The sequence below is a fragment of the Streptomyces malachitofuscus genome, from assembly GCF_055571035.1.
In genome coordinates, this window is record NZ_JBVIGA010000008.1 from 44133 (window position 1) to 101803 (window position 57671).

The window sequence follows — 57671 nt, forward strand, 5'->3', positions numbered from 1 at the left end:
CAGGAAGCACGCCCATAGGAGACGAACGGAGACCCGCACCAACCCCCCCCCCCCCCCCCCCCCCCCCCCCCCCCCCCCCCCCCCCCCCCCCCGCCCGCGGGCCCCGTGGCGGCCGTGGGGCCACCGCCTATCCGCGGTATGTGGCGGGCAAGGTGGCGGGGGCGGCCGTGTCCCTCCTGGCCGTCCTCGTCACCAGTTTCTTCCTGTTCCGGCTGATCCCCGGCGACCCGGTGAAGTTCATGACCGGGGGACGTCAGGTGTCGGCGGAGCAACTGGCCGTCTACCGGGAGCAGTTCGGGCTGGATCTGCCCCTGTGGCAGCAGTTCACCGACTACTGCGGCAAGGCACTCACCGGTGATCTGGGGACGTCGTACCAGTTCAACGCGCCCGTGGTCGACAAGATCACGGAGGCGTTGCCGAACACGCTGCTGCTCACCGGCACGGCCTTCGTGCTGTACACGGTGCTCGGCATCGTCCTCGGCACCCGGTCGGCGTGGCGCAACGGGCGGTTCGGGGACCGGTTCCACACCGGGCTGGCGCTGACGCTGTACTCCTTGCCGTCCTTCTGGCTGGGGCTGCTGCTCATCGTCACCCTGTCGGTCGGCATCGGCCCGCTGCCGGGGCTGTTCCCGACCGGTGGCATGGAGTCGGGCGGTGGTGAGGAGGGCTTCGCGTACGCCGTGGACGTGGCGCACCACCTCGTGCTGCCGGTGGTGACGCTGGTGGCCGTGGAGTACGGGCAGACGCTGCTGGTGACGCGTTCGGCGCTGCTGGACGAGATGGGCAGCGACTATCTGACCACGGCGCGGGCCAAGGGGCTGCGCGACGACCTCGTACGACGGCGGCATGCCGTGCCCAACGCGCTGCTGCCGACCGTGACGCTGATCTTCATCAACCTCGGGCGGACGGTGGCGGGAGTGATCCTGGTGGAGACGGTCTTCTCCTGGCCGGGGCTCGGCGGGCTGTTCTACCAGGCGCTGAGCGTGCCCGATCTGCCGCTGGTGCAAGGGCTGTTCTTCGTGTTCGCGGCCGCGGTGATCGTGATGAACACGCTCGCCGATCTGATCTATCCGCTGTTCGATCCCCGGGTGGGCCGATGACGACCGAGAAGATGCCGGCCGCGCGTCCTCGCGGCCTGGCGTGGCAGCGGCGCCGGGCCTCGGCCGCGCGTTTCTGGCGGCAGTACCGCGCGCACCGGGCCGGGGTCCTGGGTCTGGCGACGCTGGTGCTGTTCGTGCTGCTCGCCGTGGCCGCTCCGCTGCTGGTCGGCTCCGACGTGGACGACGTGACCGGCGCGCCGGGCAGTCCCCTGGAGCGGCCGAGCGCCGAACTTCCCTTCGGCGCGGACCGGTTCGGGCGCGATCTGCTCGGCCTGGTGATCTGGGGTGCCCGGGTGTCGCTGCTGGTGGGGCTGCTCGCGGCCGTGCTGTCGGTGACGATCGGGATGGTGATCGGGGTGACGGCGGGGCACTTCCGGGGGTGGTACGCGACGGTGATGATGCGGATCACCGACTGGTTCCTGGTGATGCCGACGCTGGTGCTGGCGATCGCGCTGGCCACGGTGATGTCCCGCTCGCTGCTGACCATCGTCGTGGCGATCGGCGTGACGACCTGGCCGACGACGGCCCGGCTGGTGCGGGCGCAGACGCTTGCGGTGGAGACCCGCCCGTACATCGAGCGGGCGCGGGCGCTCGGCGGCGGGCACTGGCACATCATGTCCCGGCATGTGCTGCCCAATGTGATGCCGCTGGTGCTGGCACAGACGACGCTGATCATCTCCTCGGCGATCCTGGCGGAGGCGACGCTGGCCTTCCTGGGGCTCGGTGATCCGACGGTGGTGTCGTGGGGCGGGCTGTTGCAGGACGCCCGGGAGGCGGGTGCGGTCAGTGCCGGGCACTGGTGGTACCTGGTGCCGCCGGGCATCGCCATCGCCCTGGTGGCGCTGGCGTTCACACTGTGCGGGCGGGCCGTGGAGTCCGTCCTCAACCCCAGGCTGGGGGTGGCGCGTTGAGTCTGCTGGACGTCAGGGGGCTGACGGTCACGTACGCGGGCGGGGCCGAGGCCGTGCGCGGGGTGGACCTGCGGCTGGACGCGGGCCGGAAACTGGGCATCGCGGGCGAGTCCGGCTGCGGCAAGTCCACGCTGGCGCTGGCCCTGCTGCGGCTGTTGCCTGCGGGGACCCGGGTGGGCGGCGAGGTCCTGCTGGACGGCGAGGACGTGCTGTCCATGAAGTGGGGCCGGGTACGGGCGGTCCGCTGGGCCGGGGCCTCCATCGTGTTCCAGGGGGCGATGCACTCGCTCAACCCCGTGCGGCGCGTCGGCGACCAGATCGCCGAGCCGGTCCTGCTGCACGGCAAGGCCACCCCGGCGGGGGCGAGGAGGAGGACCGGGGAGCTGCTGGAGCACGTCGGTCTTCCGGCCGCGCGGGCGGCGGCCTACCCGCACGAGCTGTCCGGCGGGCAGCGGCAGCGCGTCATGATCGCCATGGCGCTGGCCTGCGATCCGCGGCTGATCATCGCCGATGAGCCGACGACCGCCCTCGATGTGATGATCCAGGCCCAGATCCTGCGGCTGATCGAACAGCTGGTGGCGGACCAGGACGTCGGCCTGATCATGATCAGCCACGATCTGGCGGTGCTCGCCGGCACGTGTGACCGGCTCGCGGTGATGTACGCGGGTCGGGTGGTCGAGGAGGGACCGGCGGGCCAGGTCTACGAGGCCGCCCGTCACCCGTACGCCCAAGCGCTGTCGGCGGCGTTCCCCCGCATCGGTGACCCGGCGTCCCGCTTCGCGCCGCGCGGTCTGCCGGGCGATCCGCCGGACCCGTCGGCGCTGCCGACGGGCTGCACGTTCCACCCCCGGTGCCCGGTCGCGCTGGATTCCTGTGCGACGGAGGACCAACCGCTCCGCGACGCGGGCCCGGACCGCCGGGCGGCGTGCGTACGGCTGGCCGCGGAGCCGACAGTGACAGGCACCCCGGGCCCCGCCCAAGGACCCCGTCAGAGCCCGGCGTCGGACCCCGCGAGCCCCGAACAGGCCCCACCTGCCCACGACCCGGACCACCGGCAGGACACCGCCGGCACCGCCGAGCAACGCCCACAGCCGGGCACGGCGTCGGACACCCCCGTCCCCCGGCAGAGCACGATGGCCACCACCCAAGGAAACCGGCAGGGCGGAGCAGCGTCCGACGCGGCAGCGCAAGCCGAAGCGCTGCCGGACGGGGCAGCGCAAGCCGGAGCGCTGCCGGACACAGCGGGCAGGCAGGCCGGGGCAGCGTCCGACGCCGCAGAAGCGCGGGCCGGGGAGGGGCTGGAGTCATTGCCGGACGCGGGAGCGGGCGGTTCGGATGTGTTGGGGGAAGCGAGGGGCGGCGGCTCATGAGTACTTCCGCGCTACTGACGGTGCAGGGCGTGCACGTCACCTTCCCGGGGCGGCAGGGTGCGTCCGACGCGCACGCCGTGGACGGTGTCGACCTGGACATCGGGGCGGGTGAGATCGTCGCCCTGGTCGGTGAGTCGGGCTGCGGCAAGACGACGTTGGCCCGCGCCCTGCTGGGTCTGGTCGAGCCGACCGCGGGCCGGGTGCAGTTCGAGGGGCGGCCCCTGGCGTACTCGGGTCGCTCGCTGAAGGCGTACCGCAGACGCGTGCAGCTGGTGCTGCAGGACCCGAGCGGCTCGCTGAACCCGCGGCACACGGTGTACGACGCGGTGGCCGAGGGGCTGCGGATCCACGGCTACGGCGGTGACGAGGGGGCCGCTGTCGCGGGCGCGCTGGCCCGCGCCGGACTGCGGCCGCCGGAGCGCTTCTTCCTGCGCTATCCGCACGAGCTGTCCGGTGGTCAGCGACAGCGCGTGGTGATCGCGGGCGCGCTGGTGCTGGAGCCGGAGCTCCTCGTCGCCGACGAACCGGTCGCCTCGCTGGACGCGTCCGTGCGCGGGGAGATCCTGGCCCTGCTGCTGCGGTTGCGCGCCGAACTGGGCCTGTCCGCGCTGGTGGTGACGCACGACCTCGGGCTGGCGTGGAACGTCGCCGACCGGGTCGCGGTGATGTATCTCGGCCGGATCGTGGAGACCGGGGCGGTGGAGCAGGTCCTGACGGCACCCCGGCACCCGTACACGCGGTCCCTGCTGTCGGTCCTGCCCGAGGCGCCGGGCGAACCGGTGATCCTCAGCGGCGAGACCCCGGACCCGTCCCGCATCCCCTCCGGCTGCCGTTTCCACGCCCGCTGCCCGGTCCTGGCGAGCGGCGAGGCGGACCGGGCGGGGGTGGCTCAGGCGTGCCGGAGCCGGGATCCGGGGATCCTCGGGGGCGGCGCGGCCCAGGTGGCGTGCCACTGGGCGCATGCCGTGGCGGCGGGGCGGGCCGGGACCGGCTGATCAGGCCTTCTCGGCCGCCGCCACCAGCTCCTTGCAGCGCTCGACGTCCGCGGCCATCTGCTCCAGCAGCGCGTCGAGCGTGTCGAACTTCGCCTGGCCGCGCACGAAGGCCAGGAAGTCGACGGCGACATGGAGGCCGTACAGCTCGAGGCCGACGCGGTCGATGGCGTACGCCTCGACCGTGCGCTCGGTGCCGTCGAACTGCGGGTTGGTGCCGACGGAGATCGCGGCCGGCATGGCCTCGCCCTGGGCGTGCAGCCAGCCGGCGTAGACGCCGTCGGCGGGGATCGCGGTGTGCGGGAGGGTCTCGACGTTGGCCGTGGGGAAGCCCAGGTCGCGGCCGCGCTGGGCGCCCCGGACGACGACGCCCTCCACCCGGTGCGGCCGGCCGAGGATCTCGGCGGCGCCCTCCACCTCGCCCTCGGCGACGAGACGGCGGGTGAGCGTCGAGGAGAACGGCTCGCCGCCGCCCGCCTCACCGGTCACGTACAGGTCGACGACCTCGACGTCGAAGTCGTAGATCTCGCCCTGTTCGGCGAGGAACTCCACGGTGCCCGCGGCCTTGTGGCCGAAGCGGAAGTTGGGGCCCTCGACGACCGCCTTGGCGTGCAGCTTGTCGACCAGGACCTTCACCACGAAGTCGGCGGCGGACAGCTTCGAGAACTCGGTGGTGAAGGGCAGGATCAGGACCGCGTCCACGCCCAGGTCGGCCATGAGTTCGGCGCGCCGGTGGTGCGGGGCGAGCAGCGGGGGGTGGCTGCCGGGGCGGACGACCTCGCTGGGGTGCGGGTCGAAGGTGACGACCACCGCCGGGACGCCCAGGGCGCGGGCGCGGTCCACGGCATGCCTGATGATCAGCTGGTGCCCGCGGTGCACTCCGTCGTAGGAGCCGATGGTGACGACGCTGCGCCCCCAGTCCTGGGGGATGTCCTCCAAGCCACGCCAGCGCTGCACTGTGCCTGCTCCTTGTCGAAACCTTGCCGGACGGACCCGGGTCCGCGGACTTCTCTGCGCAGCTCTAAGGGTGCCATGCCCCATGCCGGGTGCCCGCATCGGCCTGTTCGCTGTGTGACGGGGTGCACGCGTTGGCCGGGTTCAGACGGGCACGCCGAGGCCCGCGAGGTTCTCGATCGTCCGGCGGGTGTCGGTGCCCACGAGCGCGGCCCATTCGCGCGGGGCGTCGGCCAGCCAGCCGGCCACGGCGGCGGCGAAGCCCGGGACGTGGCGGCTCAGGTCGGTCAGACAGCGGTCGAAGCGGGCGGCTCCCGCCGGGGTGCGGACCAGGTGCAGCCCGGTGCGGTGGACGAGCACCCGCAGCTCGGGGCCGCGGTTGCGGGCGGCGGAGCGCAGGACCGCGTCCAGGACGGCGGGGTCGGACTCGCGGGCGAGAAGGCAGTCCAGCAGTTCGCGGCGCAGCGGTCGGGAGACGGACGTCCCGGGGGCGGCGAGGACGCCGGCGAGGACCACCCGGAGCGGCTGCGGGCCGTCCTCCAGGAGTCCGGTGAGCAGGGCCCGGAGCACGGCGCGGTCGGCGGGGCCGCCCCGGTCCAGCCTCCGGTCGGCGTACGCGGCCATGTGCCCGGTCAGCTCGGGCCGCCGCTCCACGGTGTCCCGGACGACCGCCGCGATCCGGCGGGCCAGGGCGGGGGTGGTGGCGTCGGCGAGGGCGTGGAGGGTGCCGGCCGGGTCCGACGTCCGCGCCAGCCGCGCCCGGAAGGCGTCGAGCACGGGCTCGGGGTGGGTTTCGAGGGCGTCGGCCAGCACGCTCGGCGGGAGGCGGGGGTCGCCGTCGGCGAAGTGCGCCAGGGCCCGCGCGAGGTGCCGGTCCCTGCTGTCGCGGTCGCGGACGAGGAGGGCGAGCGCCCAGCCGTGCAGCTCGCGGTCGGCGCTGCGGACGAGCACGGTGAGGGCGGCGTACCTCAGCAGGGTGCGGTCGGTGCGTTCGCGCGCGTGGGGCGCCGCCAGCAGGCCGTAGGTGACGGCCGCGGCCCGGCGTGCGGGGCGGTCGTCCTTCGACCAGCGGTCGACGGCCCGGCACATCGCCGCGGGCTCCTCCTCCGCCAGCACGGTGAGCAGCTGGTCGGCCCGGCGGTGCGCGCTGTCGGCGAGGGCGTCCGTCAGGGCGTCGGGGGCCTCGTGCCGGTGGGTGTGCAGCAGGGCCTGCGCGGCCGTCGCGACGGTGGCGTGCGGGGTGGCGGGCAGCGGCCGGTCGTCCTCGAACCAGCGGACCAGGTACGGCAGTACGGCCACGGGGTCGGCGGCGAGGAGCCGGGCGGCGGCGTCGAGGAAGCGGGGTCCGCTCTCGCACGGGGGGCCGTCGGCGTGCACCAGCCGGCGCAGCAGGGCGCACCGGGCCTCCAGCGGCAGCGGCAGTGCGGTCCAGAAGGCGGGACCCAGCTCCGGCGGCACGGCCCGCCGCTGCTCCCGCCACGCCACGATGCGGTCGGTCAGCAGGCGCAGCACGTCCGTGTACGGGGTCGCGTCGGGCAGGCGGGCGAGGGTTCCGGCGAGCAGGCGGGCGGCCCACCACGAGCCGGGATCGGCGTCGAGGGCGTGCGTCAGGTCCGTGAGACGGGAGGCGAGACGGCCGGTGCCGTGCTGGCGGGCGAGGAGCAGCAGGGCCTGGACGACGGGGCCGATGCGGTGGTGCGGTACGGCGTCGGGGCCGGGCGGGCGGGTGCGGTCGTGGACCAGCGCGCGCAGGGCACCGTCCAGGTCGAGGTGGGCGCCCTGCAGCCAGTCGGCGAGTGCGTCGTGGGCGAACCGGTAGCCGGTGCCGGCCGGGACGAGAAGGCCCTCGGCGAGTACGGCCCCGGCCCAGCCGGTGACCCCGCCGGGCCGGTCCGGGCCGTGCCCCGCCGGGAACACGGCCTCGAACGCCTCCCGGTCCAGTCCGCCGTGCCCGGCGCCGAGGCCGCGGCGGGCGGCCTCGTGCACCTGTCCGGCCGCCTTGGCCGCCAGGCGGCGTACGGCGGTGCCCCGGAGCCCGTTGGCGGCGGCGAGGCGGGTGGCGACGCGCAGGCACATCAGGTCCAGGTGGGCCGCGAACACGTCGTCCCGGCCGACGGGTACGTCGGGGTCCGGGGCGGCACCGGCCAGGCCGGTCCGTACGTCGGCGAGCAGCCGCAGGGTGAGGGGGTGGCGGGCGTCGGCGTCCGCGAGCGCGCCTTCGGGGATGCCGAGGCGGGCCCGGGTTTCCCGTGCCTCCTCGGGGGTGAGGTCGCCGAGGACCACGCACGGAGGAAGACCCTCGGGGCGGGGGCCGCCGGCGTGCAGCGCCTCCTGGGGGAACGCCGCCTCCTCCCAGAACTCCTCGCGGCACGCCACCACCAGCCGTGCTCCCGTCGCCCGCAGCCATCGCGTGGTCCCCTCGGTCCAGTCGGCGAGGCGACGGAAGAGCTCCGGCGGCATCTGCTCGGGGTCGTCGAGGAGCACCAGCAGGGGGTGGCCCGCGGTGTGGGCGAGCCGGGCGAGACGGTCCGGGGCCAGGTCTCCGAGAGCGTCCGGGGTGGCCGGGAGCGGGGCGCGGGAGGCGGCGACGACCGCGGCGGCCCGGTCCAGTGCACGGCGGACGGCGTCCGCGACCGTGCGGTCGTCCTCCCGCAGGTCGGCGCCGCGCAGCCACAGCGTGGGCCGTCCGGCCCGGTGCCGACGGGCGGCGAGCTCCGCCAGCTCGGTGCTGCGCCCGCTGCCGGGTGGCCCGACGAGGCCCAGTACGGCGGCCCCGCCCCGCTCGAACGCGGCGAACTCCGCGAGCACGGCGGGCCGTTCGACGGCGTGCCCGGACCTCACCGCCCCGTCCCGCCCTGCCGGGATCGCCACGTCCCCTACGGCCGTGGCCGCGAGACTCTCCGAGAGGCCCGTGCAATGCTCCGCGTCGGCGGTGAGCCCGGGGAGGCCGGACGCATGCGCCGACGAACGGGGGGTGGGAGCCACCGTGACAGCGGAGTCGCCCCCGGCGCGCCCCGGCGACGGACCCGCGGACCCGGCCGAGGAACCCGCCCGCCCCGGCGACGGGTCACTGAGCCCGGGCGACAAGCCCGAACGACGCAGCGTGGCACCGCCGAACCCGGCCGACAAGCCCGAGCGACCCGGCGAAAGGTCAGCGAGCCCGGCCGACGAACCCGCCCACTCCTGCGACGGATCCGTAAACCCGGCCGACAAGCCCGAACGACGCAGCGTGGCACCGCCGAACCCGGCCGAGGAACCCGCCCCCTCCGGCGACGGATCCGCAAACCCCGCCGACGAGCCCGAGCGACCCGCCGCGGCACCGCTGAACCCGGTCCCCGCGCGCCCCTGCGACACATCCGCGGACCCGGCCGAAGAACCCGCCCGCCCCGGCGACGCGTCAGTGAGCCCGGCCGACGAGTCGCAGTGACCCGGCGCCGGCCCCGTGGACGGGGCCGTGGCTCCCGTGTGCGTGGCCGCCGGCCCCGTCGAAGGTTCCGTGGGCCGGCCCGAGGGGGCCGCCGGCCCGGTCGGGGCCATGGCGTCGGCCGCCGCGGGACGGGGGCAGGCCACCGGGGCGGCCGTGTGCCCCGCGGTGGCGGAAGTGGGCCCCGGTGAAGGGGCCGGGCCTGCCCCGGTCGCCGCGCGGCCCGGCGGAACCGTCGTCGATGCCACCGAGGTCGCCGTGAGCCGCACCAGGCCGGCGAGATTGAGGTCGGAGCCGTAGGCGGGCACCGTTGCCGTGTTCTCGGCGAGCAGCTCGGTGAGGGCGGGGCCGGCGCAGGTGAGCGGAACGGCGAAGCCCAGGTCGCTGTCGGCCGAGCGGAGAGCGGTGCCGAGGACGCCGAGCACGGTGCCGGTGCGGGCGTCGAGCACGGGGCCGCCCGCCGCTCCGCCGCCCAGGCGCAGCGCGTCCCGGCCGGCGGTGCCGACCGCCAGTTCCAGGGCGCGGTCGATGTGGTGCGCCCGGTCGGTGGCCGTGTAGGTCACGGAAGTCGTCCCCAGCACCCGCGCCTCGCGCCATCCCCCGGCGGGGATCCGCACATAGGTGCCTCGCTCGACGCACTTCCGCGCGGAGACCGGCAGGGGCGCCACGCCGAGCCCTTCGCTGCGCACGAGGGCCAGGTCGAGCTCGGGCAGCAGGGTCACGGCGTCGGCGGCCACCACACAGTGGCGGTTCCCGGCCGCGTACAGCACGAGCCGGGGCAGCCCGTCGACGGCCTCGTGACTGGTGATCACCGTGCCGTGGTGGTCGGCGACGAACCCCGCTCCGCGCGGGCGGCCCGCGAGGTCGTGAAGGCGGACCAGGCCGTCGTCCACGGGGTCCGGGGACGGGATCGGCCCGCTGCGGGGCTCCGCGGCCCAGGAGGGACGGGAGCGCCCTGACGGCTCCGCGCGCCCCGGGCCCTCCTCGCCGCCGGAGGGGGCCGAGCCATACCCGGGGACGTCGCGCCCGTGGCGTGCCCCGTTGTGTGACGGCATCCTCGAGCCTCCCGCCGTACCTCCGTGCCCTCACCTGCGACAGTAGGGCCGGAATGATCAGCGGGACAGAGCGGCCGGTGAACGCGCCCCCTTCCACTCCCCCGGTTCACTCCGAGCGCCCGCACCTACGGGTGAACAGGCAGGCGTGGATGGATACACCCTAGGGGTGGGGGAACCGAGGGGGACCGTGGAGCGGCGGCATGTCCATCCCCGTGACGCCGCTCCACGGGCGGACCCGTCCCTCGGTCCGTCAGCCGAAGACGGCGAGGCTCTTCGCCTTGCCCCGGTGCTCCTCGACGAGCGCCAGCAAGTGCCCCCCGGGACCGAACACGGCCACGGCTCCGGCGCCCGCGTACTCCTCGGGCATCTCCAGCCGCACGCCGTTGGTGAGCAGCCTGGCCCGGCGCTCGTCGACGTCCCAGCGGGGGAACGCGGCGTCGGCCGCCTCGGCGATCGGCATCACGGTCAGCTCCTGCTGGAGCTGGTCCAGCGTCCTCGCGGAGTCCAGCTTGTACGGGCCGACGCGGGTGCGGCGCAGTGCGGTGAGGTGCCCGCCGACGCCCAGGCCGGCGCCCAGGTCGCGGGCGAGGGCGCGGATGTAGGTGCCGGAGGAGCAGACGACCGAGACCACCAGGTCGAGCACGGGGGTGCCGTCGTCGGCGACCGCCTCGCGGACGTCGTACACGGAGAAGGACGAGACGGTGACCGGCCGGGCGGGGATGTCGAACTCCTCGCCCTCCCGGGCGCGCTTGTAGGAGCGCACCCCGTTGATCTTGATGGCGCTGACCCGGGACGGCACCTGCATGATGTCGCCGGTCAGCTCGGCGATACCGGCGTCGACGGCCTCGCGGGTGATCCCGGAGGCGTCGGCGGAGGAGGTGATCTCCCCCTCGGCGTCGTCGGTGAGCGTGTTCTGCCCCAGCCGGACGGTGCCGAGGTACTCCTTCTCGGTCAGCGCGAGGTGACCGAGGAGCTTGGTCGCCTTCTCGACGCCGAGGACGAGGACGCCCGTCGCCATCGGGTCGAGGGTGCCGGCGTGGCCGACGCGCCGGGTGCGCGCGATGCCACGCATCTTGGCGACCACGTCGTGCGAAGTGAAGCCCGACGGCTTGTCGACGATGACAAGGCCGTCGGGCGTGGTGGTCTTGCGGTTCATTCGGCGGCGTCGTCCGTCTCGTCGTCTTCCGGCTTGCGGTACGGATCGGCGTCACCGGCGTACGCGGCGCCCGCGGACGCCTCGCGCACCTTCGCGTCGGACTGGCGCGCCTTGTCGAGGAGGTCCTCGATGGTGCGCGCGGTGTCCGGCAGCGCGTCCATGACGAAGGTCAGGGTCGGCGTGAACTTGACCCCCGCCGCCCGGCCGACCTCGGAGCGCAGGATGCCCTTGGCGCTCTCCAGGCCCGCCGCGGCGGCCTTCCGCTCCTCGTCGTCCCCGTACACGGTGTAGAAGACGGTCGCCTCCCTGAGGTCACCCGTGACCCGGGTGTCCGTGATGGTGACGTGCGAGCCGAGCCGCGGGTCCTTGATCCCGCGCTGCAGCTTCTGGGCCACCACCTCTCGGATGAGGTCCGCCAGCCTTTTCGCCCGCGCGTTGTCGGCCACTGGTCCGTCTCCCGTTCTTCTTTGCTGTCTGCGTTCTACTGCGGCTGTGGTCGTCAGTCGTCTTCACCGTGGAAGCGCCGCCTGACGGACAGCAGTTCCACCTCGGGGCGCCCGGCGACCAGCCGCTCGCACCGGTCCAGTACGTCACTGAGGTGCCCCGCGTCGCCGGACACCATGGCCAGGCCGATGACGGCCCTGCGATGGAGGTCCATGTGGTCCACCTCGGCCGCGCTCACCGCGTACTTGCGCTGGAGATCGGCGACGATCGGGCGGACGACGGAGCGCTTCTCCTTCAGCGACCGTACGTCGCCGAGGAGCAGGTCGAAGGACAGCGTCCCCACATACATGTGTGCAACCGGTTCACCCGCCGGTCCGGGATCGATGGCCCCGCCATCCGTAACGGGCAGGGACATCAGAACCGTACAACGAAGGGGGCGGGGCGATCGACGGATATTGCGCCCGCCGGGGCCGCTTGGGGGCTCCCGGCAGCAGGTCGTCCGCCCCGCACACACGAGCCGGCCGGCGGGACCGCGGTCCCGCCGGCCGGTACGCACCGTGGGGTGTTACACCCGCGGCTTCTCGCGCATCTCGTACGTCGCGATGACGTCGTCGACCTTGATGTCGTTGAAGTTTCCGAGGTTGATACCGCCCTCGAAGCCTTCGCGGATCTCGGTGACGTCGTCCTTGAAGCGACGCAGACCCTCGATGTTGAGGTTCTCCGCGACCACCTTGCCGTCGCGGATGAGGCGGGCCTTGGTGTTCCGCCTGACCTCGCCGGAGCGGATGAGAACACCCGCGATGTTGCCCAGCTTGGACGACTTGAAGACCTCGCGGATCTCCGCCGTGCCGAGCTCGACCTCTTCGTACTCCGGCTTGAGCATGCCCTTGAGGGCCGCCTCGATCTCCTCGATCGCCTGGTAGATGACCGAGTAGTAGCGGACGTCCACGCCCTCGCGCTCGGCCATCTGCTGCGCACGCCCGGCGGCGCGCACGTTGAAGCCGATCACGATGGCGTCCGAGCCCATCGCCAGGTCGATGTCGGACTCCGTGACCGCACCGACGCCGCGGTGCAGGACGCGGATGTCGACCTCTTCGCCGACGTCCAGCTGGAGCAGGGAGGACTCGAGGGCCTCCACCGATCCGGACGCGTCACCCTTGATGATCAGGTTCAGCTGCTGGACCTCGCCGGCCTTGAGCACCTTGTCCAGGTCCTCCAGCGACACGCGGCGCGTGCGCTTGGCGAACGCGGCGTTGCGCTCACGGGCGGCGCGCTTCTCGGCGATCTGACGGGCCGTACGGTCCTCGTCCACGACGATGAAGTTGTCGCCCGCACCCGGGACGTTGGTCAGGCCCAGGACCTGGACCGGCGTCGACGGGCCGGCCTCGGCGACGTTGTTGCCGTTGTCGTCGAGCATGGCGCGCACGCGGCCGTAGGCGTCGCCCACCACCATCGTGTCGCCGACCCGCAGGGTGCCTCGCTGGACGAGGACGGTCGCCACGGCACCGCGGCCGCGGTCGAGCCGGGACTCGATCGAGATGCCCTGCGCGTCCTGCGTGGGGTTGGCACGCAGGTCGAGCGAGGCGTCCGCGGTGAGGATGACGGCCTCGAGGAGGCTGTCGATGTGCAGACCCTGCTTGGCGGAGATGTCGACGAACATGGTGTCGCCGCCGTACTCCTCGGCCACCAGGCCGTACTCGGTCAGCTGACCGCGCACCTTGGTCGGGTCCGCGCCCTCGACGTCGATCTTGTTGACCGCGACGACGATCGGGACCTCGGCCGCCTTGGCGTGGTTGAGCGCCTCGACCGTCTGCGGCATGACGCCGTCGTTGGCCGCGACGACCAGGATCGCGATGTCGGTCGAGCGCGCACCACGGGCACGCATGGCGGTGAACGCCTCGTGACCCGGGGTGTCGATGAAGGTGATCTTGCGCTCTTCTTCGTTGACCTCGGTCGCGACCTGGTAGGCACCGATGTGCTGGGTGATGCCGCCGGCCTCGCCCGCGATGACGTTCGTCTTGCGGATGGCGTCGAGGAGGCGGGTCTTTCCGTGGTCGACGTGACCCATGACGGTGACGACCGGCGGGCGGACCACCAGGTCCTCCTCGTCGCCCTCGTCCTCGCCGAACTCCAGGTCGAAGGACTCGAGCAGCTCGCGGTCCTCCTCCTCCGGGCTGACGATCTGAACGGTGTAGTTCATCTCGTCCGCGAGGAGCTGGAGCGTCTCGTCGGAGACGGACTGGGTCGCGGTGACCATCTCGCCGAGGTTCATCATGACCGCGACGAGCGACGCCGGGTTGGCGTTGATCTTCTCCGCGAAGTCGGTGAGCGACGCACCGCGCGACAGGCGAATGGTCTCGCCGTTGCCGCGAGGCAGCATCACGCCGCCGACCGACGGGGCCTGCATGGCCTCGTACTCCTGGCGCCTCTGCCGCTTCGACTTGCGGCCACGACGCGCGGGACCGCCGGGACGGCCGAAGGCGCCCTGCGTGCCACCGCGGCCACCGGGACCGCCGGGACGGCCACCGAAGCCGGGACGGCCACCGCCGCCGCCGAAGCCGCCGCCACCACCGGGACGACCGGCGAAACCGCCACCGCCACCGGGACGACCGGCACCGCCACCGCCGCCGGGACGACCGGCGAAACCGCCGCCGCCGCCGGGACGACCGCCGCCGGGACGACCCGCACCGCCCGGACCGCGGCCACCGGGGCCGGGACGCGGGCCGGCAGCGGGACGCTGCGGCATCATGCCGGGGTTCGGACGCGGGCCGCCGGGGCCGCCGCCGGGACGGGGACCGCCCTGCGGACGCGGCATCGAGCCCGGGGTCGGGCGCTGCCCGCCCGGAGCCTGCGGACGCGGGCCGCCGCCCTGGCCGGGGGCCTGGGGACGCGGACCGGCACCGGGGGCACCGGGACCGCCGGGACGCTGGCCCTGCGGGCGCGGGGCCTGCGGACGGGCCATGCCGGTGGAGCCACCGGAGGTGAAGGGATTGTTACCGGGACGGGGACCGGCCGGGCGGGCACCCGGACGCGGAGCGCCGCCACCGGGGCGCTGACCCTGGCCGGACGGACGGCCCTGGCCGCCCTGGCCCTGGCCCGGACCGGAGGGACGACCGCCGGGCTTGGGGGCGCCGGGACGCGCGCCGCCGGGCTTCGGACCGGACGGAGCCGGGGCCGCCGCCGCGGGCGGGGCCTGGAACTCCGGCGCGGCCGGAGCCGGACGCGGCGCGGGGCGCGGGCCGGGCGTCGGACGCGGGCCGGGGGTCACCGGCGAGGGCGTCGACGGGGCCGCGGGCTGCTGGGCCGCGGGCGGCTTGGGTGCGGCCGGCGGCTTAGGGGCAGCCGGACGGGCCGACGGCGCCGGGGACGGCGCGGCGGGCCTGGGGGCCGCCTTCCGGGGCGCACCGGGCTTCCCGGCGGGCTTGCCGTTGCCCCCGCCCTGCTGGAAGGCGTCTGTCAGCTTGCGTACTACGGGCGCTTCGATGGTCGAAGACGCCGAACGGACGAATTCACCGAGTTCCTGGAGCTTGGCCATGACGACCTTGCTCTCCACGCCGAACTCCTTGGCGAGTTCGTAGACCCGGACCTTAGCCACTTCGCTCCTCTGAGGTCCGGGTTGCGTCCGGACCGTCGCTAGTTCATGGGCGTACTCATCGCGTACTCATCGAGTGCTCATCGCAATCTCGACCTGCTTTCGACTCGCGAGGTACCAGACCGCACGGGGGTTTCCGTACGGCATGTTCTTACCGTGTCGCCTCTCCGGCGGGCTTGTCAGCCGCCGGTCGGCAACCTTGCGCCTGCTCGACGTAGTGGCGCAACGCCTTTACGTCGAGCGGTCCCGGGACGCGCAGCGACCTCGGAAACGCCCTGCGGCGCACCGCCTGGTCGAGACAGACCGGGACGGGGTGCACATAAGCACCCCGGCCGGGCAGCGTACCGCGAGGATCAGGGACGCACGCGTCCTCGATCACCACGACCCGCAGCAGCTCGCTCTTGACCGCTCGCTCCCGGCACCCCACGCAAGTGCGCTCAGGGCATACGCCAGCACGTGTCCGGCCAGACACTCCTCAGTCTACCTCCCCGGACCGACCTCACCCCTTCGGGGCAAGAATCGAACACCGCCGCGGGCAAAGCTGTCGTGATCTCAGCGAACCGCGGCTTGGATCTATTCCCCGGCCCGTTCCCCGGGCTGTTCCGTGTCCGGCCGGATGTCGATCCGCCAGCCGGTCAGACGCGCGGCGAGACGGGCGTTCTGCCCCTCCTTGCCGATCGCCAGGGACAGCTGGTAGTCCGGCACGGTGACGCGGGCGGACCGGGCCGCCAGGTCGACGACGTCCACCTTGGAGACCCGGGCGGGCGACAGCGCGTTCGCCACCATCTCGGCCGGGTCGTCGGACCAGTCGACGATGTCGATCTTCTCACCGTTCAGCTCGCCCATGACGTTGCGCACCCGGCCGCCCATCGGGCCGATGCAGGCGCCCTTGGCGTTCAGACCGGAGCGGGTGGACCGGACGGCGATCTTCGTACGGTGACCGGCCTCACGGGCGATCGCGGCGATCTCCACGGAGCCGTCGGCGATCTCCGGCACCTCCAGGGCGAACAGCTTCTTCACCAGGTTGGGGTGCGTGCGCGAGAGGGTCACGGAGGGGCCTCGGACGCCCTTGGCCACCCGGACGACGTACGAGCGCAGCCGCATGCCGTGCGGATAGGTCTCGCCGGGGACCTGCTCCTGCACCGGCAGGATGGCCTCCAGCTTGCCGATGTCGACCAGCACGTTCTTGGGGTCGCGGCCCTGCTGGACCACGCCGGTGACGATGTCGCCCTCGCGGCCGGCGTACTCGCCGAGCGTCGCGTCGTCCTCGGCGTCGCGCAGGCGCTGCAGGATGACCTGCTTGGCCGTGGTGGCGGCGATACGGCCGAAGCCGGACGGGGTGTCGTCGAACTCTCGGGCCTCCTGGCCCTCCTCGAGGTCCTCGGGGTCCTCCTTCGCCCACACGGTCACGTGTCCGGTCTCCCGGTTGAGCTCCACGCGCGCGTGCCGGCGGCTTCCCTCGGTGCGGTGGTAGGCGATGAGGAGGGCCGACTCGATCGCCTCGACCAGCAGGTCGAAGGAGATCTCCTTCTCCCGTACCAAGCCCCGCAGGGCGCTCATGTCGATGTCCACGGCTACGCCTCCTCTTCCTTCTTGTCGTCCTTCTTGTCGGACGCGTCGTCCTTGCGGTTGAACTCGACCTGGACGCGCGCCCTGGTGATGTCGTCGAAGGCGAGTCTGCGCGCGGTGGCCTTGCGGCCCTTCACTCCGGGCACTTCGAGATCGAGACCCTCGTCGTCGGCCTTGATGATCCTGGCGACCAGTTCGCCGCCCTCGGCGAGCTGGAAGCGCACCAGGCGGCCGGTGGCGCGCACGTAATGGCGGTGCTCGGTGAGGAGGCGCTCCGCGCCCGGCGTGCCGACCTCGAGGGTGTACTCGGCGCTGCCCATCGCGTCGCTCTCGTCGAGCTTCGCCGAGAGCACGCGGCTCACATCGGCGATCCGGTCGAGGTCCGCTCCGGTGTCGGAGTCGACGACGACGCGCAGCACACGCCTGCGGCCGACCGAGTCCACGGCGATCTCTTCGAGATCCAGGCCCTGGGAGCTGACGAGCGGTTCCAGAAGTTCTCGAAGCCTCTCGCTCTGGGTGGTGCTCATCCGGGTGACTCCTCGGCCGCGTGTGCTGTTGTGGGACGGTGCGCGTGTCTGCACAAAGGGTATCCGGTCGCGGAGGGTGTTGCCGTCCACCCCGGTCACGGAGGGTGCCGCTGACCGCCGCGGGGGCGGCTCCCGGGTACCGTGATCACGGGCCAGCGGCCCGCTTCGCTTCCGTCGCCCCGTCCGTACGAGCCCCCGAGGACGTCTGCCGTGCCGTTCCCCCCGTCTCCGCGCGCCCGTTCGGGGCCGCCCAGAAGGAGCCTGCTCGCCGTCGCCCCGGCGGCCCTGCTGGCGGCGGGCTGTTCCGCCGGCTCCGACACGTCCGGCACCACCGGCGCCGGCCGTCCCTCCGCCGCCGACCGGGCACGCGCGCGTGCGGCCCGGGACAGCGCGGCGCTGGCCGCGCGGTACGACGCGGTCGTCGCCGCGCATCCGAAGCTGGCCAAGCGGCTGCGTCCGCTGCGCGCGGAAGTCCTGCGGCACGCGGAGGCGTTCGGGGGTACGGCGAAGGGCTCGCCGTCGCCGTCCTCGTCACCTTCGCCTTCACCTTCGCCTTCACCTTCGCCGTCCGGTTCCGGGGCGGCGGCCGCGCCTCCTTCCCCACCCGCCGTGCCCGTGAAGGAGAAGGACGCCCTGGCCGAACTCGCCGCCGCCGAGCGGGAGCTCGCCGACCGGCGGTCGGAGGCGCTGCTGGACGCGCCGGGTGAGCTGGCCCGGCTGCTGGCGTCGGTGGCGGCCGCGGGAGCGGCCCATGTGTATCTGCTGACGGAGGCGGGACGGTGAACCAGGCGCGCGAGACCGAGGACAAGGAGCTGCGGGCTCTGCAGGCGGCGCTGGCCGCGGAGCACGCGGCGGTGTACGGCTACGGCGTGGTCGGCGGGCGGATCGGCAAGGAGCGGCGCACCGAGGCACGCACGGCGTACGACGCGCACCGGGCGCGCAGGGACGCACTGGTGCGCGCGGTGAAGGACGCGGGGGGCTCACCGGTCGCGGCCGCGGCGGGTTACGCGCTGCCGTTCCCGGTGCCGGACGCGGCCGCGGCGGTCCGGCTGGCGGCCGAGCTGGAGGAGCGGGTGGCCGGGGTGTACGCCGATCTGGTGCGCGCGAGCGCCGGTGAGCGGCGACGGGGAGCCGCCGAGGCGATGCGGGAGGCGGCGGTGCGCTCGGTGCGCTGGAGCGGGGAGAGCGTAGCCTTCCCTGGGCTCGCCGAGCGGGGCGGTACGGCCTCACGGCCCCCGGCGCCGACCGCGTGACGTGACACGGGCACGACGTGGCGGGGCGGCAGGCATCGCGTACAGCAGGAAGGGAACGACTCGCGCATGGTTTTCGAACCGCCGCAGCGTCTGGTGAGGGCGCTCGGTGAGACGGCGCCCGAGGGTGACGACTGGTTGGAGAAGCTGCCGGAAACGGCGCACGAGGCCGTCGCACAGCGCGAGTTGACGGTGGAGCGGGTGCAGGTGCCCGGCGGGCGCAGCAGCCTGGTCGTGCTCGTGCGGACGGCCGACGGCACACCCGCCGTCCTGAAGCTGGCGCCGCGCCGGGCGCGTCCGGAGAGCGAACGCGTCGCGCTGGCGCACTGGGGTGGACGGGGGGTGGTCCGGCTGCTGGAGCCGGCCTCGGGCGCGGCCGAGGGGGTGCTGCTGCTGGAGCGGCTCCACCCGGACGTGTCGGTGCGGTCGTTGCCGGAGGCGAAGGCGCTGCTGGAGGCGGCGGGGACACTGCGCCGGCTGTGGGTGGACCCGCCGCGGGAGCACGGCTTCGAGACGGTGGCCGAGCGCACGGAGCGGCAGGCCCGGGCGATGCGGGCGAGCGCGGCGGCCGATCCGGAGGTGGCTCCCCTGGTGGAGGCGGCGCTGGCGGTGCGCGAGGAGCTGGTGGCGGCCCCGCCGGAGCACCGGCTGCTGCACGGGACGTTCCGGCAGAGCAAGGTGCTGGCCGGGGAGCGCACACCGTGGCTGGCGGTGGGACCGGACCCGGTGGTCGGCGAGCACGCGTTCGACCTGGCCCGGCTGGTCCGCGACCGGGTGGAGGACCTCATCGCCCAGGCGTCCGGCGCCGCGACGACTCGCCGCCGGGTGAAGCGCCTGGCGGAGTCCCTGGAGGTCGACCGCGAACGCCTGAGCGGGTGGACCCTGTTCCGCGCGGTGGAATCGGGAGTACGCGCCCGCCGCGTGGGCCGCGAGCAGGACGCGGAGCTCCTGCTGGAGTTCGCGGGCTGGCTGTGACGCTCCGCCTCCGCGGCAAGGTGGGGGCAGCCGAGTTGTGGGGGTACCGCGCGCCCCCTTCTGCTGCAGCCGTACCGCGGGGCACCCCGCAACCCCTGCGGCTGTAACCGCGGACAGTCGTGCCACGGCACCTGCAAGCAACCTCACACCGACTGCGGGCAGTCGTGCCGCAGGGCGGCACGGGTACCTCCCAGGCCCTTGAGGCACTGGGGGAGGCACGACTGCCCGCAGCTACGGTGGTCAGGCCGTGAGGCGGGTGACGGCCTCGTCGATGGTGAGTTCCTCGCGTTCGCCGGTGCGGCGGTCCTTGAGCTCGACGATGCCCTCGCCGGCGCGGCGGCCCGCGACCAGGATCCGGGGGACGCCCATCAGCTCCGAGTCGGTGAACTTCACGCCCGGGGAGACACCCGCGCGGTCGTCGACCAGCACGCGGACGCCGGCGGCGGACAGCTTCTCGGAGACGTCGAGGGCGACCTCGGTCTGCAGGGCCTTGCCCGCGGCGACCACGTGGACGTCGGCCGGAGCGACCTCCGCGGGCCAGCACAGGCCCTTGTCGTCGGCGGTCTGCTCGGCGAGGGCGGCCACCGCGCGGGAGACGCCCACGCCGTAGGAGCCCATGGTCACGCGGACGGGCTTGCCGTTCTGGCCGAGGACGTCGAGCTTGAGGGCGTCGGCGTACTTGCGGCCCAGCTGGAAGATGTGGCCGATCTCGATGGCGCGGTCCAGGCGCAGGCCGGTGCCGCACTTGGGGCAGGGGTCGCCCTCCTGCACCACCACGACGTCCACGTACGCGTCGACCTCGAAGTCGCGGCCGGCGACCACGTTCTTCGCGTGCGTGTCGGCCTTGTTGGCGCCCGTGATCCAGGCGGTGCCGGGTGCCACGCGCGGGTCGGCGATGTACGTCACCTTGTCCAGGCCCTGCGGTCCGACGTAACCGCGCACCAGGTCGGGGCGGGTGATGAAGTCGGCCTCGGTGACCAGCTCCACCGCGGCCGGGGCGAAGTGCGCCTCCACCTTGCCCAGGTCGACCTCGCGGTCACCGGGCACGCCCACGGCGACGATCTCACCGTCGACCTTGACCAGCAGGTTCTTCAGCGTGGCCGAGGCGGGCACGCCGAGCGAGGCGGCGAGGGTCTCGATGGTCGGGGTGTCGGGGGTGGGGATGTCCTCCGCGGCCGGGACACCGGTGGCGTCGACCGGCTTCAGCTCGTACGCGATCGCCTCGGTGTTGGCGGCGAAGTCGCAGTTCGGGCAGTCCGCGAAGGTGTCCTCGCCGGCCTCGGCGGGGGCGAGGAACTCCTCGGACTTGGAGCCGCCCATGGCGCCCGCGGTGGCCGCGCAGATCCGGTAGTCGAGGCCGAGGCGCTCGAAGATCCTCTGGTAGGCCTGGCGGTGCAGGGCGTAGGACTTCGCCAGGCCCTCGTCCTCCAGGTCGAAGGAGTAGGAGTCCTTCATCAGGAACTCGCGGCCGCGCAGGATGCCGGCCCGCGGGCGGGCCTCGTCCCGGAACTTGGACTGGATCTGGTAGAGGATCACCGGCAGGTCCTTGTAGGAGGACGCCTGGTCCTTCACCATCAGGGTGAAGATCTCCTCGTGGGTGGGGCCGAGGAGGTAGTCGCCGCCCTTGCGGTCCTGGAGGCGGAACAGCTCGGCGCCGTACTCGTCCCAGCGGCCGGTGGCGTCGTAGGGCTCACGCGGCAGCAGCGCGGGAAGCAGCACCTCCTGGGCGCCGATGGCGTCCATCTCCTCGCGGACGATCCGCTCGACGTTGGCCAGGACCTTCTTGCCGAGGGGCAGCCACGTCCAGATGCCGGCGGCGGTACGGCGCACGTAGCCGGCGCGGACCAGCAGCTTGTGGCTGAGGACCTCGGCGTCCGCCGGGTCGTCGCGCAGCGTCTTCGCCATCAACTGGGACATGCGCTGGACCGGTGCGTTCGCCATGGTTCTCGTACTCCTGCTGCGTCTGGGTGATGACAGGAGGTTAGCCGGGCGGGAGGGGACGGCGGAAATCCATTGTCCTTATCGGCGGAGGAGGGGCAGCGGGGCGCCCATGACGGCGTACGGCTTGGGGGCGCTGGGGAAGTGGACCTGGCGGGCGAGGTCCTGGTAGCCGAGCGAGCGGTACAGACGGCGGGCGGGGCTCTCCGTGTCGATCGCGGAGAGGATCGAGCGGGGCTGTTCGGCGCCGTCGGTGATCGTGGTGATCAGGGCGCGGCCGATGCCGAGCTTCTGGTGCCGGGGGTGGACGTGCAGCTCGGTGATGACGAAGGAGTCGTCGAGCCAGTCGTCGTGGCCCCGGGCGCGCAGATAGGGCTCGACGACGGTGGACCACCAGTGGGCGCGGTCGTTGGGCATGCCGTAGACGAAGCCGACCAGGCGGCCCCGGGTGGTGGCCCCGAAGGCGCGGGCGCCGGGGAAGGTCATGTGGCGCAGCACGATCTGCCGGCGCACCGCCACCTCGTCGGGGCCGAGGCCGAACGCCACCGCCTGCACGGCCAGCGCCTCGTCGACGTGGCCGGGGAGGTCGAGGGGGCCGATCACGATGTCGTCGGGCTGGGAGCGGCCGTGACCGGGAAAGCGCAGCATGCCGGGGAGACTACAGGGCGGTGCCGGTCAGAACAGCACGCTCATGAACGCCCCGACCTCCTGGAAGCCGACCCTCTCGTACGTCCTGCGGGCGGGGAGGTTGAAGTCGTTGACGTAGAGGCTGACCACGGGGGCGACGTCCGCCAGGGCGTAGCGCAGGACCGCCGCCATGCCGGGGGCGGCGACACCCCTGCCCCGGTGTTCGGGGGCGACCCAGACGCCCTGGATCTGGCAGGCGCGGTCGGTCGCGGCGCCGATCTCGGCCTTGAAGACGACCCTGCCGTCGTCGTCGAAGCGGGCGAAGGAGCGGCCGGCGCCGACGAGCTCGGCGACCCGGGCCTGGTAGAGCAGTCCCCCGTCGCCGGCCAGCGGGGAGACGCCGACCTCCTCGGTGAACATCGCCACGCACGCCGGCATGATCGTCTCGAGTTCGTCCTTGCGGACGCGGCGCACGTACGGGTCCGGGGCGATGCTGTCGGGCATGCGGTCGGTGACCATCAGCGGCTGGTGGGCGCGGACCTCGCGGGCCGGGCCCCACTGGGGTTCGAGCAGCCGCCACAGCTCGGAGGTGGGACCGGCGGGGCCGACGATGGAGGAGCAGCGGCGGCCGGCCCGGCGGGCGCGGTCGGCGAAGGCGCGCACGGCCCGGGAGGTGGCGCAGATGGGCACCAGGTTGGCTCCGGCGTAGCACAGGGACGTCAGGACGCCGCCTTCGTACCAGCCCCACATCTCGCCGCCGAGCCGCCACGGATCGAGGCCGGCGATCCGGACCCGTGCCGCCACGAAGGCGTTCGCGACCGGCTCGCGGTCGAGTACGGCGAGCGCGGCGTCCAGGTCGCTCGGTTCGAGGACCCGGGAAGTGGTCTGCGTCAACAAATGCGGGGGCCTCACACAAAGGGGTTTGCCTGATTTCCGCACTGTACCTGCGGAGGCCCGGCGATGCCGCCCCGGTCCGGCCCCGGTCCGGCACCGGGCGGGCCGGGTCGTCCCGTCCGGTGCCCGGGGCGTTCCGTCAGCCGGCGACCGAGACCTCGGGCTCGCCCGACGTCACGCCGTCCTTCTCCATCTGCTCGGCGATCTTCATCGCCTCCTCGATCAGCGTCTCCACGATCTTCGACTCGGGGACGGTCTTGATGACCTCGCCCTTCACGAAGATCTGGCCCTTGCCGTTGCCGGAGGCGACGCCGAGGTCGGCCTCGCGGGCCTCGCCGGGGCCGTTGACCACGCAGCCCATGACGGCGACGCGCAGCGGGACGTCCATGCCGGTGAGGCCGGCGGTGACCTCCTCGGCGAGCTTGTACACGTCGACCTGGGCGCGGCCGCAGGAGGGGCAGGAGACGATCTCCAGGCCGCGCTGGCGCAGGTTCAGCGACTCCAGGATCTGGATGCCGACCTTGATCTCCTCGACCGGCGGGGCGGACAGGGAGACGCGGATGGTGTCGCCGATGCCCTGGGAGAGCAGCGCGCCGAAGGCGACGGCCGACTTGATGGTGCCCTGGAAGGCGGGGCCGGCCTCGGTGACGCCGAGGTGGAGCGGGTAGTCGCACTGGGCGGCGAGCTGGCGGTACGCCTCGACCATGACGACGGGGTCGTTGTGCTTGACGGAGATCTTGATGTCCCGGAAGTCGTGCTCCTCGAAGAGGGACGCCTCCCACAGCGCGGACTCCGCCAGTGCCTCGGGGGTCGCCTTGCCGTACTTCTGGAGCAGGCGCCGGTCCAGCGAGCCGGCGTTCACGCCGATGCGGATCGGGGTGCCGTGGTCCTTGGCCGCCTTGGCGATCTCCTTGACCTGGTCGTCGAACTTCTTGATGTTGCCCGGGTTCACGCGGACCGCCGCGCAGCCCGCCTCGATCGCGGCGAAGACGTACTTGGGCTGGAAGTGGATGTCGGCGATGACCGGGATCTGCGACTTCTTCGCGATCACGGGGAGGGCGTCGGCGTCGTCCTGGGTGGGGCAGGCCACGCGGACGATCTGGCAGCCGGACGCGGTGAGCTCGGCGATCTGCTGGAGGGTCGCACCGATGTCGGAGGTGCGCGTGGTCGTCATCGACTGCACGGAGACGGGGGCGTCGCCGCCGACGGCCACCGACCCGACCTGGATCTGCCGGCTCTTCCGGCGTTCGGCGAGCCTGGTCGGAACGGACGGCATGCCGAGAGAAATCGCAGTCATCTGCTGTGCAACCCCAAGTCGTGGATCAAGGTCCGGCTCCCCGTGAGCAGCGGGCTCCGGGCTCCGAGATTACGGCAATGGCCAAGGCCCGAGCACATCGCGTCGGTAAACCCACCCAAAGGACGACGGCCCGGAACGAAAGGGTTCCGGGCCGTCGTGTACGGCGGGTGTCGAGGCGGGAACCTCTAGGAGATCCGTACCGGGTTCACCACGTCCGCGATCAGGACGAGCAGGGTGAAGCAGACGAAGATCCCGGCCACCACGTAGGCCACCGGCATCAGTTTCGCCACGTCGAACGGGCCGGGGTCGGGCCTGCGCAGCACTCTGGCGAGGTTGCGGCGCAGCGACTCCCACAGCGCGCCCGCGATGTGTCCGCCGTCGAGCGGCAGCAGCGGCAGCATGTTGAACAGGAACAGGGAGAGGTTGAAGCCGGCGAGCAGCATCACGAACATGGCGAGCTGCTGCGAGGCCGGGATGTCGAGGGTGGCGATCTCACCACCGACCCGGGCCGCGCCGACGACGCCCATCGGGGAGTCGGGTTCTCGCGGGCCGTCGCCGAAGGCGGCGTCCCACAGGGCGGGGACCTTGGAGGGCAGGGCGGCGAGGGAGTCGACGGCGTCGCCGACCCGGTCGGTCATCCAGGTCACGGAGTCGCCGAAGTCCTGTTTGACGACGCCGGTGGCCGCGCTGAAGCCGAGGAAGCCGGCCTTGACGTACTCGCCCTCGACGTAGGCGCCGTTGCCGTCCTTCTTGGCGACCATGTTGGTGGCGATCTTCGCCTGGAGGGTGACCTCCTGGCCGTCGCGCTCGACGACGATCGGCACGCTCTTGCCCGCGCTGTCGCGGATGAGGTCGGAGAGGGTGCCCCAGTCGTCGGTGCGGACGCCGGCGAAGGCGACGATCCGGTCCTCGGCCTTCATTCCGGCGGCGGCGGCCGGGGACCGGGGGTCGGACGCCTTGCACTCGTCGCGGTTCTCGGTCTGGGAGATCACGCACTGCGAGACCGAGCCGACGGTGGTGGTCTGCTGCTGGATGCCGAAGCCCATCAGCACGATGAGGAACAGCACGACCGCGAGGATCAGGTTCATGAACGGGCCCGCGAACATCACGACGACCCGTTTCCACGGCTTGCGCGTGTAGAACAGCCGCTTCTCGTCGCCGGGCCTGAGCTCCTCGAAGGCGGCGGAGCGGGCGTCCTCGATCATGCCGCGCCAGGGCGAGGTGGAGCGGGCCTCGAGCCGGCCGTCGGGGCCGGGCGGGAACATGCCGATCATGCGGATGTAGCCGCCGAACGGGATCGCCTTGACGCCGTACTCGGTCTCGCCGCGGTTCCGCGACCAGAGGGTCGGGCCGAAGCCGACCATGTACTGCGGCACGCGGATGCCGAACATCTTGGCGGTGGACAGGTGTCCCAGCTCGTGCCAGGCGATCGAGAACAGCAGGCCGGCCGCGAAGACGACTATGCCGAGGATGAACATCAGGGTCGTCATGCACGCGCCTCCGCGCTCGCCGTCCGGACTGTCAGTTCCCGGGCTCTCCTGCGGGCCCAGGTCTCCGCTTCGAGGACGTCCGGCACGGTCAGTGAGGTTCCCGTCGCCGGGGTGCCGTGTTCCTCGACCACCCGGGTGACCGTCTCCATGATCCCGTTGAACGGCAGTGCGCCGGCGCGGAAGGCCTCGACGCACTCCTCGTTCGCGGCATTGAACACCGCCGGGGCGGTTCCCGCGAGCTCGCCGACGTGCCGGGCGAGGTTCACCGAGGGGAAGGCCTCGTTGTCGAGGGGGAAGAACTCCCAGGTGGACGCCTTGCTCCAGTCGAAGACCGGGGCGGCGTCGGGGACCCTTTCGGGCCAGCCGAGGCCGATGGCGATGGGGCCCCGCATGTCGGGGGGCGTCGCCTGGGCCAGTGTCGATCCGTCCGTGAACTCAACCATCGAGTGGACATACGACTGCGGGTGCACGACGACCTCAATGCGGTCGAAGGGAATGTCGTACAGCAGGTGTGCCTCGATGACCTCCAGGCCCTTGTTGACGAGGGTCGCGGAGTTGATCGTGATGACCGGGCCCATGGCCCAGGTGGGGTGGGCGAGGGCGTCCTCGACGGTGACGTCGGCCAGCTGCTCCTTGGTGCGGCCGCGGAAGGGGCCGCCGGAGGCGGTGACGACGAGCCTGAGCACATCGGCGCGGGTGCCGGCGGCCAGCGCCTGGAAGAGGGCGGCGTGCTCGGAGTCGACCGGGATGATCTGGCCGGGCTTGGCCAGGGCCTTGACCAGCGGGCCGCCGACGATGAGCGACTCCTTGTTGGCGAGTGCGAGGGTGCGGCCCGCCTCCAGGGCGGCGAGGGTCGGGGCGAGCCCGATGGAGCCGGTGATGCCGTTGAGGACGGTGTGGCAGTCGGAGGCGGCGGCCTGAGTGGCCGCGTCGGGCCCGGCCAGGATGTCGGGCAGCGGCTCCCCCGCGCCGTACTGTGCGGACAGCGCCTCGCGCAGCGCCGGTACGACGTCCTCCCGGGCGACGGCGACCGTGCGCACCCGCAGCCGGCGGGCCTGCTCGGCGAGGAGGGCGACCCGGCCGCCGTTGGCGGACAGGGCGGTGACCCGGAAGCGGTCGGGGTTGCGCAGTACGAGGTCGATGGCCTGGGTGCCGATCGACCCGGTGGAGCCGAGGATCACCACGTCCTTCGGGCCGTCTCCCACCAGGGGGTCGTACACCAGGTGCGGGTCGGCGAGCGGGGCTGGAGCGTCGGTCATGGACCCCATTGTGTCGGGTCGCGCCCGGCGCCGGGGCCCCACCCCGGCGGCCGGGACGCGTGTTCTTGTGTGCGCGGGGGCGTGACCGGGACCGGCCGCGCCCCCGCGTCCCGGCGGGTCAGCGGATCGGGCGGTGCACGTTCTCCCGCTGCGACGGTCCCGGGGTGGCGTCGGCGATCCACGGGCCGTCGTCCGAGGGGTCGATGACACCCTGCTCGAGCCATGCGTAGGTGCCGGAGAGCACGCCCTTGACGACCTTGCGGTCGAGGTCGTCGGTGTTGGTCCACAGCCGGCCGAAGAGCTCCTCGACGCGGATGCGGGCCTGGCGGCAGAAGGCGTCGGCGAGCTGGTAGGCCTCACGGCCGTGATCGCCGCGTCCGCGCAGCAGTTCGGCGCGGACGCAGGCGGCGCTCATCGCGAACAGTTCGGCGCCGATGTCGACGATCCGGCCGAGGAAGCCCTGCTTGGTCTCCATCTTCCCCTGCCAGCGGGACATGGCGTAGAAGGTGGAGCGGGCCAGCTTGCGCGAGGTGCGTTCGACGTAGCGCAGGTGCGGGGACAGGTCGACGCCGTGCTTGAACTCGTTGTAGGAGCCGGGAAGCTGTCCCGGTCCGGCGACGAGCTTCGGCAGCCACTTGGCGTAGAACACGCCCGCGCCGGCGCCCGCCCTCGCCTTGTCGCCGAGGGACTTCTCCGGGTCGATCAGGTCGCCCGCGACCGAGAGGTGGGCGTCGACGGCCTCGCGCGCGATCAGCAGGTGCATGATCTCGGTGGAGCCCTCGAAGATCCGGTTGATGCGCAGGTCGCGCAGGATCTGTTCGGCGGGGACCGCGCGTTCGCCGCGCGCGCGGAGCGAGTCGGCGGTCTCGAAGCCGCGTCCGCCGCGGATCTGCACCAGTTCGTCGGCCATCAGACAGGCCATCTCGGAGCCGTACAGCTTGGCGAGGGCGGCCTCGATGCGGATGTCGTTGCGGTCCTCGTCGGCCATCTGGGAGGACAGGTCGACCACGGCCTCCAGGGCGAAGGTGGTCGCCGCGATGAACGCGATCTTGGAGCCGACGGCCTCGTGCAGCGCCACCGGCCTGCCCCACTGCTCGCGGGCCGCCGACCACTCGCGCGCGATCTTCAGGCACCACTTGCCGGAGCCGACGCACATGGCGGGCAGCGACAGCCGTCCGGTGTTGAGCGTGGTGAGGGCGATCTTGAGTCCCTGGCCCTCCTCGCCGATGCGGTGGGCGGCCGGCACGCGGACCCGGTGGAAGCGGGTGACACCGTTCTCGAGGCCGCGCAGGCCCATGAAGGCGTTGCGGTTCTCGACGGTGACGCCCTCGGAGGAGGCCTCCACGACGAACGCGGTGATGCCGCCCCGGTGGCCCTCGGACTTCGGGACCCGGGCCATGACCACGAGCAGGTCGGCGACCACACCGTTGGTGGTCCACAGCTTCACGCCGTCGAGGATGTAGTCGTCGCCCTCGGGCACCGCGGTGGTGGCCAGCCGGGCGGGGTCGGAGCCCACGTCGGGCTCGGTGAGCAGGAAGGCGGAGATGTCGGTGCGGGCGCAGCGCGGGAGGAACGTCTCCTTCTGCTCCCGGGTGCCGAAGATCTTCAGCGGCTGCGGGACGCCGATGGACTGGTGGGCGGAGAGCAGCGCACCGATGGCGGGGTTGGCGGAGCCGACCAGGGCGAGGGCCTTGTTGTAGTAGACCTGGGTGAGGCCGAGGCCGCCGTACTTGGTGTCGATCTTCATGCCGAGGGCGCCGAGTTCCTTGAGCCCGGTGATCACCTCGTCGGGGATGCGCGCCTCGCGTTCGATCGTGGCTCCGTCGATCTTCGTCTCGCAGAAGTCGCGGAGCTTGGCGAGGAACTCCTCACCGCGCTGGACGTCCTCGTCCGCGGGGAGGGGATGGGGGTGGATCAGGTCGAGCCGGAAGCGGCCGAGGAACAGTTCCTTGGCGAAGCTGGGCTTGCGCCAGTCCTGCTCCCGGGCGGCCTCCGCGACCTGACGGGCCTCCCGTTCGGTGACCGTGGGCCGGGACGGAGACTCGGGTACTGCGGACATGAGGCTCACCTCGCCGCGAATAGGTGGGAGTCATTCGTTACTGACGGGTGCTACCCGTTCGTATCTACCCGATTCGTAGCGGCCCCACCACCCTTTGTGCGGCCGTTCGGACGATACGCCGGGCGCGGCGCCGGCTCGCGCGGCGCCGCGGCCCCGGGTTCGGCATCATCCGCCGTTGAGGGACAATTCCTGCGGCACGGGTCCTTCCCGCGCGCGCCGGAAGGAGGCTGTCGAAGCGCTTCGACAGCCTATGGACACCTTTCGTCTGTGGGGATACTGTCAAACCTCCCCCACTCGCTCACGTACGTTCGAGGCGCGTTGTCGAAGCGCTTCAAAAGGCTTGGAGAACGTGGATGGTCACCCTCGCCGAGGTCGCCCAGCACGCCGGAGTCTCGGCGAGCACGGTGAGTTATGTCCTCAGCGGCAAGCGGTCCATCTCCGCCGGCACCCGGCAGCGGGTGGAGCGGAGCATCCGCGAGCTCGGCTACCACCCCAACGCCGGGGCCCGCGCCCTGGCCAGCAGCAGGTCCAACATCATCGCGCTGATGATCCCGCTGCGTACGGACATGTATGTGCCGGTGATGATGGAGATCGCCATCGCGGTGGCCACCACGGCCCGGACCCACGGGTACGACGTGCTGCTGCTCACCGGCGAGGAGGGCCCGGACGCGGTGCGCCGTGTCGCGGGCAGCGGACTGGCCGACGGCATGATCCTCATGGACGTCGAACTCGACGACGAGCGGCTGCCGCTGCTGCGGCAGACCGACCAGCCGGCGGTGCTGATCGGTCTGCCCGCCGACACCACCGGCCTGACCTGCGTCGACCTCGACTTCAGGGCCACCGGTGCGCTGTGTGTGGAGCACCTGGCCGAGCGGGGGCACCGGGACGTCGCCGTGATCGGCGAGGCCCCGGCGGTCTACGAACGGCACACCGGCTTCGCCGAGCGCACCCTGGACGGACTGCGTACCCGCGCACGGGAGCTGGGACTCCGCCTGCTGCACCGTCCGTGCGAGGGCGGGTACGACGCGATGGCCGTGACGCTCGCCCGGATCCTCGACGAGCGGCCCGGGACCACGGGCTTCGTCGTGCAGAACGAGTCGGCGGTCGAACCGCTGCTCGCCCTGCTGCGGCAGCAGGGCCGGGCCGTGCCCGAGGACGTCTCGGTGGTCGCCGTCTGCCCGGAACAGGTCGCCGTGCAGGCCTCGGTGCGGCTGACGTCCGTCGCCGTCCCCGCGCAGGAGATGGGCCGGCGCGCCGTGGAGCAGCTCGTCGACAAGTTCGACGGGCGGGGCGGCGACGAGGTCGTCCTGCTCGCGCCCGAACTGACCGTCCGGGCGAGCTCGGGCCCGGCACCGGTCCGGGAACCTTAGGCCTCGTCCCGGCCGGGCCGGCGGATTCCTACGCGCGGCGCCAGAGCGCGGGAACGTCCGGGGGCTCCCAGCCCGCCATCGAGGTGTGGGACTGCAGACAGCGGTAGCCGGCGCCGATGTGGGTCACCCGGTCGCCCGTCGCGTACGGCCGGCCGGGTGCCCAGGTGCCGCCCGGCGGGTCGGTGGGCGGGTCGGTCGGCGGATCGGTGGGGTCGCCGTCGACGTCGAGGACGAAGTCGAAGGTGCCCTGTCTGCCGCCGCCCGCCGCGCGGACGTTCATCAGCAGGGCCGGGTCGAAGAGGGCGTCCGTGCCGTTGCGCGGCTCGCCGGGGAAGTACAGCTGGGTGGTGAGCACGGGCTCGCCGGGTGCCTGTGCCTTGACGTGGAGGTGCCGGGTGCGGCCCGGATAGAGGCCGGGCACGATCGTGCGCAGGGTGAAGGCGCCGGAGGCGTCGGTGAACTGGTGGCCCCGCACGGTGTATCCGGCCATGTCGTAGGCGCCGGCGGCGTCGGCCTGCCAGAAGTCCAGCAGGACTCCGGAGAGCGGCACGCAGTTCCGGCCGAAGACGTAGCCGCCGACGGTGAGCGGGGTGCCGGGGGTGCCGGGTGTCACGAGGTCGGTGCGCAGGGGGGAGTTCGGCTTGAAGTAGGGGCCCTCCATCTGGTCGGGCGTGGGGTCGTCGCCGTCGTCGCAGAACGGTGTCGGCGTGAGGTCCCGGCCCTGGGTGTCGGCGTCCCTGGCCAGTGCCACGGTGCCCGTGGCGAGCAGCGGGACGGCGGCGCCGGCGGCGACCGCCGCCCTGAGCAGGCTCTTGCGGCTGATCCGGCGGTCGGCGCCGGTACCGGTTTCGTCGGGAGCGGATGGCGTCATGGCGGTTCCTCGGTCTCCTCGGTGGGGGCGGAAGGACGGGACGTGCCTGACCCGGAGCGCGCCCGCGGAGGCGGGGCGGACGAACGGTGTCCCGCGGACGCGCTCCCCTGTGATCGCCGACAACGTAATCGCGCCGGTCACCGCGCCGGAACTCCCGCCCCGGCCCCTGTACCGCGTTATGGAACCGGGGGCGGGAGGGCCGGGCCGGGGTCAGCCGCCCGACACCGTCAGGTTGTCGGTGCGGAAGTCCAGTCCGCCGGACGACGAGGTGATCTCGAAGCCGAACTGCACGTCGCCGATGGTCTCGTCGCCCATCCAGCCCTTGGTGTCCTTGATCCACCTGAGGATCGGGAGGATGTTCACGGTGCCGGAGTAGGAGTCCGAGGTGCGCAGGAACGAGAAGACCTCGTTGTGTCCGTTGCTGCCCTTGAAGACGTTCCAGGTGTGACCGCCGAGACCGACCGTGCCCTGGGGGGAACCGAGCGGGCCCACCGCGCCGTGGTGGTTGACCCAGAGCATGATCTCGTAGTCGTAGTCCGTGTCCCAGATGTCGTACGAGGTGTTGTACGCGCCGGAGGACGGGACGGTGACGTCGTAGCTGCTGGAGAGCGAACGGAGGCCGGTGATCGGCTTGTTGATCACCTTCTTGGCGTTCGGGTAGGACTTGATGCCGCCGGTGTCGGGGTGGTCGGCCCACACGCCCCAGTTGGTGCCGGAGTTGGCCCAGACGCACTGCGCGCCGGCGCCGGAGCCCCAGATGTTGTTGTAGAGGGTGTAGCCGTTCAGGGTGGTGTTGCCCCACTGGTCGCAGGAGTTCCACACGGCGGCGTGCGCGGGCGCGGAGGCCGGGCCGGCCGTCACGCCGAGCGCGAGGGCGGGGGCGAGCAGGACCTTGAGTGTCCTGCGCAGGGTGCGGGTTGCCATGGTGTTCCTTCCATGGGTGGGGGGAGGTGCGGGGTCACCGCGTCTTCGACGTGAGGACGCGGTCTTCTCCGGCGACCAGGTCGAGCGGCTCGGCGCCGGCGGAAGTCCACAGGGTGATGGTGTGGGTGCGGGCCGGCCGCAGGACTGCGGTGGCGCCGTCCGGGGTCCAGGTGAGATCGAGCGAGGCACCGAACCGGGTGCGGATCCCGCGCAGTTCGCCGCTCGGGTACGCCGGGAGCGGGGCGGGCAGCAGCACCAGCCGGTCGGGGGTGGACTGCACGAGCGCCTCGATCAGTACGGCGGGCAGGGTGTGGGCGGCGTCGGCGTTGTAGACGTCGCGGCGCGGGTAGTGCGCGCTCATCAGCGAGGCGTGGAAGAAGTCGCCGTCGAGGACCCGCGCGAGCGCGTGCGCGACCCGCTCGCCGTCCCGGAGGCGGGCCGCGACGAGCGCGTGGTGCAGGTGGCCGTGGGCGGAGTCGTTCTCGGAGCCGCGCAGTTCGAGTGCGCGGTGGGCGGCAGCCGCCAGCTCCGGGGTGTCGTAGGGGGTGATCTCGTCCAGCGGCCAGACGCCGTAGAGGTGGCTGAGGTGGCGGTGGTCGTAGGTGTCGTCCAGGCCGGGCCAGGCCCATTCGGCGAGCGCTCCGTCGGCGTTGATCCGGTGGGGCGGGAGCCGGTGGGCGAGGTCGCGCCAGCGGTCGGCGTGCTCGGGGTGGTATGCGGCCGCGGTGAGCAGGGCGTGGCGGGCCGCGGAGAGGTCCATGGCCGCGTTGACGGCCCCCCAGCTCGCGTTGGCCGGCCGGTTCTCGGGCGAGTAGGAGGGAACGACGACAAGCGGACCGCCGGGGTCGCTCCAGGTGAGGAAGTCCTCGTAGAAGAGGGCGACTTCGGCGAGCGCGGCGGCGGTGCGAGGGTCGTGTGCGCCCCGTGTCTCGTCGTGGTCGACGAGCGGCTTGAGCAGCCAGTCCGCGCCCGCCGTCCACAGGTGGAGGGGGTACTCGCGGCTGAAGTGGTACGCGTGCCCCGACTCGCCGTCGCTGTGGGCCGGCGCGACGACGCCCCGGGCGCCGAAGACCGCTCGGGCGTTGTCCCGCCAGTCGGGCAACTGACGCTGGACCAGGGAGGCCAGCGCCTCGGTCACCTCCGGGAGGGCCGCGCAGGCCGCGGAGGCGGTCTGGAGGTTGAGGTTGGCGTCGTGGGTGAAGGCGCCGGACCAGGCGGTGTCCCAGTCACCGGTCCACAGTCCGGTGAGCCGGGGCGGGAACAGGCCGCTGGACGACAGCAGGTGGTAGCGGCCGGCGGCGAAGAGCCGTTCGAGGAGCGCGGCGGCGCGCGGACGGCGGAGCAGCTCGGAGCCGGGCAGGGCACGTTCGCCGGGGTCGCCCGAGAGATCGAGGGTGACGCGTTCGTAGGCCGTGCGGTGGAGGGGAAGGTGACGGGCGAGCAGGTCGTCGTACCCGGACCGGCCCTCGTCGAGCAGACCGCGCAGGGCGCGGCCCTCGGCGGCCACGTCCGTTTCCCCTTCCCCGGCGTGTCGCCGCACCCGGGTGAGCAGCAGCACCGACCGCGCACCCTCGATGTGCACGCCCGGCGGCGCGAGGGCGGTCGTGCCGCCGGTTACGGCGACCAGGGTGACGCCGGTGCAGGCGTGGTCGGTGCCCGGGTAGCGGGCACGCAGGCTGAGCAGCGCGCCCTCGGGGGTGAGGACGGCCCCGTGACCGACGCCGAGGCGGGCGGGGGCGCCGGGCAGCCGGTGGTCGAGGACGACGTCCAGGGTGAGCCGCGGGCCGGTGACACACTGGACGATCACGTCGTCGGCGCGGGAGACGAAGACACGGCTGGTCCAGCCGGCGCGGGTCGCCCGGGCGACGCCGGTGGCGAAGTCGACGGTACGGCGGTATCCCCGCTCCTCCCCCGTGCCGCCGGGGCGGCGCAGGCGGACCTGGAAGGCCGGGTGGAAGGGCCGCACCCACTGGAGCGGGCGGCCGTCGGTGAAGTCCTCGGCGGCGGTGAGGTCGCCCGTGAGCATACGGACGCGCAGCGAGGGGAGCCGGTCGGCCAGCGCGGGAGGCAGGCGGTTCTCCTCGCCCTCCGCCGGACGGACCAGGGTGTGATGCGTGACGACGGTCCGGTCGTCGTCCGGGTCGCCGAACACGAGGGCGCCGTGGTGGCCGTTGCCGCTGAGGAAGGCGTCCTCCCAGCGGGCGGCCGGCCGCGGCTCCCAGGTCCCGTGGACGGGGGTGGCGCTCATGGTTTCAGCACCGCCACGCCGTAGCGGCCGAGGGTGACCCGGCCGGTCACGGTCGTCTCCGTCAGCAGGTCGTGGCGGATGCCCGGGACCTCGACGGTGACCGGCTCCCGGCCGTGGTTGAGCAGGAAGAGCAGCTCTCCGCGCCGGACCGCCTCGACGCCGTCCGGAAGTCCGTCGAGGACTGGCCGGGCCCCCGCCCCCGCGGCGACGCGGGCCAGCAGCGCACGCAGCGCCTCCGGCTCGGGGAGCGTGGAGACGTACCAGGCGCGGTCCTTGCGCAGCACGGCGGGCAGTCCGTCGAGTTCCCCGCCCTGGTACGGGACGGTCTCGTCGGCGGTGCCGTCGGGCTCCAGCTCCTCGGACCACAGGGTGCCGCGCAGGCCGCCCTCGCAGTCGGCGGTCTCCCCCGGTTCCAGCGGCCACCACTCGTGCAGGGTGCGGATGCCGAAGAGCTCCCGCAGCCGGGCGTCCATGCCACCGGGCCGCACCCGGTCGTCCTCGTCGGCGACACCGGTCAGGAAGCCGCAGACGAGGGTGCCGCCGCCGCGCACATACGCCAGGAGGTTGTCGACGGCCGTGTCCGTGAGGAGGTAGAGCTGCGGGACGACGACCAGCCGGTAGCCGGACAGGTCGTGTTCGGGGTGGGCGAAGTCGGTGGTCAGGCGGGACTGCCACAGGGCCCGGTGCCAGGCGCCCAGGACCTGCGGGTAGTCGACCGCGCGGGACGGCCGGCCCTCCTGGTCGCCCGCCCACCAGGAGTGCCAGTCGTGCAGCACGGCGACGTCCGCGCGCAGCGGGGCACCCGCGGCGTGCGGGGCGATACGGGCCAGGTCCGCGCCGAGCTGCTTGACCTCCTGGTACGTGCGGCCCTGCGCGCCCGCGTGGCCGACCATCCCGGAGTGGAACTTCTCGGCGCCCTGCCGGGACTGGCGCCACTGGAAGTAGCAGACGGCGTCCGCGCCGCGCGCGACGGCCTGGAGGGACCACAGACGGTTGAGTCCGCGCGGCTTGGGGTGGTTCACGCCGCGCCAGTTGACCGGTCCGGCCGCCTGTTCCATGAGCATCCAGGGGCCGCGGGCCTGGGAGCGGGTCATGTCCTGGACCAGGGCGCCGCTCTGGGCGCCGAACGGGTCGCGCGGGTCGGGGTAGAGGTCGACGGAGACGACGTCCTCCTCCTCGGCCCAGCGCCAGGCGTCCTGGCCGGCCCACAGCGGCATGAAATTGGTGGTGACCGGGAGGTGGGGGGTGTGCCGGCGGACGATGTCGCGTTCGGCGGTGTAGCACTCCAGGAGCATGTCGGACGTGAAGCGTTTGAAGTCCAGCACCTGCGTGGGGTTCTTCAGGTAGTGCGCGTGCCGGGGCGGCAGCACCTCGGCCCAGTCGCCGTAGCCCTGGCTCCAGAAGGCGGTGCCCCAGGCGGTGTTGAGGGCGTCGAGAGTGCCGTAGCGGTGGCGCAGCCAGCCGCGGAAGCGGGCGGCTGCCTCGTCGCCGAAGTCGTAGGTGCAGTACTCGTTGTTGATGTGCCACAGGGTGAGGGCCGGGTGGGCGCCGTAGCGGGCGGCCAGGTCCTCGGTGATGGCGGCGGCGCGGCGGCGGTAGGTGGCGCTGGAGTGCGAGAAGTGCTGGCGTCCGCCCCACCACTCGGTCCGGCCGTCCTCGTCGCGGGGCAGGGTGTCCGGGTACAGATGGCCCATCCAGGGCGGCGGGGAGGCGGTGGGGGTGGCGAGGACGACTCCGATGCCGTGGTCGTGCATCAGGTCCATCAGCCGGTCCAGCCAGCCGAAGTCGCGCTCGTCCGGGCGGGGTTCGAGTCTGGACCAGGAGAAGACGCCGAGGGTGACGGAGTTGACGCCGGCTTCCTTCATCAGACGGACGTCCTCGTGCCACGTCTCCTCGGGCCATTGCTCCGGGTTGTAGTCGCCGCCGTAGAGGATGCGGCCGCGGGTGGCGTCGCTCAGGCTCGTCATCGGACGGGCTCCCCGTACTGGATGCCGCGTCCGTTGGTGGCGAGGTAGACCCGGCCGTACACACGCGGGTCGCCGGTGATGGTCTCTCCGGTCCAGCCCCACTGATGGTCGTCGTCGTTGATGCGCACCCAGGTCCTGGCCTCGTCGTCGGAGCGGTAAACGGCGGTGATCGCCTCGGTCGAGCCGACCTGGTAGAGCGCCGGGTAGCCGGCGCCGTCGGCGGCCTTGCCGAAGCCGAGGGTGTAGGAGGCCCAGCAGCTGCCCACCTTGGTGAACACCGCACCGCCGTCGGTGGAGCGGTACAGCCCGTTCCACTTGGTGCTCAGCCACAGGTCGCCGGTGCGGTCCGGCGCCGCGACCAGCTTGAACTGGCTGTCGCCGGCGGGCAGCCCGGTCGCCCGTGCGGTGAAGGAGCGGCCGCCGTCGGTGCTGGCGAGCAGCGTGCCCGTGTCGGTGTCGTACGCGTAGAACAGCGCCGGGTCGGCCGGGTCGGCGACCGGTGTGGCGCCCTTGGGGAAGGACGGGATCTCGGACCAGGTGACGCCGCCGTCCGCCGAGCGGTGGGCCGGGTACCGGGTGCCGTCCCAGTGCACGAAGGACCACAGCAGCACGGTGCCGTCGGCGTTGGCGGCGATCGGCCCGGGTGCGTCCTTCGCGAGGGAGGGCTGGGCAGCGAAGGGCGCCCAGGTCCGCCCGCCGTCGTGGGAGTAGGCACCGTTGCCGTTCTCACCCCAGCCCGCCCGGACGACGTACGCCGGTCTGCGGGCGGCCTGCGCCAGTCCCGTCGCCGATCCGAGGACGGGGTTCGTCGCCATGCCCTGCGCCGGGGACGAGGTGAGCCGCTCGTGGTACATCACGCCGATGTCCCGCGACCCGCTGATCAGGTGCGCCCGCCCGGCCGGGGGCGAGACCAGCTGGGTGACGGACGCCTCCTCCAGGCCGCGGATCCGCGGGGCCCAGTGACGCAGGTCCCGGGTGCCGTAGAGGGTGGCACCCGTGCCGTACACGACGTACCGCGCGTCGTACGGGTCGACGGCGAGGGCCTGGATCCACCAGCCGAACTTGGGTTGCCGCTCGCCCCAGTTCAGGTACGGCGTCTCGGAGACGTCGAGCACGGCGGTGTCCTTCAGCGAGCGCCAGTTGCGTCCGCCGTCGGTGGAGCGGTACAGCGTGTCGACCGCGGCCCAGCGGTTGTTGGTGGAGACGACGACGGTGCCGGGACGGCGGGCGTCGACGGCGACCCCGCCGTAACCGAAGGTGTCGGCGGCACCCTCACCGGTGGTCCCGCCCGGCTTCACGGGCGTGACCTCGGTCCAGCCGCCGCCGGCGGTGCGCAGCTTGTGCACGCTGCCGTCGGACTGGCCGTTGGGGCCGGGCGCGTCGGCGTACGTCACGTACAGCTCGCGGCTGTGCCGGTCGTACGCGGCCCGGACCGGCACGCGCGCGGCGGTACCGGACGGCTGCCCGGGGACCGCCTCCCAGGTGGTGCCGTCGGACGTGCGGAACAGGTTCGCCCCACCCCCGTCGCCCCAGCCGGCGTAGACGGCGCGTCCGGCGGCCACGAGGAGGGTGACGCCCTGGCCGGTGGCGGACGGGACGGCCGGGAAGCCGCTCACGGGGGCCCAGGTCGCGCCCCGGTCGGTCGACCTGAGCAGCCCGTCGTGCCGGGTGCCCAGCCACAGGGTGTCGCTGTCCCGCGGGTCGACGAGCAGCCGCTCGCCGGTGCCGCGGCCGTCCTCGTTGGCGCCGAGCTTCACGGTGAGGTCGGTGCGCCGCCAGGTGGCGCCGCGGTCGTCCGAGCGCAGGACCGCGCCGTTGCCGGCCCACTCCTGGGCGTAGGTGCCGCAGGCCAGGTAGAGCCGGTCCGGATGGGCGGGGTCGACGGCCATCGCCTCGACGCCGAGCAGGTTCCAGTCGTCCCACCCGATGTGGTCGAGGAGCGGGATCCAGCGGTCCCGCCGGTCGTCCCAGCGGTAGGCACCGCCGATGTCGGTCCGGACATAGGCGAGCCCCCGCACCCGCGGGTGGAACAGCACACCGGTGATGAACCCGGTCCCGCCGATGACGACGTTGCGCCAGCGGTAGGCGGAGGATCCGGCGGCCATCGCCCGGCCGGTGACGAGGGGAAGAGCGGCCACCGCGGCTGTCCCGGCAAGAACGGCGCGCCGGCTGAAGGAGGACGCGTACATGAAGTACCTCGTTCGCAAGGGAGGACGGAGAAACCTTCAGGGGCGCGGGGCCGTCTCGATGTGCGGCTCCGCCGCGCAGGCGCGACCGGCAACGACGGACCGTCGGCAGAAGGACCACGCGAGTTCCCCCACAACTCAGGGCGTCAGCCCTTGACCGCGCCCGTCAGCATGCCCTTCTTGAAGTGCTTCTGGACGAAGGGCGACAGCACGGCCACCGGCAGCAGCGCCAGCACCATCACGGCCATCTGGATGGCCAGCGGCGACAGTTGCCCCGTATTGATCTGCGCGGACAGCCCCACCGGCCGTTCCTGCTTCTGCACCAGCTGGATCATGACGTTCTGCAGCGGCATCATGTCCTGGTCCGTCAGGTAGATCGACGCGTTGAACCAGGCGCTCCAGTACCCGACGGCGTAGAACAGCGCGATCACCGCGATGACCGCCCGGGACAGCGGCATCACGATCCGGAACAGGATCCGCCAGTCGCCGGCCCCGTCGATCCGGGCACTGTCGATGAGCTCCTGGGAGATGTTCATGAAGAACGCGCGCAGCACCAGGATGTTGAAGACGCTCACCGCGCTGGGCAGGATCAGCGCGAGGTAGGTGTCGGTCAGCCCGAGCGCCTGCACCAGGAGGTACGTCGGGATCAGCCCCGCGCCGAAGAACATCGTGGCGAGGAGCGTCATCAGGATCCAGCGGTGTCCCAGCGAACCGCTCCGCGAGAGGCCGTAGGCGCTCAGCACCGACACGGCCATGCTGAACAGCGTGCCGACGACGGTGACGCCGATGCTGACCAGGGTGGCGCGCTGCACCTGGCCGCCGGTGAGGAGTTCCTGGTAGGCGACGAAGGTGATGCTCTTCGGGATCACCACCAGACCGCCGGCCTCGTCGATGGTCTGCTTGGTCTGGAGACTGGTGACGACGACGATCCACAGCGGGAAGAGGATGCCCAGGCAGGCCAGGCCCAGGGCGAGGCCCTTGCCCGCCTGTCCGGCCCTGGAGGGCTCCTCCTCCCAGACGGGGCGGGGCGGCGCGGCCCAGGGGCCGGGCTTCCTCGTCGCCCTGTCCGGCGGCCGCTGCGGACCCGCCGGTGTGCCGAGGACGGTGGTCACTTCCTGTACACCCCCTGCTCGCCCATGAGGTGGGCCACCTTGTTGGCGGTCAGGACCAGCCCGAGACCCACCACGCCCTTGATCAGGCCGGCGGCGGCCGCGTAGCTGAAGTCCTGGTTGCGGATGCCGTTCCACCACACGTAGGTGTCGAGGACCTCGGAGGCGTCGACACCCACCGCTTGCCGTTGCAGCAGCAGTTGTTCGAAGCCGACGGTGAGGGCGTCGCCGACGCGCAGCACCAGCAGCAGGGCGATCACCGGGCGCAGGGCGGGCAGCGTGATGTGCCACATGCGCCGCCAGCGCCCGGCGCCGTCCATGGCGGCGGCCTCGTACAGGTCGTTGGAGACCGCCGACAGCGCGGCGAGGAAGACGATGATGCCCCAGCCGGCGTCCTTCCAGACGGTCTCGGCCGTCACCAGGTACTTGAAGATCTCCGGGTCGGTCATCAGGTCGAAGCCCTCGTAGCCGTGCCGGCGGAGGGTCTGCGCGATGATGCCCGCGCCCCCGAAGATCTGCATGAAGACGGTGACGACGAGGACCCAGGAGAAGAAGTGCGGGAGGTACATGATCGCCTGGGCGACCGCCCGCACCCGGGGCCTGACCACGCTGTTGATGAGCAGCGCGAGCAGGATCGGCACGGGGAAGTAGAGCACCAGCTGGAGGAAGAACAGCACGAAGGTGTTCTGCACCGCGTGCCAGAAGGCCGAGTCGGCGAAGATCCGCTCGAACTGCTCGAAGCCGATCCAGGGGCTTTCGAGGATGGCGACGAAGCCGTTCTCGCTGAGATAGGGGTCGTAGTCCTGGAAGGCGACCACGTTGCCGAGGATCGGTATGTAGTTGAACACCAGGACCAGCAGCAGGGCCGGCACCGTCATCAGGATCAGCGTGCGGTCACGCCGGAACCTGAGCCGGAGACCCGGCTTTCGCGGAGTCGTCCCTGGTGTGCCGGAGCCCTCGCCCTTGCCGGGCCCGGCGGTGTCACCGCTGCCCGTCGCCTGCTCCTCGGGTGTGCGTGTCCCGGTCGTGTCCCGGGGCACCGTGCTGTGCGACACGGCCTTCTCCTCGCGTCAGCCCCGGGTCACTTCGCCGAACCGTTGTCGTCGAGCAGCTTCCTGTACCAGTCGCGCAGTGCGTCGCCGCCCTTGCTCTTCCAGTCGGACACGGCCTGCTGCACATCGCTGATCTTCTTGCGGCCGCGCACCACGTCGTCCTCCAGCTGCTCGAAGTCGTCGGCGAGGTTCGACCAGCGGTTGGGTTCGGTGACGGTGAGCCCGAAGAAGGAGGACTTCCTCGTGAAGGCGCCCATGCGCTGCTGCCACTCGACCATCGCCTTCGTGACCTCGGGGAGGTCGGGGTAGGCGATGTACGGGGCCGGGTTGCCGGTGTAGTCGTAGGCGCCGTTGACCTCGTTCACACCCTGCTGCGTCTTCACCGGCAGGCCGTCCTCGAACGCGTAGTCGGTGCCCTCGACGCCGTAGGCGGTGAGCATGAACTCCTTGGTGCCGTAGGGCGCGGCGCAGAAGTTGCACAGGGCGAGGAAGTCCTTGATCTGCTGCTCGGTCGCCTTCCTGGAGACGAAGGTGAAGATGTTGGCCGGCTGGACGGCCCACAGCGTGGGGTCGCCGCCGTCGGGGCCGAAGATGTCGAACGCCGCCATCTCGAAGTCCGGGTTCTGGGTGCGCTGTTCGGCGGTCTTGCCCCACCAGTCGGAGATGTTCTGGTTGTAGACCAGCACCTCACCGGCGGTGAAGCGGTTGCCCGCGTCGCCTCCCGCCTTGCCCTGGACCGCGTCGGGGTGGACCACCTCGGCGGCGTAGAGCTTGCGGGTCCACTCCAGGGCCTCGAGGTACTGCTCGGTCTCGACGCGGTTGACCAGCTTGTCGCCCTCGAGGTTCCACCAGAGCGCCTTGTCGCTGCCGGAGAGGACGCCGAAGATGTTGAACGCCGTCCACTTCATGTCGTCGCAGGCCCAGAGCTTGGACTTGGCGTCGGTGGCCTCCTTGGCCCAGGACAGGAACGCGTCGGGGTTCTTCGGGACGTCGTAGCCCTTCTTCGCGAAGAGGTCCTTGCGGTACAGGGGCGCGATGTCGGTGACGTACGGGGCGGGCATCGGGACACCGCGGAGCTGCCCGCCGAAGATGCCGCGCTGCCACGCCTCGGTGGGAACGGCCGCCAGGTTGGGGTACTCCTTGACCTTGTCACCGGCGAGGTAGGGGCCGAGATCGGCGAACTTGGCGTTGATCGCGCTGGGAATACGGCCCATCAGGTTCCAGCCGGGGACGACCACGGCGTCCGGGATGTCGCTGGAGGCGAGGACCGCGCCGAGCTTCTGGTCGTAGGTGACGCCGTCCTGGTTCTGCCAGGTGACCTCGACGCCGACGGCCTTGTTCATCGCCGTGTAGTACGGGTTGTCGCCCTTGGGCGGGGTACCCCAGAACGGGGACATGATCTTCAGCTTGCCGCCGCTGCCCTGCGTCTTCGGCACCGAGGTCTTCAGCTCGGCCGTCGGTATCGCCTTCGTGAAGCCGGCCGCCGAGCCGTTCCTGGCCGGGATGTCGGGGGTGACGACGCCCGACGCGACGAACGCCGGAAGGAGCTTCGCGGCCTCCTTGCCGGAGGTGGTGCCCTCCTTGCGGCCCTCCCGCTCGCCCCCGCAGGCGGTGAGCAGCGGGATCCCTCCGGCCACCGCCGCGGTCGCGACCGCCGTGGAGGCGAGGAAGCTTCTCCGGCTGGGCCCGGAGGAGTTGGAGGCGTTCGGCGTCATTGCGTCAACCCTTCATGGCGCACCACGACACCCGGCAGGGGCCGTCGGCTGCGGTGTCTTCGGTGGAACTCGCTGAGCCGAAGCGGTCGTTCGGCGTCGGCTGTGCCGCCTGAGGGCGGGCCTCGCTGTCGAAGCGCTTCGATGTTGGTGCGAGGTTAGGTGAACACCCAGAGGCACACAAGAGTCACATCCAAGATTCCCAGGATCCCCCCGCGCGTCCGCCACAGGCGCGACTTCCATGAGTTGCAGGCAGGCACCCCATCCAGCGCGACGGACCCCTTGACACCTACCTCGCTCCGAAAGAGCATCGAAGCGCTTCGAAAGCGCCTCGTCGCTCCATTCCGAGGGGAACCCCACGTGACCGCACCATCGCCGCCTACGCCGCCCTTCCGCGATACGGACCTGCCGTTCGCGAAGCGCATCGACGACCTTCTGTCGCGGCTCACCCTCGACGAGAAGATCGGCTTCCTGCACCAGTTCGGACCGGCCGTCGAGCGCCTGGGCGTCGCCGCCTTCCGCACCGGCCAGGAGGCCCTGCACGGCGTCGCCTGGATGGGCCCGGCGACGGTGTTCCCGCAGGCCGTCGGTCTGGGCGCGACCTGGAACGAGGAGCTGCTGCGCCGGGTGGGCGAGGCGGTGTCCCGGGAGGCACGTGCGATGCGTGCACGGGACGAGCGCGTCGGCCTCAACGTCTGGTCCCCGACCGTCAATCTGCTGCGCCACCCGCTGTGGGGCCGCAACGAGGAGGGCTACTCGGAGGACCCGAGGCTCACCTCGGCCATCGCCACCGCCTACACCCACGGCCTGCGCGGCGACCATCCCCAGTACTGGCGCACCGCTCCCGTGCTCAAGCACTGGCTGGCGCACAACAACGAGACGGACCGCGACACCTCCTCCGCCTCCGTGCGCCCGCGCGTGCTGCACGAGTACGACCTGCGTGCCTTCCGGGAGACGGTCGAGGCGGGCACGGTGGCCGGGGTGATGCCGGCGTACAACCTGGTCAACGGCCGCCCCAACCACGTGTCGCCGTATCTGCGCGAGCAGTTGCGCACCTGGACGGACCAGGACCTGCTGGTCTGCTCGGACGCCGGCGCGCCGTCCAACCTGGTCGACTCCGAGCACTACTTCGACACCCACGAGGAGGCCGTCGCCGCGGCACTGCGGGCCGGTGTCGACAGCTTCACCGACCACGGCACGGACAGCTCGAAGATCACCGGACGGGTCCGGGGCGCCCTGGAGCAGGGCCTGCTGACGGAGGCCGACATCGACACGGCCGTCCGCCGGCAGCTGTCGGTGCGGTTCCGGCTCGGCGAGTTCGACCCGGGCGCCGACCCCTACGCCGGGGAGCAGGCGTTCGACACCCCGGAGCACCGGGCGCTGGCGCGGGAGGCCGCCGAGCAGGCGATCGTCCTCCTCAGGAACGACGGTCTGCTGCCGCTCGCCCCCCACGCCCGGGTCGCGGTCGTCGGGCTGCTCGCCGACGAATGCAAGCTCGACTGGTACAGCGGCAGCCTCATCCACCGCTCCACCCCGCTGGAGGGGCTGTACGAGCGGTTCGGCGCCGACCGCGTGGAGTTCGCCGAGGGGGTGGACCGCGTACTGCTCAGGACCTCCGCCGGTACGTTCCTGCGCGTGCCGCCCGCGCCCGACGCGCCCGAAACGGCGCGCGGGAGCGAGGGCGCCCTCGACCCGGCGCTGCTCGCCGGCCGTACCGATCTGCCCCCGCTCACCGCCGGGCCGTCCGGCACCGAACTGGCCCTGGCCGACTGGGGCGACGGCGTGCTCACCCTGCGGGCACCCGACGGCCGCTACCTGTCGGTGGCCGAGGACGGGTACGTCCGCGCCTCCGCCGACCAGCCGGGCGGCTGGATCGTGCAGGAGACGTTCCGGCTGGAACCGCACGGGGACGGTCACCTCCTGAGGCACATGGGAACGGGACGCCCTGTGCAGGTCGCCGCCGACGGCGTGAAGGTCGCCGAGGAGAACCCCGAGGTCTTCGAGCTGGTCGTCACCGAACGCGGGGAGGACGCGGTGACGCGCGCCGCGGCCCGGGCCGACGTGGTCGTGGTGGTCGCGGGCAACGATCCGCACATCAACGGGCGCGAGACCGAGGACCGTACGACGCTGCGGCTGCCCGCCCAGCAGGAGCTGCTGCTGCGCGCCGCCCGCGCCGCCAACCCGGCCACGGTGCTGGCGCTGGTCTCCGCCTACCCGTACGCGGTGGACCCCGCGGAGCTTCCGGCGATGCTGTGGACCGCGCACGGCGGACAGGCCGCGGGCACCGCCCTGGCCCGGGTGCTCGCCGGTGACGTCTCCCCCGCCGGCCGGCTGCCGCAGACCTGGTACGCCGACGACGCCGACCTGCCGGACCTGCTCGACTACGACGTGATCGGCTCCCGGCAGACCTATCTGTACTTCGAGGGCACACCGCTGTTCCCGTTCGGACACGGCGAGTCGTACGCGTCCTTCTCCTACGGGGAGCTCACGGCCCGGGTGGTCGGCCCGGTGGTGCGTGCCGGGTTCGCCGTGACCAACACCGGTGACGTCACCGCCGACGAGGTGGCCCAGCTCTACGGGCGGGCCGTGGCGCCGTCGGTGCCGCGTCCGCGCCGCGAGCTGCTCGCCCACCGGCGGGTGACCCTGGCGCCCGGGGAGACGGTGGAGCTGTCCTTCGTCCTGCCGCTGTCCGCCTTCGCGTTCTGGGACGTGGCGTCTAACCGCCGGCGGGTGGATCCGGGGGCGTACGAGCTGCTGGCCGGGGCCTCCAGCGAGGACGTGCGGGTCCGCACCACCCTCACACTGGAGGGCGAGCCGGCCGTCCCGCGGCCCGTCGTCGAACGCGGCCTGGACGCGGCCGACTTCGACGAGCAGAGCGGCACCCAGATCGTCGACCGCACGAAGGTGGGGGGCGACGCCGTGACCCCGGTGGCCGGTCAGGACGGTGAACTCCTCTTCCGCGGCTGCGACTTCGGCGGCGGAGTGCGTGAGGTGACGGTGGAGGTGTCCGGCCGGGGCACGGCCGAGCTGCTCCTCGACTGCGGCCCGCCGCTCGCCGCGCTGTCACCGACAGCGCCCACAGCCGGCCCCTACGACTACACCACGCTCCGTGCGTCCTTCGCGGCCGTCGACGGCGTGCGCGACGTGCGCCTGCGGCTGCGCGGCCCGCTGCGGCTCGCGCGGGCCGGCTTCTCCGGCTGAGGGTCCGGACGCGGCCGGCACGACGAGGGGCCCGGCACCGGATGACCGGTGCCGGGCCCCTCCGCGTCGGGCTGGACGGTCCCGTCCGCCTAGAGGGCGAGACCGGTGAGCACCATCACGCGCTCGTAGGTGTAGTCGTCCATCGCGAACCGCACGCCCTCGCGGCCCACACCGGACTGCTTGACGCCGCCGTACGGCATCTGGTCGGCACGGTAGGAGGGCACGTCGCCGACGACCACGCCGCCGACCTCCAGGGCGCGGTGGGCCCGGAAGGCGGTCTGCAGGTCATGGGTGAACACACCCGCCTGGAGGCCGTACTTGGAGTCGTTGACGGCGGCGAAGGCCTCGGCCTCGCCGTCCACCTTCTGCACGGTCAGCACGGGCCCGAAGACCTCCTCGCAGGAGATCGTCACATCGGCCGGTACGCCGGTGAGCACGGTCGGCGCGTACGAGGCGCCGTCGCGCTTGCCGCCGGTGAGGAGGGTGGCGCCGGCGTCGACGGCCTCCTGCACCCACGCCTCGACGCGCTGCGCGGCCTCCTCGCTGACCAGCGGGCCGACGTCCGTGGCGTCGTCGTTCGGGTCGCCGGTGACCTGCGCCTCGACGGCGGCGACGATGCGCGGCAGCAGCCGGTCGTACACCGACGCGTCGGCGATCACACGCTGCACCGAGATGCAGGACTGGCCGCCCTGGTAGTTGGAGAAGGTCGCGATGCGCTGCGCGGCCCAGTCCAGGTCCTTGTCGCTCGCGAAGTCGGCGAGGACGACGGCCGCGCCGTTGCCGCCCAGTTCCAGGGTGCAGTGCTTGCGCGGCACCGAATCCATGATCGCGTAGCCGACCTTCTCGGAGCCGGTGAAGGAGATCACCGGCAGCCGCTCGTCCTGGACCAGGGCGGGCATGCGGTCGTTGGGGACCGGGAGGATGCTCCAGGAACCGGCGGGCAGCTCGGTCTCGGCGAGCAGCTCACCGAGGATCAGCCCGGACAGGGGCGTGGCGGGCGCCGGCTTCAGGACGATCGGGGCACCGGCGGCGATCGCCGGGGCGATCTTGTGGGCGCACAGGTTCAGCGGGAAGTTGAACGGGGCGATGCCGAGGACGACGCCCTTGGGGAAGCGGCGCGTGAACGCGAGCCGGCCCTGGCCACCGGCGTCGGTGTCCAGACGCTGGGCCTCGCCGCCGTTGAAGCGCCGGGCCTCCTCGGACGCGAAACGGAACACGGAGACGGCCCGGCCGACCTCGCCGCGGGCCCACTTCATCGGCTTGCCGTTCTCGGCGGAGATCAGCCGGGCGATCTCCTCGGTGCGCTCGACCAGGCGCCGGCTGACGTGGTCCAGTGCGGCGGCGCGGACGTGGGCGGGGGTGGCGGCGAACTCGTCCCGTACGGCGTACGCGGCGGCCACGGCCTCCTCGACCTGGGCGTCGGTCGGCACGCTCACCGTGCCGACCACCCGGCCGTCCCAGGGGGAGGTGACGTCGAAGGCGGCCTCACCGGTGGCCTGGCGGCCGGCGAGCCAGAAGGCGTGGGTGGAAGTCATGTGGAGTCCCGGCCCTTCCGCGTAGGGGGTGTACTGGGTTTCTGGTCCCACGGTAGGGGCGCGCCGCCGGGCGGGCGTTTGTCCGGCGCGTACGGGTGCCGGACGGCAGTGTGCCGCATCGGCGCAAAGGGTGTTGTCCGGTGCAGGAAGCCGTGGAAGGGAGGGCCGCCGGCGTGGCGGTGCCCCCCTCCCCGCGGCGGGGGTGCCGCAGCTGTCCCGATCTCCACGGGTGGCGCGATCACGCCGTCCGGTCCGCCGGTCAGCCGTTCTCGGACGCCGTGGCCTTCAGGGCGAGCCACAGCTCCATGCGGACGTCCGGGTCGTCCAGGGAGCGGCCCAGGATCTCCTCGACCCGGCGCATCCGGTAGCGCAGCGTGTGGCGGTGGACGCCGAGTTCGGCGGCCGCCGCGTCCCACTGGCCGTGCCGGGAGAGCCAGGCGCGCAGGGAGGCGACGAGGTCGCCGCGGCCGGTGGCGTCGTGTTCGTGCAGCGCGCGCAGCAGCCCGTCGGCGAACGCCCGCACCGCGTCGTCGGCGAGCAGCGGCAGCACGGACCCGGCGGCCATGTGCTCGTGCTCGACCAGCACCCGGCCCCGCCGCCGCGCCACCGAGAGCGCCTGTTCGGCCTGTGTGTAGGCGGCGGACGCGGCGATCGGCCCGGCGGGCGCCGACAGTCCGATCACCAGGCCGTCGTCGTCGGCCTTGCGGGCGGCCTCCCGCGCGGCGGCGTGGTCGCAGCAGGCGGCCACGGCGGCGCCGCCGTCGGCGGCCAGGACGACCAGCCGGTCCCCCTCCGGCACGATGAGAACGGCCTCACCGGAGCGGGCGGCGGCGGCCTCCGCGGTCTCGGCGAGGGTCCCGAGGGCGTCGCCGCCCGCCTCCCCGCTGCCGACCGCGACGATGATCCGGAAGGGCGCGTCGAGGAGGCTCCCGTACAGGTCCCCGGCCACCGCGCGGGCGTGGTCCGGCTCCCCGGCGAGCAGCATCCGCAGAACGGCGGCGCCGATCCGCTGCTCGGCGGCGTGCAGGGAGCGGGAGCGTTCGGTGGTGAGGGTGAGCAGGGCGATGGCGGAGTGGACGGCGTACCGCTCGGCGGTGCCGAGGGTCGCCGCCGTGCCGACGGCGAGCGCCGCGCGGGGGCGCCGGCCGGTGCCGAGGGAGTGCAGTTCGACCCGGTCCTCGTTCTCCGGGCCGGCCACGACCGAGGAGGCGGGGGCGGGGCGCTCCCGCAGCCGGGTCACGTCCGGGGTGAGCCGCGCGGCACGCCGGACCGCCCAGTCCGGTGCCGTGGCGACGACGGCGCCCGAGGCGTCGTAGAGCGCGGCCCACCCGTCGACCTGCGCGGCGAGCGCGGCCAGCAGCCCCTCCGGGCCGTCGGTCAGCGTCTGCCTGGTCAGTTCCCGCTGGGCGGCGAACCCCGCGGTCACCGCACGGTACTGGTCGGCGGCGATGGCGGCGGACACGGCCTTGCTGATGGCGAGGAACGGGGTGCGGCGCGGCACCTCCAGCAGCGGCAGGCCCTCCGCGCGTGCCGCGTCGACGAGGGCGTCGGGGATGTCCTCGTAGTGGACCCCGACGGCGAAGCCGAGCCCGACGACGCCCGCCCCCACCAGCCGCTTCACATAGCGGCGCATCGCTTCCCGGTCCTCCGCGTCGAGCTTGAGCGCGGTGATCAGCAGCAGCTCCCCGCCCTCCATGTACGGCACGGGGTCGGCGAGCTCACTGGCGTGCGCCCAGCGGACGGGCGCGTCGAGGCGGTCCTCGCCCGCGCGCACGGTCAGTTTGAGCGCGGAGTGGTGGACGAGCGAGGCGAGCGTCGGGGGCATCGGAGCCTTGAGCCTTCGGGTCTGCGTCGGGTGTGTGAGAACATGGTGATCTTTTGGCCGCGGCGTATGAACGGCCTGTGTCGATTCTGCCTCACTGTACGGTCGTCGGCTGCCCCGACGGGGTGGCTCACCCGTGCAGGTCCACCAGCATCGGCGGCGCGTGCTCCCCCTCGACGGTCGTCAGCGACAGCACCGCGTGCCCGGGCGGCACCGCATGGGCCAGTTCGGACGCCGACCACCGTTCCCGCTCGACCTGCCGTACCGTCACCGCGTCCGTCGTGACCGCCTTGCCGGTCACCAGCTTGCGCAGCGCGTGGAGCGCCCGGGTCATCGGCTGGTCGGCGAAGACCGTGTGCTGGGCGACCTCGGTGGTCTCCACCCACTCGGTGCCCCAGGTCTGGGCGAACCGGCTGCCGTCCCAGGTGCTGACCCCGGAGAAGGCCATGCGGCAGCCCACCGCGGCGTAGAGCGGGCCGTGCAGCGCCTCGGGGACGTCGGCCACGGACCGCAGGGTGAGCACCACCCCCGCGTTCCGCGTGCGCAGGCGCTGGATGCGGCGCACCGACTCGCCGGTGACCGTGCCGGTCGCGTCGTCCAGGACCAGGCAGGCGAAGTGGGACCGCCGCCCTTCCCGGGCGACGGCGAGGAACTGGGCGAGGACCAGGCGCGTGATCATCCGGCCGGCCTCCTCGTGGCCGTGCTCGGGCAGGTCGATCCGGACCCGCAGGGGGTGGTGGGCGACGGCCCGCAGGGAGAACGGCCGTCCGGGGCCGCCACCGCCGAGGAAGTCGGCGAACACCGGCCGGTTCAGCAGCGCCAGCCGGTCGGCCAGGGTCCGGCCCACGTCGCCCGGTGTGCCCGCCTGCCGGACACGCGCGTCGAGTTCGCGCCGCATGACGTCGTTCCCGTCGGCGGCGAGCGCCTCCCGCAGCGTGGCCAGTGCCCCCTCCTCCCCCTCCAGCAGCTCCCGCAGCTCCGGCAGGGTGGGGAAGCGGGCGTGCACCGCCCGGAAGGGGCCGAGCAGCTGGGCCAGCGTGGTGGCGGCGCTCTGCGCGCCGACGCCGTCCACGTCACCCGCGAGCGCCTCGGCGAGCATCGCCGCCGCCTCGTCGGGGTCCTGGGACTCGGCGTACGGGTCGAGGTCGTGCACCGAGGCGGGGTCGCCGATCCGCACGACCACGTCGAAGGCGTCGTCGGCGCCCAGCGGGCTCCCGGCGGCGGAGACGGCCACGACGGAACAGCGCCCGGTGAGCGCCTGGAGCGCCAGCGCCTCGGTCACCGGCTCGACGAGGGTGCGGGTCTTGCCGGACCCGGGGGGCCCGACGGCGAGCAGGGAGGTGCCGAGGACGTCCGGGCCGAGGGCCGCGCCGGCGCCCGGGTAGGGCCCCGGGGCGTCCCGGCCGGCCGCCGCCCAGCTGCCGATCCGCACCTGCGCGGTGAGCAGGTCGTGGCGGGCCGTCCGGCGCGGCAGGTCACGGGCGCCGGAGGGATGCGTCCAGGCGGCTCCGGCCTGCCGCAGGACGGTGTCCTGGAAGACGGCGGAGGTACCCCCGCGCCGGGCCGCGGCGAAGGCGTGCTCGACGCGGGCGCAGTCCACGTCGTTCATGCGGTCGCCGGCGACCTCGGCGGTGAGCACGTCCGCGGCCTGCCCGAGGCCGGCGTCCCGCAGGTCCGGCCACTGGGAGCGGGGCCGCTCCGGCACGGAGGCGGCGGGGCCGGTGCTGCCGCCCGAGCGTGCGGCGAGCAGCTGCCTGGCGTACGGCAGCCAGGCACCGAGGCGGGCGAACGGCCAGACCACGAGCAGGGTGACGGCCGTGTACAGCGTGTTCGTGAAGGCGGACGACGCCATCAGGTCGTAGCTGTCCGTGAGGAGCACGGTGAGGGACAGCAGCGGGTCGACGAGCGGCACCGGGTCCCAGCCGACGACCGGGAAGGCGTCGGGGAAGACGAAGGCGAGGGCGACGAGGGCGAGGAGGGCGGCGACCAGGGCGCGGGCCGGCTGCGGCCTGCGGCTCACGTAGTGGCGGACGATGGCCCGCCAGCTGCCCAGCACGGCCACCGCGACGGCCAGCACGGCGAAGCAGACACCCTTATAGACCACCAGGGCTTCCACACCGGGTTGCACCACCGCCTCCCCCGGGAACTCCTTGGGTGACGAGACCGTGCCACCCCACCACCAGTCGTCCGGTGTGAAGGCGCGCAGGGGGGCCATCTGGTACGAGGTGACACCGCGATCCCAGAGCGACCAGATCAGCGCGGCCACGGCGAGCGGGATCAGCATCCCGGCAACCGTCACCGGCCTGAGGGCCTCCGGCTCCCGCTTCGGCGGCCGATGCCCGAACCGCCAGACACCCGGCCGGGCGGCCGGCCTCGCCGTGTCGAGCCAGGCGGCGACGGCCGACGCGGACCGGGGCGCCTGCGCGGGGACCGGCGGCACCCCCGGCGCCCGGGCCGGCCGGGGCGGCGTCCTCGGTACGTCCGGTGGTCCCGCCGGGCGCGGTACGGGGCCGGCATGCGTGCCCTGTGCGTCCTGGGTACCGTCGCTGTCCATCGCCCTTGCCCCCTGAGCAGCCGCTCCATCCGCCATCAGCGAGCCAATCTAACGCCCCGACAGGTGGAGTCCATCGATGGCACGGCCGAGCCACGGTCCGCCGCCCCCGCTATGTCCACCACGGACAACCCGGCCCCCCGGACAACGCCCACATGGAGCATGCCCAGCCCCCGCCGGCCGCCCTAGCCTGCGAGAAAAGAACGTGGAAGCGTCCGTTACACCCCCCAGGAGCCCCGCATGACCGCACTTCCGCAGGAGCGCCGCGTCGTCACCGCCATCCCCGGCCCGAAGTCGCAGGAGCTGCAGGCCCGCCGTACCGCCGCGGTCGCGCAGGGCGTGGGCTCCGTGCTGCCCGTGTTCACCGCGCGCGCGGGCGGCGGGATCATCGAGGACGTCGACGGCAACCGTCTGATCGACTTCGGCTCCGGCATCGCCGTGACCTCCGTCGGTGCCTCCGCCGAGGCCGTCGTGCGCCGGGCCTCCGCCCAGCTCGCCGACTTCACGCACACCTGCTTCATGGTGACGCCGTACGAGGGCTACGTGGCCGTCGCCGAGGCGCTCGCCGAGCTGACCCCGGGCGACCACGCCAAGAAGTCCGCGCTGTTCAACAGCGGCGCCGAGGCCGTCGAGAACGCCGTCAAGATCGCGCGTGCGTACACCAAGCGGCAGGCGGTCGTCGTCTTCGACCACGGCTACCACGGCCGCACCAACCTCACCATGGCGCTGACCGCCAAGAACATGCCGTACAAGCACGGCTTCGGCCCCTTCGCGCCCGAGGTGTACCGCGTGCCGGTCGCCTACGGCTACCGCTGGCCGACCGGCCCGGAGAACGCCGGCCCGGAGGCCGCCGCGCAGGCCGTCGACCAGATCTCCAAGCAGGTCGGCGCCGAGAACGTGGCCGCCATCGTCATCGAGCCGGTGCTCGGCGAGGGCGGCTTCATCGAGCCGGCCAAGGGCTTCCTGCCCGCGATCAGCAAGTTCGCCCAGGACAACGGCATCGTCTTCGTCGCCGACGAGATCCAGTCCGGCTTCTGCCGCACCGGACAGTGGTTCGCCTGCGAGGACGAGGGCGTCGTCCCGGACCTGATCACGACGGCGAAGGGCATCGCCGGCGGTCTGCCGCTGGCCGCCGTCACCGGCCGCGCGGAGATCATGGACGCCGCGCACGCGGGCGGCCTGGGCGGCACCTACGGCGGCAACCCGGTCGCCTGCGCGGGCGCGCTCGGCGCCATCGAGACCATGAAGGAGCTCGACCTCAACGCCAGGGCGAAGAACATCGAGGCGGTCATGAAGACCCGCCTCACCGCCATGGCGGAGAAGTTCGACATCATCGGCGATGTGCGCGGCCGCGGGGCGATGATCGCCATCGAGCTGGTGAAGGACCGCGACACCAAGGAGCCGCACCCGGAGGCGACCGCCGCGCTGGCCAAGGCCTGCCACCAGGAGGGCCTGCTGGTCCTGACCTGTGGCACCTACGGCAACGTCCTGCGTTTCCTGCCCCCGCTGGTCATCGGCGAGGACCTGCTGAGCGAGGGCCTGGACATCATCGAGCAGGCGTTCACCCGCATCTGAGCCGGCATCGGGGCAGGTGAGCCGCCTGCCCCGGGCCGCCGGGCCCGGCGAGCGGCAGAGCGTGTGAAGAACGTGTGCGGGGTGGATGACAGGAGCCCGTCGCCCCTGTCGCCGGGCCACCCCCTGCCGTAGGTTTGCACCCGGATGAGAGATACACACCGCCCACAGGGGACTGTGGGCGGCTCAGGCCGGGGCCTCCCCAGCTTCGACCTGGTCGTGCCCTCGCGCACACAACCGGGGCCTGAAGGCTTCGGGTCTCCTCACGATCGGACGGTCGCCCGCCCCAAACCCCCCGGGGCGCGCGACGTTCCGGTCCGGACGGCCGTCCGGGCACCTCGTACGGCAAGCCGTTCCCCGAAGGGCCAGTGCATGTCCCCCCTTGCACTGGCCCTTCGGCGTTCACGGGCCGGGCTGCTCCCCGGTGACCCGGGCCAGCAGTGCGCGCGCCTCACCGAAGCGCGGATGGGCGGGATGCAGGCGCCCCTCGCAGTCGGACAGCGCCCGGCGGACCGCGGCCTCCGCCTCCTCGCGGCGCCCCAGACCGAGCAGGGCCTCGGCCGTCACCAGATCGGGGCGTCCGCTGTCCTTGCGGGCCAGTGGCGGCGCGAAGCCCCGTGACTCGGTGAGGGCCTCCTCGTACTTGCCCTGTCCGTTCAGGCTGCGCACCAGCGTGGCGCGCAGGGCGGTGGTGGCGGCGGCGTCCGTGCGCGGGAGATTGCCGCGGGCGGTGGCCTCCGCCTCCTCGAAACGGCCCTGCCCGCACAGCGCGCCGGCCAGCACCTCCAGAGCGCTCAGCTCGAGCCCGGTCAGGGGGACGAGGTGGGCGAGGCGGGCGATGTCACCCAGGACGGCCAGCGCCTCGCTCTCTGCCTCCTCGTGCCGGCCCTGACCGGTGAGGACCACCGCGCGGTTCCTGCGCACCACCAGCCGCAGTACCTGCATCTCGGCGTCGACCGGGGCCAGTTCGGCGATCAGCGTCTCCAGCTCGGCCAGCACCTCGGCCTGACGTCCGTGCGCGACGGCCGCCATCGTGGCCAGCGTCCGCGCCTGCCACTCGACCAACGGCTGCTTGCGCCATCCGGTCCGGGCGCCCTCGGCGAGCGCGCGTGCCGTGGCCTCGACCTCCTCGTACTCCCCCTGCTTGAAGAGGTCTTCGAGCCGGGCAAAGAGCTTGCGGCGTGTGCTGTCCCGTGTCGTTCGTATCGGCTTCACAGGCGGTGAGACTACGGGACCCGCCGGCCTGCGAAGCTGGACGGCATGCTGCTGCTCGGACCGCCCCTGCTCCTCTTCGCGCTGATCACCTGGCAGGTCGTCGTCGACGGACCCCTGGTGGATCTCGACGAGCGGCTGAGCGAGGCCCTGATCCGTCCGGACCGGGCCTCCGAACTCCTCGCCGACCTCGGCAATGTGCAGGTGGCCGTGCCGGTCCTGGTGGCCGCCCTGGCGTACGTCGCCTGGCACGGGCGTACGGCGGACGGTGACCGCTGGTGGCTGCCGCCGCTCGCCGGGGCCTCGGCGATGGCGCTGGTGCCGGCGCTGGTCGCACCTCTGAAGGAGTGGACCGACCGCCCGGGCACCCCGGCCGTGCCGCCGGCGGTCGGCTACTACCCCTCCGGGCACACCGCCACCGCCGTCGTGGCGTACGGCGCGGCGACGCTGCTGCTCCTGCGGCTGCTGCGGTCGCCGGCCGTACGCCGTGGGCTGGTCGTGCTCTGCCTCGCCCTGGTTCTGGGCGCCTCGTACGGGCTGGTGCGCCGGGGCTACCACTGGCCGCTGGACGTGGCGGCCAGTTGGTGCCTCGGCGCGGTGCTGCTGACCGGTGTGTGGCTGCTGGTCAGCCGAAGTAGCCGTCGAAGGTCCGCTGGAACTCCCAGCCGCCGAACCGGTCCCAGTTGATCGACCAGGTCATCAGCCCGCGCAGGGCGGGCCAGGTCCCGTGGGTCGCGTAGGAGCCGCAGTTCGTCCGCTTCGTCAGACAGTCCAGGGTCTTGGTGACCTCGGCCGGGGACACGTACCCGTTGCCGGCGTTGGTGGTGGCCGGCATGCCGATGGCGACCTGGTCGGCGCGCAGCGGCGGGAAGACGTTGTTCGCGTCGCCCGCGACCGGGAAGCCGGTGAGCAGCATGTCGGTCATGGCGATGTGGAAGTCGGCGCCGCCCATGGAGTGGTACTGGTTGTCCAGGCCCATGATCGGCCCGGAGTTGTAGTCCTGGACGTGCAGCAGGGTCAGGTCGTCGCGCAGGGCGTGGATGACCGGGAGGTACGCGCCCGCCCTCGGGTCCTGGCCGCCCCACTTGCCGGTGCCGTAGTACTGGTGGCCGAGCTGGACGAAGAAGGTCTCCGGGGCCATGGTCAGCACGAAGTCGTCTCCGTACTTGGCCTTGAGGGTCTTCAGTGCGGAGATCAGGTTGACGATCACCGGGGTCCTCGGGTTCCTGAAGTCCGTGTCGTCGGCGTTCAGGGAGAGCGAGTGGCCCTCGAAGTCGATGTCCAGGCCGTCGAGCCCGTACGCGTCGATGATGCGCGAGACGGAGGAGACGAAGGTGTCCCTGGCCGCCGTACTGGCCAGCTGCACCTGGCCGTTGGCGCCGCCGATGGAGATCAGCACCTTCTTGCCGGCCGCCTGCTTGGCCTTGATCGCGGCCTTGAACTCGGCGTCGCTCTCCACGCCCGGGCACTCGGAGGCGGGGCAGCGGTCGAAGCGGATGTCCCCGGAGGTGGGCGAGGTCGGCTCGCCGAAGGCCAGGTCGATGACGTCCCAGCTGTCGGGGACGTCGGCCAGGCGGGTGTAGCCGGAGCCGTTGGCGAAGCTCGCGTGCAGATAGCCGACCAGGGCGTGGGGCGGGAGGTCGGAGGGGCCGCCGCCCGAGTCGGGTTCACGTGTCGTCGCGGTCACGGTGGCCGAACGGGCGGACTCGCCCGCGTCGTTGACCGCCGTGACCTGGAAGGCGTACGCCGTGTCGGGGGACAGTCCGGAGACGGTCGCGGAGGCGCCACTGACGCTCTGCACCTTGGTGCCGTCGCGGTAGACCGCGTAGCCGGTGGCGCCGGCGACCGGTGACCAGGACAGGGCCACGCTCGTCGAGGTGACGGTGCCCGCCCTGAGACCGGTGGGCGGGGCGGGCGGCTGACCGGTCTCGCCGCCCGGCCCCATGAGCGTGAGGTCGTCGGCGTGGTAGGCACCGGTGCCGTACCAGCCGTGGGTGTAGATCGTGACCCGGGTGGTGGAGGGACCGGTGCGGAACGTCGTGGTGAGCTTCTGCCAGTCGGGGGCGGACTGGGTCCAGGTGGAGACGTCGGTGGTGCCGGTGCCGCTCGCGCCGAGGTGGACGTAGCTGCCGCGGACGTGGCCGGAGAGCGTGTACAGGGAGTCCGGTTTCACGGTGACGGTCTGCGAGCAGCGGGCGTTGTCGGCGCCCGCCGGGGTCGCCTTCAGCGCCGAACTTCCGCTGTGCACAGGCGAGTTCACGGTCGTACCGGCCGTGCAGCTCCAGCCGTCGAGGCCGGCTTCGAAGCCGCCGTTGCGGGCGAGGTCGGCGTCTGCCGCGCCGGCGGCCGGCGAGAGCGCGGCCATTCCGGTCGTGGCGAGGGCGGTGGCGGTGAGCAACGCGACGAGGGGCCGGCGCGCGAAAGGTCTGGAGCGGTCCACAAGGGCCTCCGGGCATGGGGGAATTGGAGGGTGGAGCGCGCTCAATTTGGTCCAGACCAATTCGGTTGTCAAGCCCCCGCGCGACTCAGCTGTCGAAGCCCAGGCCGAGCCGGTCCATCGTCCGCAGCCACAGATTGCGCCGTCCGCCCTGGGCGTCCGCCCTGGCCAGCGACCACTTGGTGAGCGCGATACCGGTCCAGGCGAACGGCTCCGGCGGGAACGGCAGTGGCTTTTTGCGCACCATCTCCAGCTCCGTGCGCTCGGTCCGCTCCCCCGCCAGCAGATCCAGCATCACCTCGGCCCCGAAACGGGTGGCGCCCACGCCGAGCCCCGTGTAGCCGGCCGCGTACGCCACCCGGCCCGCGTGGGCCGTGCCGAAGAACGCCGAGAAGCGGGAACAGGTGTCGATCGCGCCGCCCCAGGCGTGGGTGAAGCGGACGCCCTCGAGCTGCGGGAAGCAGGTGAAGAAGTGCCCGGCGAGCTTGGCGTACGTCTCCGGCCGATCGTCGTACTCGGCGCGCACCCGGCCGCCGTACGGATAGACCGCGTCGTAGCCGCCCCACAGGATCCGGTTGTCGGCGGACAGCCGGAAGTAGTGGAACTGGTTGGCGCTGTCCCCGAGCCCCTGGCGGTTCTTCCAGCCGATCGAGACCAGCTGCCCGGCCGTCAGCGGCTCCGTCATCAGGGCGTAGTCGTACACCGGGACGGTGTAGGCGCGGACCCGCCGGACCAGGCTGGGGAAGACGTTGGTGCCGAGCGCCACCGTGCGGGCGCGGATCGCCCCGTACGGGGTGCGGACGGCCATGCCGGCGCCGTACGGCTTGAGGGTGAGGGCGGGGGTGTGCTCGTGGACGCGCACGCCGAGGTCGAGGCAGGCCCGCTTCAGTCCCCAGGCGAGCTTGGCCGGGTGGAGCATGGCCACGCCCCGGCGGTCGTACAGGCCCGCCTCGAAGGTCGGGGAGTTCACCTGCTCGCGCACGGCCTCGGTGTCCAGGTACTCGATGCCGTCGGCGAGG

The 57671-nt window shown here is 72.8% G+C and carries 41 protein-coding genes (1 of these 41 only partly in view); 11 read left to right on the forward strand and 30 right to left on the reverse strand.

Annotation, left to right across the window (positions count from 1 at the left end; translation table 11 throughout):
- The first annotated feature begins 14 nt into the window (after positions 1–14).
- From ACZ44S_RS13740 to ACZ44S_RS13755, 4 genes are read left to right on the forward strand one after another with little or no spacing between them, the layout of a single operon-like run.
- Entirely contained in the window at positions 15–1100 is a 1086-nt protein-coding gene (locus ACZ44S_RS13740) for an ABC transporter permease (RefSeq protein ID WP_466928530.1), read from the forward strand.
- Complete coding sequence (locus ACZ44S_RS13745; protein WP_466928183.1) at positions 1097–2011, forward strand: ABC transporter permease; 915 nt, start codon at positions 1097–1099, stop codon at positions 2009–2011. The genes ACZ44S_RS13740 and ACZ44S_RS13745 overlap by 4 nt, the downstream gene beginning before the upstream one ends.
- Positions 2008–3381, forward strand: a complete 1374-nt coding sequence (locus ACZ44S_RS13750) for an ABC transporter ATP-binding protein (protein ID WP_466928186.1) — start codon at positions 2008–2010, stop codon at positions 3379–3381. Before ACZ44S_RS13745 ends, ACZ44S_RS13750 begins: the two co-directional genes overlap by 4 nt.
- A complete protein-coding gene (locus tag ACZ44S_RS13755) occupies positions 3378–4376 on the forward strand; it encodes an ABC transporter ATP-binding protein (RefSeq protein WP_466928188.1) in 999 nt (332 codons plus the stop codon). Before ACZ44S_RS13750 ends, ACZ44S_RS13755 begins: the two co-directional genes overlap by 4 nt.
- Here the strand turns inward: ACZ44S_RS13755 and ACZ44S_RS13760 are convergent, their stop codons facing one another.
- From ACZ44S_RS13760 to rimP, 9 genes are all read right to left on the reverse strand, one after another.
- Positions 4377–5330, reverse strand: coding sequence for a bifunctional riboflavin kinase/FAD synthetase (locus tag ACZ44S_RS13760; protein WP_466928191.1), 954 nt, complete (start codon positions 5328–5330; stop codon positions 4377–4379). It abuts the gene before it with no gap.
- Positions 5331–5471: 141 nt separating this feature from the next.
- Positions 5472–9806, reverse strand: a complete 4335-nt coding sequence (locus ACZ44S_RS13765) for a serine protease (protein WP_466928193.1) — start codon at positions 9804–9806, stop codon at positions 5472–5474.
- A gap of 250 nt (positions 9807–10056) precedes the next feature.
- On the reverse strand, positions 10057–10962 hold the full coding sequence (gene truB, locus ACZ44S_RS13770) for a tRNA pseudouridine(55) synthase TruB (RefSeq protein WP_466928195.1): 906 nt from the start codon (positions 10960–10962) through the stop codon (positions 10057–10059).
- Positions 10959–11408, reverse strand: coding sequence for a 30S ribosome-binding factor RbfA (rbfA, locus tag ACZ44S_RS13775; RefSeq protein ID WP_466928198.1), 450 nt, complete (start codon positions 11406–11408; stop codon positions 10959–10961). Before rbfA ends, truB begins: the two co-directional genes overlap by 4 nt.
- A 53-nt stretch (positions 11409–11461) precedes the next feature.
- Complete coding sequence (locus tag ACZ44S_RS13780) at positions 11462–11755, reverse strand: DUF503 domain-containing protein (RefSeq protein ID WP_149549862.1); 294 nt, start codon at positions 11753–11755, stop codon at positions 11462–11464.
- 216 nt (positions 11756–11971) lie between these two features.
- Positions 11972–15001, reverse strand: coding sequence for a translation initiation factor IF-2 (gene infB / locus ACZ44S_RS13785; protein WP_466928199.1), 3030 nt, complete (start codon positions 14999–15001; stop codon positions 11972–11974).
- A 148-nt stretch (positions 15002–15149) separates the two neighbouring features.
- Positions 15150–15470, reverse strand: a complete 321-nt coding sequence (locus tag ACZ44S_RS13790; RefSeq protein ID WP_190165473.1) for a YlxR family protein — start codon at positions 15468–15470, stop codon at positions 15150–15152.
- Between the two features lie 101 nt (positions 15471–15571).
- Positions 15572–16570, reverse strand: a complete 999-nt coding sequence (gene nusA / locus ACZ44S_RS13795; RefSeq protein ID WP_466928200.1) for a transcription termination factor NusA — start codon at positions 16568–16570, stop codon at positions 15572–15574.
- Positions 16571–16572: 2 nt separating this feature from the next.
- On the reverse strand, positions 16573–17094 hold the full coding sequence (gene rimP / locus ACZ44S_RS13800) for a ribosome maturation factor RimP (protein WP_466928201.1): 522 nt from the start codon (positions 17092–17094) through the stop codon (positions 16573–16575).
- 210 nt (positions 17095–17304) lie between these two features.
- On the opposite strand from rimP, the gene ACZ44S_RS13805 reads away from it, so the two are divergent.
- The 3 genes from ACZ44S_RS13805 to ACZ44S_RS13815 all read left to right on the forward strand — a co-directional run bounded on the left by ACZ44S_RS13805 (position 17305) and on the right by ACZ44S_RS13815 (position 19319).
- Positions 17305–17877, forward strand: a complete 573-nt coding sequence (locus ACZ44S_RS13805; protein ID WP_466928202.1) for a hypothetical protein — start codon at positions 17305–17307, stop codon at positions 17875–17877.
- A complete protein-coding gene (locus ACZ44S_RS13810) occupies positions 17874–18347 on the forward strand; it encodes a ferritin-like domain-containing protein (protein ID WP_466928203.1) in 474 nt (157 codons plus the stop codon). Before ACZ44S_RS13805 ends, ACZ44S_RS13810 begins: the two co-directional genes overlap by 4 nt.
- Before the next feature lie 66 nt (positions 18348–18413).
- On the forward strand, positions 18414–19319 hold the full coding sequence (locus ACZ44S_RS13815; protein WP_466928205.1) for an aminoglycoside phosphotransferase family protein: 906 nt from the start codon (positions 18414–18416) through the stop codon (positions 19317–19319).
- A 240-nt stretch (positions 19320–19559) separates the two neighbouring features.
- On the opposite strand, the gene ACZ44S_RS13820 is transcribed toward ACZ44S_RS13815, so the two are convergent.
- The 7 genes from ACZ44S_RS13820 to ACZ44S_RS13850 all read right to left on the reverse strand — a co-directional run bounded on the left by ACZ44S_RS13820 (position 19560) and on the right by ACZ44S_RS13850 (position 28883).
- Complete coding sequence (locus tag ACZ44S_RS13820; RefSeq protein ID WP_466928207.1) at positions 19560–21260, reverse strand: proline--tRNA ligase; 1701 nt, start codon at positions 21258–21260, stop codon at positions 19560–19562.
- Positions 21261–21338: 78 nt separating this feature from the next.
- Positions 21339–21905 (reverse strand): GNAT family N-acetyltransferase, encoded by a 567-nt coding sequence (locus ACZ44S_RS13825; protein WP_466928210.1) that lies wholly within the window; start codon positions 21903–21905, stop codon positions 21339–21341.
- Positions 21906–21932: 27 nt separating this feature from the next.
- The gene (locus tag ACZ44S_RS13830; RefSeq protein WP_466928213.1) at positions 21933–22781 is read right to left on the reverse strand and encodes a GNAT family N-acetyltransferase; all 849 of its coding nucleotides are present in this window, start codon (positions 22779–22781) and stop codon (positions 21933–21935) included.
- 136 nt (positions 22782–22917) lie between these two features.
- Entirely contained in the window at positions 22918–24075 is a 1158-nt protein-coding gene (ispG, locus tag ACZ44S_RS13835; protein ID WP_190165482.1) for a flavodoxin-dependent (E)-4-hydroxy-3-methylbut-2-enyl-diphosphate synthase, read from the reverse strand.
- A 185-nt stretch (positions 24076–24260) separates the two neighbouring features.
- Positions 24261–25553: a M50 family metallopeptidase gene (locus ACZ44S_RS13840; protein WP_466928533.1), complete on the reverse strand. Its 1293-nt coding sequence runs from the start codon at positions 25551–25553 to the stop codon at positions 24261–24263.
- Between the two features lie 8 nt (positions 25554–25561).
- Positions 25562–26824 carry a 1-deoxy-D-xylulose-5-phosphate reductoisomerase gene (dxr, locus tag ACZ44S_RS13845; RefSeq protein ID WP_466928216.1) on the reverse strand — a complete coding sequence of 421 codons (1263 nt, stop codon included), beginning with the start codon at positions 26822–26824 and terminating at the stop codon, positions 25562–25564.
- A gap of 118 nt (positions 26825–26942) precedes the next feature.
- On the reverse strand, positions 26943–28883 hold the full coding sequence (locus ACZ44S_RS13850) for an acyl-CoA dehydrogenase family protein (protein WP_466928218.1): 1941 nt from the start codon (positions 28881–28883) through the stop codon (positions 26943–26945).
- 353 nt (positions 28884–29236) lie between these two features.
- Between ACZ44S_RS13850 and ACZ44S_RS13855 the strand changes: the two genes are divergently transcribed.
- A complete protein-coding gene (locus ACZ44S_RS13855) occupies positions 29237–30253 on the forward strand; it encodes a LacI family DNA-binding transcriptional regulator (RefSeq protein ID WP_466928221.1) in 1017 nt (338 codons plus the stop codon).
- A 28-nt stretch (positions 30254–30281) separates the two neighbouring features.
- Here the strand turns inward: ACZ44S_RS13855 and ACZ44S_RS13860 are convergent, their stop codons facing one another.
- The 8 genes from ACZ44S_RS13860 to ACZ44S_RS13895 form a co-directional block, all read right to left on the reverse strand.
- Positions 30282–31124 carry a dioxygenase family protein gene (locus ACZ44S_RS13860; RefSeq protein ID WP_466928224.1) on the reverse strand — a complete coding sequence of 281 codons (843 nt, stop codon included), beginning with the start codon at positions 31122–31124 and terminating at the stop codon, positions 30282–30284.
- Positions 31125–31334: 210 nt separating this feature from the next.
- Complete coding sequence (locus tag ACZ44S_RS13865) at positions 31335–32048, reverse strand: glycoside hydrolase family 12 protein (protein WP_466928227.1); 714 nt, start codon at positions 32046–32048, stop codon at positions 31335–31337.
- Positions 32049–32082: 34 nt separating this feature from the next.
- Positions 32083–34296: a glycosyl hydrolase family 95 catalytic domain-containing protein gene (locus tag ACZ44S_RS13870; protein WP_466928230.1), complete on the reverse strand. Its 2214-nt coding sequence runs from the start codon at positions 34294–34296 to the stop codon at positions 32083–32085.
- Entirely contained in the window at positions 34293–36263 is a 1971-nt protein-coding gene (locus ACZ44S_RS13875) for a beta-galactosidase (protein ID WP_466928234.1), read from the reverse strand. The genes ACZ44S_RS13870 and ACZ44S_RS13875 overlap by 4 nt, the downstream gene beginning before the upstream one ends.
- Positions 36260–38452, reverse strand: coding sequence for a 1,4-beta-glucanase (locus ACZ44S_RS13880; RefSeq protein ID WP_466928237.1), 2193 nt, complete (start codon positions 38450–38452; stop codon positions 36260–36262). Before ACZ44S_RS13880 ends, ACZ44S_RS13875 begins: the two co-directional genes overlap by 4 nt.
- A gap of 143 nt (positions 38453–38595) precedes the next feature.
- Positions 38596–39561, reverse strand: a complete 966-nt coding sequence (locus tag ACZ44S_RS13885) for a carbohydrate ABC transporter permease (RefSeq protein WP_466928239.1) — start codon at positions 39559–39561, stop codon at positions 38596–38598.
- On the reverse strand, positions 39558–40613 hold the full coding sequence (locus ACZ44S_RS13890) for an ABC transporter permease (protein ID WP_466928241.1): 1056 nt from the start codon (positions 40611–40613) through the stop codon (positions 39558–39560). Before ACZ44S_RS13890 ends, ACZ44S_RS13885 begins: the two co-directional genes overlap by 4 nt.
- 26 nt (positions 40614–40639) lie before the next feature.
- Positions 40640–42325, reverse strand: coding sequence for an extracellular solute-binding protein (locus ACZ44S_RS13895; protein ID WP_466928243.1), 1686 nt, complete (start codon positions 42323–42325; stop codon positions 40640–40642).
- Between the two features lie 357 nt (positions 42326–42682).
- Here ACZ44S_RS13895 and ACZ44S_RS13900 point away from each other — a divergent pair, with 357 nt between their 5' ends.
- A complete protein-coding gene (locus tag ACZ44S_RS13900; protein WP_466928246.1) occupies positions 42683–45523 on the forward strand; it encodes a glycoside hydrolase family 3 C-terminal domain-containing protein in 2841 nt (946 codons plus the stop codon).
- A gap of 89 nt (positions 45524–45612) precedes the next feature.
- Here ACZ44S_RS13900 and ACZ44S_RS13905 read toward each other — a convergent pair whose 3' ends face one another.
- From ACZ44S_RS13905 to ACZ44S_RS13915, 3 genes are all read right to left on the reverse strand, one after another.
- Complete coding sequence (locus ACZ44S_RS13905; protein WP_466928248.1) at positions 45613–47058, reverse strand: aldehyde dehydrogenase family protein; 1446 nt, start codon at positions 47056–47058, stop codon at positions 45613–45615.
- A gap of 259 nt (positions 47059–47317) precedes the next feature.
- Positions 47318–48883 (reverse strand): PucR family transcriptional regulator, encoded by a 1566-nt coding sequence (locus tag ACZ44S_RS13910; RefSeq protein ID WP_466928250.1) that lies wholly within the window; start codon positions 48881–48883, stop codon positions 47318–47320.
- Positions 48884–49010: 127 nt separating this feature from the next.
- The gene (locus ACZ44S_RS13915; protein ID WP_466928253.1) at positions 49011–51434 is read right to left on the reverse strand and encodes an ATP/GTP-binding protein; all 2424 of its coding nucleotides are present in this window, start codon (positions 51432–51434) and stop codon (positions 49011–49013) included.
- Positions 51435–51671: 237 nt separating this feature from the next.
- On the opposite strand from ACZ44S_RS13915, the gene gabT reads away from it, so the two are divergent.
- The gene (gabT, locus tag ACZ44S_RS13920; RefSeq protein ID WP_466928256.1) at positions 51672–53006 is read left to right on the forward strand and encodes a 4-aminobutyrate--2-oxoglutarate transaminase; all 1335 of its coding nucleotides are present in this window, start codon (positions 51672–51674) and stop codon (positions 53004–53006) included.
- 399 nt (positions 53007–53405) lie between these two features.
- Here the strand turns inward: gabT and ACZ44S_RS13925 are convergent, their stop codons facing one another.
- Positions 53406–54218 carry a tetratricopeptide repeat protein gene (locus ACZ44S_RS13925; RefSeq protein ID WP_466928258.1) on the reverse strand — a complete coding sequence of 271 codons (813 nt, stop codon included), beginning with the start codon at positions 54216–54218 and terminating at the stop codon, positions 53406–53408.
- Between the two features lie 45 nt (positions 54219–54263).
- Between ACZ44S_RS13925 and ACZ44S_RS13930 the strand changes: the two genes are divergently transcribed.
- Positions 54264–54902: a phosphatase PAP2 family protein gene (locus ACZ44S_RS13930; RefSeq protein ID WP_466928260.1), complete on the forward strand. Its 639-nt coding sequence runs from the start codon at positions 54264–54266 to the stop codon at positions 54900–54902.
- Here ACZ44S_RS13930 and ACZ44S_RS13935 read toward each other — a convergent pair.
- Entirely contained in the window at positions 54841–56655 is a 1815-nt protein-coding gene (locus tag ACZ44S_RS13935) for a chitinase (protein WP_466928262.1), read from the reverse strand. The two genes, ACZ44S_RS13930 and ACZ44S_RS13935, sit on opposite strands and share 62 nt — an antisense overlap.
- A gap of 85 nt (positions 56656–56740) precedes the next feature.
- Positions 56741–57671: the 3' portion of an NAD(P)/FAD-dependent oxidoreductase gene (locus ACZ44S_RS13940; protein WP_466928264.1), read on the reverse strand. It continues 488 nt past the right edge of the window; only the last 931 of its 1419 coding nucleotides appear in the window; its start codon lies beyond the right edge, outside the window; the stop codon is at positions 56741–56743.

Coding starts and splice junctions, on each gene's coding strand:
- truB (WP_466928195.1), bottom strand. CDS start 10,962: ATGAACCGCAAGACCACCACGCCCGACGGCCTTGTCATCGTCGACAAG.
- ACZ44S_RS13850 (WP_466928218.1), bottom strand. CDS start 28,883: ATGTCCGCAGTACCCGAGTCTCCGTCCCGGCCCACGGTCACCGAACGG.
- ACZ44S_RS13860 (WP_466928224.1), bottom strand. CDS start 31,124: ATGACGCCATCCGCTCCCGACGAAACCGGTACCGGCGCCGACCGCCGG.
- ACZ44S_RS13880 (WP_466928237.1), bottom strand. CDS start 38,452: ATGTACGCGTCCTCCTTCAGCCGGCGCGCCGTTCTTGCCGGGACAGCC.
- ACZ44S_RS13825 (WP_466928210.1), bottom strand. CDS start 21,905: ATGCTGCGCTTTCCCGGTCACGGCCGCTCCCAGCCCGACGACATCGTG.
- gabT (WP_466928256.1), top strand. CDS start 51,672: ATGACCGCACTTCCGCAGGAGCGCCGCGTCGTCACCGCCATCCCCGGC.
- dxr (WP_466928216.1), bottom strand. CDS start 26,824: ATGACCGACGCTCCAGCCCCGCTCGCCGACCCGCACCTGGTGTACGAC.
- ACZ44S_RS13865 (WP_466928227.1), bottom strand. CDS start 32,048: ATGGCAACCCGCACCCTGCGCAGGACACTCAAGGTCCTGCTCGCCCCC.
- ACZ44S_RS13765 (WP_466928193.1), bottom strand. CDS start 9,806: ATGCCGTCACACAACGGGGCACGCCACGGGCGCGACGTCCCCGGGTAT.
- ACZ44S_RS13930 (WP_466928260.1), top strand. CDS start 54,264: ATGCTGCTGCTCGGACCGCCCCTGCTCCTCTTCGCGCTGATCACCTGG.
- ACZ44S_RS13745 (WP_466928183.1), top strand. CDS start 1,097: ATGACGACCGAGAAGATGCCGGCCGCGCGTCCTCGCGGCCTGGCGTGG.
- ACZ44S_RS13855 (WP_466928221.1), top strand. CDS start 29,237: ATGGTCACCCTCGCCGAGGTCGCCCAGCACGCCGGAGTCTCGGCGAGC.
- rimP (WP_466928201.1), bottom strand. CDS start 17,094: ATGAGCACCACCCAGAGCGAGAGGCTTCGAGAACTTCTGGAACCGCTC.
- ACZ44S_RS13915 (WP_466928253.1), bottom strand. CDS start 51,434: ATGGACAGCGACGGTACCCAGGACGCACAGGGCACGCATGCCGGCCCC.
- ACZ44S_RS13815 (WP_466928205.1), top strand. CDS start 18,414: ATGGTTTTCGAACCGCCGCAGCGTCTGGTGAGGGCGCTCGGTGAGACG.
- ACZ44S_RS13820 (WP_466928207.1), bottom strand. CDS start 21,260: ATGGCGAACGCACCGGTCCAGCGCATGTCCCAGTTGATGGCGAAGACG.
- ispG (WP_190165482.1), bottom strand. CDS start 24,075: ATGACTGCGATTTCTCTCGGCATGCCGTCCGTTCCGACCAGGCTCGCC.
- ACZ44S_RS13910 (WP_466928250.1), bottom strand. CDS start 48,883: ATGCCCCCGACGCTCGCCTCGCTCGTCCACCACTCCGCGCTCAAACTG.
- ACZ44S_RS13780 (WP_149549862.1), bottom strand. CDS start 11,755: ATGTATGTGGGGACGCTGTCCTTCGACCTGCTCCTCGGCGACGTACGG.
- ACZ44S_RS13840 (WP_466928533.1), bottom strand. CDS start 25,553: ATGTTCATCCTCGGCATAGTCGTCTTCGCGGCCGGCCTGCTGTTCTCG.
- ACZ44S_RS13870 (WP_466928230.1), bottom strand. CDS start 34,296: ATGAGCGCCACCCCCGTCCACGGGACCTGGGAGCCGCGGCCGGCCGCC.
- ACZ44S_RS13875 (WP_466928234.1), bottom strand. CDS start 36,263: ATGACGAGCCTGAGCGACGCCACCCGCGGCCGCATCCTCTACGGCGGC.
- ACZ44S_RS13755 (WP_466928188.1), top strand. CDS start 3,378: ATGAGTACTTCCGCGCTACTGACGGTGCAGGGCGTGCACGTCACCTTC.
- ACZ44S_RS13895 (WP_466928243.1), bottom strand. CDS start 42,325: ATGACGCCGAACGCCTCCAACTCCTCCGGGCCCAGCCGGAGAAGCTTC.
- ACZ44S_RS13905 (WP_466928248.1), bottom strand. CDS start 47,058: ATGACTTCCACCCACGCCTTCTGGCTCGCCGGCCGCCAGGCCACCGGT.